This window comes from Gordonia sp. OPL2, assembly GCF_003797825.1.
Lineage (GTDB): Bacteria > Actinomycetota > Actinomycetes > Mycobacteriales > Mycobacteriaceae > Gordonia.
Genome location: NZ_RKME01000001.1, coordinates 344,986 through 402,082, shown reverse-complemented (window position 1 = coordinate 402,082; position 57,097 = coordinate 344,986). Strand labels below are relative to the sequence as shown.

Sequence of the window (57,097 nt, the reverse complement as noted above, 5' to 3'; positions counted from 1 at the left end):
GGTGGCAACTACAAGCAGATCCCGGTCAACGCCCCACGCAACGAGGTACACAGCTACAGCAAGGACGGCGCGATGCGGATCACGCCGGTCTCCGACCCGGTGTACGCGCCGAACAGCAAGGGCGGGCCGTCGGCGTCGTACTCCGGGCAGCAGGAGCCGCAGTGGGCGGCCGACGGCGACATCGTCCGCTCCGCCTACGTCGACCACCCCGAGGACGACGACTGGGGGCAGGCGGGCACCATGGTCCGTGAGGTCTTCGACGACGGTGCCCGGGAACGCTTGGTGGACAACGTCGTCGGCCATCTGCTGAACGGGGTGAGTGAACCGGTGCTCGCCCGCGCGTTCGAGTACTGGAGCCGCATCGACCCCGACATCGGGGCCCGCATCAAGGCCGGGGTGACAGAGAAGCAGGACGAACCGGATCCGAAGGTGGACGACCAGGGCAACCCGGCCCGCAGTTCCATGCAGGCCAAGGTCTGATCGTGCCCGGTCCGCAGATCAACCGCGCCGGCTGATCAGGACACCGTCAGACACCACGCGGGTCACCCGACGATCTGGTCGGGTGGCCCGCGTGTCTGCGAGAGACCGTCAGACCTGATCGAGTGCGATTCGGACGGCGACGCCGCCCTTCGCGTCGCGACTGCTGGTGGCGTGTCCCGTACGTGTGCGGCCGTCGAGGGACAGCGAGATCGGCGCACCGTCACCGGTGAAATTGCGCCACCATCCCTTCTTGTCCGGCATGGCGACCCCGACCACCACGGTCTCGCCGTCGCGCCGATAGCTGACCGGCAACTCGAACCGCCGGCCGGATTTGCGGCCCGTGTAGCTCAGCACGGTCATCGACCGGCCGAGCACCGAGCCGAGGCCGGGTAGACGCATCAGCGGCGTGACGAGCAGGTTGAACTTCGCGGCCGTGCGCTGGAAACCGTTCACGTGAGCACCCCTTCACGACATGGTCGACGACCCATCGGCGGGCAGATCGACCGTCCGATGGGAGATGTCCGACCCTACCCCGTCCTGGCGGTGATCGACCCCCACGGCCGTGCGGCCCGATACGCTCGTCCCGTGATGGAGTCGGTGGACGTCGTGGTCGTCGGTGCCGGCGTCGTCGGATTGGCCGTGGCCCGGCGGCTCGCTCTCGACGGGCTCGAGGTGATGGTGCTCGAGGCCGAGGACGCCGTTGGCACGCAGACGAGTTCGCGGAACTCCGAGGTCATCCACGCCGGGATCTACTACCCGACCGGCAGTCGCAAGGCGTCCGCCTGTGTGGCGGGTCGTGAGATGCTCTATCGCTATTGCACCGAGGCGGGCATACCGCATCGCCGGATCGGCAAGTTGATCGTCGCGACCGACGAGGATCAGCTCCCTGCGCTCGATCAGATCGTGGAGCAGGCCCGCGCGAACGGCGTCGTCGACCTGCGCCCGGTGAGCAGAACCGAACTCCGTAAACTGGAGCCGGAGCTCACCGGCATCGCGGCCGTGCTGTCGCCGTCGACCGGGATCGTCGACGGTCACGCGCTGATGGAGGCGTTGCGGCGCGATGCCGAAGCGGCCGGCGCCGGCATCGCCCTGCGGAGTCGCGTGGTCGGCGGGTCGGTCATGCCCGGTCCGCTCATCACGCTCGAGGTCGACGGCGCCGGCGTGATCGGCTGTCGCGGTCTGGTCTCCTGCGCCGGCCTCGGCGCCTGGGACCTCGTCGCACATCTTCGGGGATACCCCGTCGAGCGGATACCGCCTCGACGTGTGGCGAAAGGCAACTACTTCACGCCCGCCTCGGGCGTCTCGCCGTTCGGCAGGCTGATCTACCCGCTTCCCGTCGACGGTGGCCTGGGTATCCACCTGACGCTCGACATGGGCGGGGCGGCGCGATTCGGACCCGACGTCGAGTGGACCGACGGCGGTGATCTGTCCGTCGACCCGCACCGTGCGGAACTGTTCGCTCGCGAGATCCGACATTATTGGCCGGCCGTCGACGACCACGAGTTGGCGCCTGCCTACGCCGGACTCCGTCCCAAGCTGTCCGGGCCCGGCGAGCCACCGGCCGACTTCCTGCTGCAGGGGCCCGCCGGCCACGGCATACCCGGGTTGGTTGCGCTCTTCGGCATCGAATCTCCCGGGCTCACGTCCTGCCTTGCCCTGGCACGCGATGTCGCCACCATGCTCGGCTCCGACGCTCTACGCTGAACTTCACGCCGTCCGCGGACACCGGTCTACACAGGAGACACATGAAACTCGGTCTACAACTGGGGTATTGGGGTGCGGCACCGTCGCCGCACCACGCCGAACTCGTCACGGCCGCGGAGGCCGCCGGATTCGACAGCGTCTTCACGGCCGAGGCCTGGGGTTCGGATGCCTACACCCCATTGGCCTGGTGGGGCTCGTCGACCGACCGGCTGCGGCTCGGGACGTCGGTGCTGCAGTTGTCGGCGCGGACGCCGACGGCATGCGCGATGGCGGCACTGACCCTCGACCACCTCTCCGGTGGCCGCCACATCGTCGGGCTCGGTGTGTCGGGGCCGCAGGTCGTCGAGGGCTGGTATGGACAACCGTTCGCCAAACCCCTCGCCCGCACCCGCGAGTACATCGACATCATGCGACAGGTCTGGGCCCGCGAGGCGCCGGTGACCAGCGAGGGACCGCACTATCAGCTGCCGCTGTCCGGTGAAGGTGCGACAGGTCTCGGCAAACCGCTCAAACCGATCACCCATCCACTGCGCGCCGACATCCCGGTGATGCTCGGGGCCGAGGGTCCCAAGAACATCGCGCTCGCCGCCGAGATCGCCGACGGCTGGCTGCCGTTGTTCTACACCCCGCGACTGGCCGACACCTACAACGAATGGCTGGACGAGGGATTCCGGCGACCGGGCGCGCGCCGGACCCGCGAGGACTTCGAGATCTGTGCCACCGCGCAGATCGTCATCACCGATGATCGTGCCGCGACCTTCGAGGCGATCAAACCGTTCCTGGCGCTCTACATGGGAGGCATGGGCAGCGAGGACACCAATTTTCATGCCGAGGTGTATCGGCGTATGGGCTACGCCGAGGTGGTCGACGAGGTCACCGCGCTGTTCCGCAGCGACCGCAAGGAGGAGGCGGCACGGATCATCCCGGACGAGGTCGTCGAGGACTCTGCGATCGTCGGCACCATCGATCACGTCCGCACACAGGTCACCCGGTGGGAGGACGCCGGGGTGAGCATGATGCTCGTCTCGCCCGGCAGTGTGGCCGAGGTCGAACAGCTCGCGACCCTGATCGACCGGTGACCGCCGACGACACCGCGGTTCACGGATCGGCCGCTGCGGGACTGATCCGGGTCGCCGCCGCCTATGTGGTGGCGTTGATCGTCGCCGCGATCTGGCTCATCTGGGGACCGACGACGAGCGCCCTGTGGCTCGACACGCTCATCGCGGACGTTCTCGCAACGCTGGTCGTCTTCGCGTTCAGCCGCCGCTTTCGCAACTCCAGTTTCTACGACGCGTACTGGAGTGTCATCCCCCCGCTGATGCTGATCTATTGGTGGTGGCAGGGCGATTTCGGCATCGGTGACGTGCGGTGCTGGTTGGTCGCCGTCGTCGTCGGGGTGTGGGCGATCCGTCTGACGTGGAACTGGGCATCGACCTTTCCCGGTCTGCACCACGAGGATTGGCGCTACGGCATGATCCGGTCGGATGCCGGTCGCTGGGAGTGGCCGGCCGATCTGTTCGCCATCCACCTCATCCCGACGTTGCAGGTGTTCCTGGCGATGCTGCCCGTCTACGTGACGGTGACCCGCCCGGCGGACGGACCGATCTGGCTGGCGGCGGTCGCGTTCGTCGTCGGTGTCGGCGCGATCGGGCTGGAGACGGTCGCCGACGCCCAGTTGCGCGAGTTCTCCCGGACGCGGCGCCCCGGAGAGGCGATGGACCGCGGACTCTGGGCGTGGTCCCGGCACCCCAACTACTTCGGCGAGTGGATGTTCTGGGTTGCACTCGCCCTGTTCGGCATCGCCACCTCACCGGGCGACGCCTGGTGGCTCGTCGCGGGTGCGATCGTCATGCTGGCCATGTTCGAGGGCGCCAGCATCCCGATGATGGAACGACGCAGTCTGGCCCGGCGACCGGAGTATCAGCGGGTCATCGACCGCATCCCACGGTTCCTGCCTCGGCCCCCGCGGATCGGTGCCCATGACTGAGAGACGTCGACGCGTCGTCGTGGCCGGACTCGGTGACACCGGCGTACTGACCGCGATCCACCTGGCGCGCCATCACGACGTCGTCGGCGTGTCGGTGAAACCCGGCCTCGTCAGCGGCCAGGAGGTCGGCACCCGGATGGCGCGGCCCGACGCGTGGCGGCGTGATTACTGGATTCCGTTCGATCGGTTTCGCGGACTCGACCGTGTCCGGATCGTCCAGGGACGACTCAGTGGCCTGGACCCGACGTCGAGAAAGGTGACCGTGCGATGCGCCGACGACTCGGTCGTGGCGGAGGACTACGACTCCCTCGTCATCTCCACCGGTGTCCGCAACGGCTTCTGGCGGCGGCCGGACCTGCAGTCGGCGAGCGAGGTCGACACAGGGCTGCGCGCCGTTCACGACCGCCTCGCGGGTTCGGCCTCGGTCGCGGTGATCGGCGGCGGCGCTGCCGCGATCAGCAGCGCCGCCAATATCGCAGCGGTGTGGCCGCGCAAGCGTGTCGACCTGTACTTCCCGGGCGATCGTGCACTCCCCGCGCACCATCCGCGCGTGTGGGAACATGTGCGCGGCCGCCTCGACGAGGCGGGTGTCGGGATACACCCGGGCCACCGCGCAGTTCTGCCTGCCTCGGTCGATCGCATCACGGCGGATCCCGTCGAGTGGACCACCGGGCAGGCGCCGGCGGACGCCGAGGCCGTCGTGTGGGCGGTCGGCATGGTCACCCCCAACACCGACTGGCTGCCCGACGAGATGCTCGATGACCACGGATTCGTCCGGGTGACAGACGATCTCCGTGTCGTCGGCGATGAAGAGACCTTTGCCGAGATCTTTGCCGTCGGCGATGTCGCGGCCACCGATCCCCTCCGCAACTCGGCCCGGAACCGGGCCGACCGTCTGGTGGCCCACAACGTGGCCGCATCGCTACGCGGAGAACGACTCCGGGCGTACCGGGCGCGCCACCGTCGATGGGGTTCGGTGCTCGGGGTCCAGGACGACGGACTGGAGGTCTTCGCCCCCAACGGCCGCCCGTTCCGCTTTCCCGCGTGGTCGATCGATTCGGTTCTGCAGCCATGGATCGTCCGCCGTGGCATCTACCACGGGATCCGTAGACGGTGAGCTGACGTCCTGATCGGTCAGGAGGCGATCTCGTTGCGGCGCAACAACTCCAGCCAGGCATGCACGAGCGGCACCACACTGGCTCCCTCACCGCTCGCCGCAGCCACCCGCTTCATCGACCCGGACCGGATGTCGCCCGCGGCGAACAAACCCGGTTCGCTGGTGGCGAGGTTCGCCGGGGGGACGTCCCCGGTCCAGCGCTCCCGCGGGACGTCGCGACCGGTGAGGAGAAAGCCGTTCGGATCGCGTTCGACGCCGTCGGGCAGCCACTCGCAGTGTGGGGATGCACCCAGCAACAGGAACAGCCCTCCGGCCGGTCGTCGGTCCTCGCTGCCGGAGTTGCGGTCGCGCAGCGTGATCCATTCCAGACGTCCCGTCCCGCCGCCGTCGATCACCTCGCACGAGCCGCACACCGAGATACGTGGGTTGAACGCGATCTCGCCGATCAGATACTGCGACATGGTCGCCGTCAGGTCGGGTCTGCGGACGACGATCGTCACCGACCGTGCGTATCTGGCCAGATGGATCGCCGCCTGCCCGGCGGAGTTCCCACCACCCACGACGAAGACGTCCTGTCCCTCCATCTCGCGTGCCGCGCTCATCGCGGCGCCGTAGTGGACGCCGAGCCCGACGAGACCTTCGAGCGGGGCCACGCCCAGTCGCCGGTACGCCACGCCGGTGCTGATGAGGACCGACCGTGCACACACGTCTCCGCCCTCGGTCACCAGACGATACGGCGCCGCGGGGTCGTCGGTGCGGACACTGTCGACGGCCCAGCCGGTGAAGAACCGGGCGCCGAATCGCAACGCCTGGGTCCGGGCCCGCTGCGCGAGGCGCATCCCCGAGATACCGCGCGGGAACCCGAGGTAGTTGCGGATCATCGAACTCGTGCCGGCCTGCCCGCCGGTGGCCTCCTTCTCGATGACCACCGTGCTGAGCCCTTCCGATGCCGCGTAGACCGCCGCTGCCAGTCCGGCCGGACCGGCACCGATCACCGCGAGATCGACGACCGTGTCGACCTCGACGTCGGACGGGCGACCGTAGATCATCACCGCGACGTCGCGGACCGTGGTGGGCGCGATGACCTCGGTGCCCGGTCCCCGCAGGGAGTGCACGAGCGGGTGCGGCGCCGGATCCGGCCGGGCGGACTCGTCGTCGGCGTACAGGAACTGCGCCGCCTGGACCCCCTCCGGACTCTCCGGTGGATAGGTGCGGTACGGCATCCCCATGCGCTCCAGGAAATCCCGGATCTGCATGGTCAGCGGTGTCAGAGCGGGCGCGATGATGCGCAGCACCTCGACCTCGGGCACGGCGACCGTCGCGCCCCAGTCCGACAGCAGTTCGGTGATCGCGTAGTGGAACTCCTCGTCGCGGGGACCGCGCGGGATGAGGAGGAAGGTGTCGAACTTCCCCTTCTGGAGGGCCGGGCGCAGCGTCTCGCTGTGCACGAGAAAATTGCTCCAGTGGATGCCGACGACACGTCGCGCGGTCGGCACGATGCTGCGGAATGCCGACAGCGCCTCGAGCAGATTCATGTCCGGTAGTTCGGACTCGGTCACGATCAGCGCCACCGGCACACTGTCGGAGCGCAGGCGGCTGAGGAGGGTGATGGCCTCGATCGCCGAACCCGCGCAGGTGATCGTGTAGTCGCGGGCATAGCGCTCGAACTCGGCCATCAGGATGTCGGCACTGGTCGCCGACACGACGACGACAGCCGGCCGGACGCCGCTCTCAGCGGAGGGTGTGGTCATCTGCCCAGTCTTCCATTTGATCTCGCCCAGGTCTCTGCTTGGCGACGACACCGCCGTTTTGCCGCATTCGCCGGGATGGGTGGGAAACGCTGAGGCCGTTCGGAGTATCGAGAGGAGAGTTGATCAATGACGAGACAACCGACCCCGACAGCGCGTTCGCGCGCCCTCTGGCGCAATGACACCGTGGGGCGCAGATATCTTGTGGCACTACCTTTCTTCCTGGCGGTGACCCTGTGCGCGACACTGCTCGTCGGGCCCCGATCGTCGGCGGCGACGCTGATCTGGTCCGACGAGTTCACCGGATCGAACGGGACCGCACCGTCGTCGCGCTGGTGGAATCACGAGACCGGCGGAGGTGGTTGGGGCAACAACGAATGGCAGGTCTACACCAATACGCGGTCGAATTCGTATCTGGACGGCAACGGGCGGCTCGCCATCGCGGCCCGCTACAACGGCACCGAGATCACCTCGGCCCGGATGAACACGTACGGGAAGTTCTCGCTCACCTACGGCACCGTGTCGGCACGGATCAAACTGCCCCGCGGGCAGGGACTACTCCCCGCATTCTGGCTGATGGGCACCGACATCTATTCGGCCGGCTGGCCGCGCAGCGGCGAGATCGACGTGATCGAGACCCCGTCCATCACGACCAACTTCACCAATCACCTGCACGGGTCGACGACGTCGGGTGGTCATTGGCAGCGCGGTAACAGTGGTGCGATCGCCGATCTGTCCACCGACTATCACGTCTACTCGGTCACCAAGTCGCAGAACCAGATCAGCATCTCGATCGACGGACGGACGGTGGGGAGTTATCGAGCGTCCCAGCTGTCGTCGGGCCAGCAGTGGGTGTTCAACAAACCCACCTACGTGCTCTTCTCGCTCGCCGTCGGCGGGAATTGGCCGGGTGCACCGGATCTCACGACACCCAATCCGTCCTACATGCTGATCGACTGGATCCGGGCCTACTCGCTCTGATCGTCGGACGCGCCGTCTGGAAGTGGACCGATCACCACGGTGCGGGTGGCGAGAGCGGGGTCGCGGACGGTGAACAGCCGGGTTCCCGGCTTCTTTCCGATCCGCACCTCGCTCGTCGTCACTCCCCCACCGGCCAGTCTCCGGTGGGTGGCGTCGACGTCTGCCGACCTCCACGCGACACCCCACAGCGTGCAGGCGCGGCTCTCGTCCGACTCGGTGCCGGCCACCACCTCGACCACGAGATCGTCTGCGCGGAAGAACATCTGGTGAACACCGTCCCCGATGGTCCGGTCGAGGCGGAAGTCGAGATCCAGTGTGGCGCCGAACAGTGCGGCGGCGTGGTCGCGCGACGGTGCGGTGAACACCAGATGATCGATCGCGATGATGTCGCGGCGATCGAGCGGGAGTGCTCCGACGTCGGGGGTCACCGTGACCGGTTCCTGCGGGGACAGGTCACGTCGGCCGAGGAGGCGTGTCGCCGCGTCCGGGTCGTCGGTGCCGAAATGGACGAGCGCCGGTCCCGAGGTGGGATCGTGGCGACGCACCGAACCGTTGCTCACCGTCGGCTCTCCGGTCGGGGTGTCCAGCAGTGCGGCATAAGCGATCGTCGTGGCCGCCGCGTCGGGAGCAGCGAGGTCGATCACCGCCCCGCTCAGCGACAGTCGGCTCACCGCTGCGGCCTGCTCGTGATGTGCCACGACCCGCACACGCAGCGATAGCAGCGCAGTTCCGCACGAACTCCCCTCTCCCGGCGGATCCGCACGATCCCGTCGCGGGCGAGGTTCTCGGCCCGGAAGGCATGCTTCTCCGGGGTGGGGCACCCTTGGTCGGCTCGCGGTGACCGCGGACGCCGCGGAGGTCGCCTGTCCGGCGTCGCGGCGGTCCGTTCCTCGATCGCGCGGTAGAATGTCTCGAGATCGTCGTCGGACAGCTGCGATGCCGGGGCGCCGCGTCTCGGCGGAACGGGTGGCGTGACGCCGGTGACCGCCGAACGGAGTGAGCCGACGTCGCGGACGGGCCGGCGACGGGTCTGATCGTCGGCTGCGGTACGCGCCTCGATGTCCCGATAGAACGCCTCGAGGTCGTCGTCGGAGAACGGCACGCACCCAGTCTAGGTCGCCCGCAGCGGTCGAGCCGATCTAGTGCGGTCCGGACACGTGATAGGCCGCACCCGCGCCCTCACGCTTCTTCATCGCCTGGATCGCGGCGTGGTGCCGGCGGGCGTGGTACGCCAACGGAAAGTACGTGAGTCGTTCCGGCAGCACGCGATACGTCACCCGGATCACCGAGTGGATCCGCTCGAGCTCGCGTTGCTCGGCGTTGCTCCACGACAGTCCGAGGATCTCGCGGATGCGTGGTTCCATCACACCGACCGTGGTCAGGTAGTTGAGTTTCTGCACGGGTACCGATGCCGCGCGGGCCACCGCATTCGCCGCGCGACGGAGGGCAGGCGGTACCGATCCGTCGAGCCGCGGTGCGCTCTGCATCTGATCGACGAGGGTCAGGGCGACCGGGTGGGCGATCAGGGTGTTCTCGACCATGTCGTCGTAGTAGGGGCCGAACTCCTCGATCGTCTCCGGGTATCCCTTCATCGGGACCTGGACGATCTTGGCGATGCGCCGGTTGTCGCGGAACACCTCCGCACGCTCTGCCGGGGTGAACTCCCGTCCGAGGATCAGTGGTGCCGCACTGCACGATGTCGGGAACGCGGTGGCGATGACCCATTGGTAGGCCTCGGGATTCAGTGCACTGATGTGGCGGCCGTCGGCGTTGCGCATCTGCAGCGGCTGATGCATGCGACGCAGGCGTTTGCCCTCCTCGATCGCCTCGGTCCCGCCGTACACCCAGCGAAGCACCGAGTCGATCGAGCGGACCGCCCGGCCCAGTGGATCGGTCTGGAACACCGAGTACTTCCCCACGATGTCGCCGATCACCGGATGCATCACCTGCATGACGAACGCCGCCCCGTTCACCGGGAGGAAGGTGTAGCGGCCCGTCAACTCGGCCGTCAGTGAATCCGGTGGGATGAGTTCGATCTCGTCGTCGCCGTGGGAGAGCACCGCCTCGTCGGGCAGTACGGGTGACGGCTGTGTGACGGTCATGGCTGGACCTCCGCGGGTCTCGACTACGGGTCATTTCTGATAACTGATGTAGTCAGATTAACCGTGCGGTTCGCCACAGTCGAGCGTTTCGGGAGAAATGCCTGGTGAGGCCCGTGTGGGCGTCTGGTCAGCGGGCCATCCACAGACGACGGCGGATGACACCGCGCATGCGACGCAGTTCGGTGGATGTCAACGAGGTCGGCGGCTCCTGCTGGACGATCTGATCGATCTGCCGGAAGAAGTCGCGGTCGTTGAGACCGAACTGTTCGGTGATGGCGCGCGACGAACCGCCGCCGAAGGGATACCAGTTCTTCTCGAAATCCAGCATCTGCTGTTGTTTGTTGTCCACTGCCACCACGTCCTGGAACTCGACCCTGACTCTCGCGCCGTCCCCGTCCCGGCGCAGTCCGTTGTACACCGATCGGGCGAGGAGTGGGCCGGTTCACACTCACCGGCCGCGATCAGTGTCATCGGGCGAGGACAACGGGATGTGACAGCCGGGCAAACCGCCCACGACCTGCTGTCGACGAGTCCCGACGCTCGACCACGACTCCAGGTGTGGGCGCCGCGGACGCCGCCGCCGACGCTCACTCGTCGTAGCGCGGTACGACCGCGAACACCTCCAGATCGCGTGGCACGCCCTTCGCCTTGAATCGTCGGCGACGCCGGTGATATCGATCGGTGTCGGCCGAGTCCATCGTCGCGGCGCTGACGAGCAGTTCTCCCGGTCCCGCGGCCTGCGAGACCCGGGCCGCGATGTTCACGTCCACGCCCAGGAAATCGTCGCCGACCGCCCGTGGCGTACCGGTGTGCAGGCCCGCGCGAAGTTGCGGCCGGTAGCCGTCGAAGGTGAGTGCGCTGACCGCGCAGATCGCCTCGTAGCCGGCCTCGATCGCCTCGGTGCCGTCGAGGAACACAGCCATCGTGCCGTCGCCCAGCTGTTTGACGATGCTCCCGCCGCGAGCGGTGACCACCGATTCGGTGACCCGGTTGACCTCGGCGAGCAGGCGCAGCACCTGATCATCGCCGGCGCCGAGAGCCCAGGTGGAGAAGCCCACCAGGTCGGTGAACAGGATCGTCGCAGGCACCGGGGTTCGGTCCCGCCCGAGCCGGCGCGAGACCAGCGCCTGCCACACCTGCACGGCGCCCAGGCCGAGTTCGCGCAGCACACTCGGCTGGTCCGGGCGGGCGTCGCTGATCAGCCGGGCGACCCGATCCGAGGTCCGCGGACCAGTGGCCGCCGGTGTGCCACCGGGAATCAGGCTGCGCGCCGCGCGGGCCGCCTTGACCGCGCCGGCGCTCGCGTCGGAGCGAGCGAGGGCATCTGCTGCCCGGCGACCCGGTCGCGCGTCACGCGAATCCCTGCGCGAGACGCTGCCGGAATCCCCCCGTGAGTCCTCGGGCGGTGCCTCGTCATCGGTGCCGGTCACGGTCGCAAGTCTAACGGTCTGAATCGCCGCGACGACCCGCTCACCGGGAGGCGGTGAGCGTGTCCGGTGCCTGCTCCGCGCGGCGATCGCGGCGGTTGGCCCGCACGCTGCTCGCGAGGGAGGCGCCGATGAAGGCGACGCCGACCAGGCCGGTCACCACCTCGTTGATGTGGAAGTGCACGCTCAGCAACAGGATCACGGCGAGCGCACCGATGGCCCAGTGGGCGCCGTGCTCGAGATAGCGGTACTGGCCGAGGGTGCCCTGCCGGACGAGGTAGATGGTGATGGACCGCACGAACATCGCGCCGATGAAGCCAAGGCCGAGGGCGATGATGATCGGGTCGGGGGTGATCGCGAACGCGCCGATGACACCGTCGAACGAGAACGATGCGTCGAGGACCTCGAGGTAGAGGAACATGAAGAATCCCGCTTTGCCGACGGCCACCGTCGCCGACGTGGGTCCGGTGTTGCCGCCGGTCCGGTCCGATTCGGTCGGCACGTCGTCGTCGATGCCCGGATGTTCGCTCTGGAACAGCGAACTCAGCCCGTCGACGAGAATGTAGGTGATCATGCCGAGCAGTCCGGCGATCAGGACCGTGGATCGCGTGTCGTCGGGAGTCAGGTACTCGGCGACCACCACCAGCAGGATTGCTGCGAGGACGACGGAGAGCTGATCGAGCCGGCCGAGACGCCCGAGTGGGCGCTCGATCCAGGACAGCCACGTCAGATCGCGATTGGCCAGCACGAAATTGAGGAACAGCAGCAGCAGGAACATGCCACCGAACGCCGCTATCTGGGGGTGGGCGTCGGTCAGGATGGTCTCGTAGCTCGGACTGCCGTCCGGAAAGTATGCGGCGTCGCCCGCCGGCGGGTTCATCGCGAGCCGGAATGCCTCGACGGGAGCGAGTCCCCCGGTGATCCACACGATGGCGAGAGGGAACACCAACCGCATGCCGAACACGGCGATGAGAACTCCGACGGTGAGGAACATCCGCTGCCAGAACAGACTCATCCGCTCGAGCACGGTCGCGTTGATGACGGCGTTGTCGAACGAGAGGGAGACCTCGAGCACGCCGAGGATCGCGCACAGCGCCAGACCGGTCCATCCCTGATAGAGGAACGCGACGACCAGCGCCGCGACGGTCACCAGGGCCGACAGACCGAAGATGCGGACGATCATCGGAGTCGCTCGGCTTCCCGGGCGAGGTTCAGGAGGTCGTCGCCCAGCGAGTGCAGCGTGTCGGTGTCAGCGCGTTCGGAGACCGCGGTGAGGAGATCCTCCGCGGCGCACCGCAACGCGAACATGCGGTCGCCGAAGGCGTCGGCCTCCGCGGATGTCAGGATCACGGCATCGGCGGGAATAGAAGTGCCCTGGGTGAGCGCTCTCTGTTCGTAGGCACGTTGGCGGCAGGACTGTTTGCAGTACTTGCGTCGACGTCCGAGTTCGGAATCGGTCATGCTGCGACCACACCACGCGCAGGAATACGGGCGTCGGCGGGGGTCGTCCACGGCTATGACCGTACCGGTCGGTGGCGCCGGACGCGCCACGTGGCGTGCTCGTCGCATCCTGCGGAGCGCGTAGAATGAATATGTTCAGCGTCACGAGCGGGGGCATCATCACGCTCCCCTGTCCTGACGTACGACGAGATGGGCCCGCTCGCGGCACCAGGGCCCGACGAAATGTTGAGAGGAATTGACCCATGGCAGATCGAGTACTTCGGGGTAGCCGCCTCGGTGCGGTGAGCTACGAGACCGATCGCGATCACGACCTCGCACCACGACGTATCGTCCAGTACCGCACCGACAACGGTGAGATCTTCGACGTGCCGTTCGCCGACGACGCAGAGGTCCCGTCGAAGTGGCCGTGCAAGAACGGCATGGAGGGCACCATCCTCGAGGGCGCCGAGCCCGAGGAGAAGAAGACCAAGCCACCGCGCACCCACTGGGACATGCTGCTCGAACGTCGCTCCGAGGACGAACTGGAAGTGCTGCTCAACGAGCGTCTCGAACTGCTCAAGCAGCGTCGTAAGGGCGTCACGAACTGATCGACCCCCGTCGATCGTGGCGCGATCGACGCAGGATCCTCGAAGGCCGGGTGAGAGAACTCACCCGGCCTTCGACGTCTTTCGGTGCTGCCACGGGTGGCGTGGTCTCTGTCGGTGTCCGTGGCGGTTTCGGTTGCGCTGTCGGTGTCGCTGTCAGGACCGGGTGCCGCGAAGCCGTTCGAGGCGGCTCGCCGCTCCCCACCGGGCCACCATCAGGAACGCCTCGGTCATCACGCCGCCACTCATCTTCGACTCACCGATCTCACGCTCGGTGAACGTGATCGGCACCTCTCGGACGTCGAATCCGGCCCGGACCGCTCGCCAGGCGAGATCGATCTGGAAGCAGTATCCGGCGGACTCGACGGAATCGAGTTCGATCTTCTCGAGTACCTGTCGCCGGTAGGCGCGAAAACCCGCGGTGATGTCATGGATACGCGCACCGAGTGCCAGTCGCGCGTAAGTGTTGGCGCCGCGGGAGAGGAACTCCCGGCGCTTCGGCCAGTTGATGAGCTCGCCACCGCGCACATAGCGCGATCCGATGGCCAGGTCGGCGCCGGCGTTGATCGCCTCGAGCAGCCGGTGCAGTTGTTCGGGCGCGTGCGACCCGTCGGCATCCATCTCGATGATCACCGAGTACTCGCGCTGCAGCCCCCAGTCGAAGCCGGCGAGGTAGGCCTTCCCCAGGCCGTCCTTCTCGGTGCGATGCAGCACGTGGATGCGGCGCGGGCCGTCCTGCGCCGCGATCCGGTCCGCCTCGTCCCCGGTGCCGTCCGGACTCGAGTCGTCGACGACCAGGACGTGGATGCCGGACAGCGCCGCATGCAGCCGGGTGATGATCGCCGGCAGGTTCTCCCGCTCGTTGAAGGTCGGGATCACGACGAGCGCGCGTTCACCCCGCACCCCGACGACGGAGTGCAGGTCGTCGGCGGGTTGTTCGCCTGCCGGCTGTCCCGGGTGCTGTTGCCCCGACGTCGGACTACCCAATGCCACCGAGCTCCTTTGTCTGGTCGTCGGGCCCCCCGGGGTCCCTCGTCGCCACCTGGCCATCGGATCGGATGGGCTGGGCCAGGTGCGCGGATGTGTGGTCCGCAACGTGTCCACGCGGGCTGCGTGGTCTGAATGAGAACCTAGTATGCCGTCGCAACGCGTACAAAAAACCTGCGGCCGCGATCACCATCGCGACGACCTCCGGCCAGCTGCCCAACCGGGTCGCGAGCGTGCGCTCGGTGTGCAGCGGCAACCTGCTGGTGAGCACATCCGGGGTGAAGATGGCGCTCTGCGACACGATCATCCCGTCCGGGTCGATGATCGCGCTGACTCCGCTGGTCGCGGCGACCACCACGGACCGCCCGTGCTCGACGGCCCGGACCTGGGACATGGCCAGTTGCTGATAGGTCATCTCGGTCCGGCCGAAGGTGGCGTTGTTGGTCGGGACGTAGAGCATCTGTGCGCCGTCGTCGACGGCCTTGCGGGCGGAGCGATCGAACGCGACCTCCCAGCAGGTCGACACGCCGACGCGTACCGTCCCCGAGCGCCCGGGCACCGACAGCGCCGACGAGCCCGATCCGGGACGGAAGTCGCCGGCCATGTCCGCGTACGAGGAGAACAGTCGGAAGAAGCCCCGCCACGGGAGGTATTCGCCGAAGGGTTGGACGATGTGCTTGTCGTAGCGCCCGACAGGGCCGCGCTCCTGATCCCACACCAGCACGGTGTTCGTCGGTCGGCCATCGGGATTCATCACCAGTGTGCCGACGAGGATGGGGGCACCGACCGAGACCGAGGCCGCCGTGATCTCCTCGGCCGCGTCCGGATTGGTCAACGGCGAGATGTCCGACGCATTCTCCGGCCAGGCCACGACATCGGGTTGCTCGGCGGCGCCGCTGCGCACCGCGGCGGCAAGCTCCTCGGTCTCGCGGACATGGTTGTCGAGGACGGCACGTCGCTGGGCATTGAAGTCGAGGCCCAGACGGGGCACGTTGCCCTGGACCGCGGCGACCCGCGCCGACGACCCGCCGACATTGCGATCGACACTGGCGGGAGTGAGCGTGATGGCCGCGATCGGGCCCAGAAGCGCGAGCAGCACGGCGAGGGCGGCCCCGCGGACCATCCGACGCCCGTGGTGCTCGCCGTCGCGGACCGCGCGGACGACGATCTGGCACAACCAGGCGATGGATGCCCCGAGCAGCGCGACCGCCGCCGACAGCCCGGGCGCACCCAGGGCCGACGCGAGCGGTAGAAGGGGTCCGTCAACCTGACTGAAAGCGGCTCTGCCCCAGGGGAACCCACCGAACGGGAAGGCCGACCGCAAACCCTCGACGAGCACCCACGACAGGGTGAACCACAGCGGCGGGGCCGGCAGGCGCATCGTCACCGTGGCGATCACCCCGAACAACGCCAGGAACACCGCGAGCACCGCGGCCAACGCGAGCCACGGCAGTGGGCCCACGTACACGCCGATCCAGGGCAGCAGCGGGACGAAGAAGGCCAGTCCGAACACGAATCCTGTCCAGGCGCCGGTCCGGGCACGGGGTGCGCCCACGCTCATCACGGCGGCCAGCATGCCCAGGCTCACCACGGCCAGGAACCACAGGTTGCGCGGCGGGAACGCCGCCCACATGGCGACGCCGGCACCTGCCGCGCCTGCGGTGCGGATCAGCCAGTCGAGCCGACCCCGCGACATCCGTGTCACGCGATGTCGCCGTTCACCACGCCGTCGTCGAACAGGACGTGACCCCGGTGGATCGTGCGAACGCACCGCGGCAGACGGGCACCCGGCGCGATGTCGGGCAGCGCGGGAACGCGCGAGCGGGGGTCGGTCGACCACCGTTGCACACCTGCGTGCGACCCGGCGATGACGAGGTCGTCGATCTCCCAGATCGCGTAACTGGCCGGTGCGCCCGGCACGAGGGTTCCGGTGAGTCCGTCGTTCAGGCCGGCGGCACGCCACCCGCCGCGGGTCGCGGCCGCGAAGGCGCCGCGCGCCGAGATCGCGTTGCGTGGCTGATGGTGATGGACCGCGGCGCGGATGGTCGACCACGGGTCGATCGGGGTGACGGGTGCGTCCGACGAGAACGCGAGGATGAGGCCCTCGCGGGCGTGTCCGGCGAAGTTGTTCAGTCCCGCGGTCCGCGCCACGCCGAGGCGCTGCTCGTAGAGGTCGCCCGGACCTCCCCACTCGGCGTCGAACAGCGGCTGCATGCTGGCGACGACCCCGCATCGCGCGAGCACCCCGGCCTGCTCGGTGGAGACCATCTCGGCGTGCTCGATGCGATGCGCACAGCGGGCCAGTGCCGGCGTGCCCAGTTCCGCGGCGAGCTCGTCGAACGCGGCGACGACCGACGCGGTGGCGGCGTCGCCGATGACGTGGAAACCGGCCTGCACGCCGATCTCGGTGCAGGCACGGATGTGATCGCGGATCGTCTCGTAGTCGAGATAGTTGATCCCGGTGTGCCCGGGATCGTCGTGATACGGCTCGGTCAGCCACGCGGTGTGCGATCCGATGGCGCCGTCGATGAACAGGTCCCCGGCCAGCGCGTCGGCGCGACTGATGGCCAGGAGTTCGCGGGCGTGGTCGGCACTCTCGACGGCCTGTCCCCAGTAGCGACGGACCTCGACGGGATGGTCGAGGGCACCGAGAGCGAGGAAGTCGTCGAGACCGCTGATGTCCGGTCCACCGTTCTCGTGCACGGCGACCACGCCATGAGCGGCGGCATGGTCCAGCGCGCGTCGCTGGGCGCGGGTGCGCTGGGCGGCGGTCACAAGTTGACGCGCCGCCCCGCGGACCAGGTGATGGGCTTCGGCGACGAGAGGTTCCTCCGGGTGGTAGCCGACGGCATCGTCCAGGTCCGGAACCAGCCGGCGCAGGGCGGTCGAGGCGACCGCGGAGTGTTCGTCGATGCGGGCGAGATAGACCGGCAGTGTGCCGACGATCGCGTCGATGTCACTCGTCGTCGGGAAGCGGCCGTCGTCGGGTCCGGCGCCCGTCCAGGAGGAGTCGTCCCACCCCAGACCCCAGATCAACTCCCCCTCGGCGGTGTCCGCGGCGAATGCGGCGACACGTCGCAGGCAGTCGGCCCGGTCGGTGGCGTCGTTCAGCGTGAGGCCCGCGAGGCCGAGCCCGGTGGAGGTGAGGTGGACATGCGAGTCGACGAAGCCGGGCGCGACGAACCGGCCGTCGAGATCGACCACGTGCGCATCGGGGTGCAGTGCCCGGCCGACGTCGTCACTGCCGACCCAGACGACGACGCCGTCGGTGACGGCGATCGCGGTCGCGTCCGGTGCGGCAGGCGAATAGACGACGCCGCCGAGCAGCAGTTCTGTTGTCACGGTGGTCCAGTGTGCCCTGCTGGGCGGGTCACTGGGTCAGTGGCCCCGCGGCAGGCCGCGGTCGGCCGCCTCGCCCGTCGTCGGGGTGGCCACCGTGGTGTCGCCGTCGACCACGGTCCCGTCGATGACAGTGCCCCGGCCGACGTACATGCCGCCGGCGTACACACCCGCCCGGTTCATGGTCGCCGCGAAGCTGCGCGCGCCGGTCGCCGCCACCACCGGCCGCAGGGCGCGTCGCACCGGCGGGGCGAGCAGGAGCAGGCCGGCGAGAGTGGAGACCACGCCGGGGATGACCAGGAGCAGACTCGACGCCGCCAGCAGCGCCGTGTCGGTCAGCGGTCCGCGCGGGTCGACCTCGTTACGGGACGCGCGGCGCAGTTCGGCGAAGACCTTGCGCCCCTGCTGCTGGAGCAGGAGGAAGCCCACGACGACGGCGGCCAGTGTGATGAGCACCGCCCAGCCGAAACCGAGGAAGTGTGCCATCGCCACGAAGGCGCCGATCTCGATCGCGAGGTACGCGATCACATAGAGCATCCGCATCGGATCCCTGCCTCTCCGGGACCCGCGACACCGGCCGGTCGGTCGGCCACGGGCCCTCACTACCGGTGCAACGACCGGGGGCGCCGGTTTTCTCCCGATTCTCGGCGGAGATTTCGCACCGGCGGCGAGGACGGTGACGGGGTGGGTGGGTGCGGACGCCGACCAGTCAGTCGGCCCGGCCCTCGATGTCGCCCTCGGTTTCCAGATAGACCTGCCGCAGACGGTCGAGCATCTCGACCGGCGGCTGATCCCACAGATCACGTTCCACCGCCTCGAGCAGCCGCTCGGCGATGCCGTGCAGTGCCCACGGGTTGGACTGCTGCATGAAGCGCTGGTTGTCCTCGTCGAGGACGTAGGCCTCGGTCAGCTTCTCGTACATCCAGTCGGCGACGACGTTGGTCGTCGCGTCGTAGCCGAAGAGATAGTCGACGGTGGCGGCCATCTCGAACGCGCCCTTGTATCCGTGGCGCTGCATCGCCGAGATCCACCGCGGGTTGACCACGCGCGCCCGGAACACGCGGCTGGTCTCCTCCGACAGCGTGCGGGTCCGTACCGCATCCGGGCGTGTGCTGTCGCCGATGTAGGCGTCGGGCGACGTGCCGGTCAGCGCGCGGACAGTGGCGACCATGCCGCCGTGGTACTGGAAGTAGTCGTCGGAGTCGGCGATGTCGTGTTCACGCGTGTCGGTGTTCTTCGCGGCGACGGCGATCCGTCGGTAGGCGGCACGCATGTCGTCGACGGCGGGTACCCCGGCCAGGTCACGTCCGTAGGCGTATCCGCCCCACTCGGTGTACACCTGCGCGAGGTCGGCGTCGCTGCGCCATTCACGGGAGTCGATCAGCTGCAACAGACCGGCACCGTAGGTGCCCGGTTTTGAGCCGAAGACGCGGGTGATCGCACGCCGTCGGTCACCGTGTTCGGCGACGGCCGCGCGGACGTGGGCGGCGACGAAGTTCGCCTCGTCGGGTTCGTCGGCGGCCGCTGCCAACGCCACGGCGTCGTCGAGCATGGTCACGACATGGGGGAAGGCGTCCCGGAAGAAGCCGGAGATCCGCACGGTGACGTCGATGCGGGGCCGTCCCAGCTCTGCCGGTTCGATCAGCTCGAGGTCGACGACCCGTCGTGAGGCCTCGTCCCACACCGGCATCACGCCGAGCAGGGCAAGCACCTCCGCGATGTCGTCCCCCGAGGTCCGCATCGCGCTGGTCCCCCACACCGACAGGCCTACCGATGCCGGGTATGTGCCGTGGTCGGCGAGGTAGCGTTCCACCAGCGAATCGGCAAGTGCGCGACCGGTTTCCCATGCCAGCCGAGACGGCACGGCCTTGGGGTCGACGGAGTAGAAGTTGCGTCCGGTGGGCAGCACGTTGATCAGGCCGCGCAGCGGCGAACCGCTGGGCCCGGCCTCGATGAAGCGACCGTCGAGGGCACGCAGGATCTGGTCGATCTCGCGGTCGGTCTGGCGCAGCCGCGGCACTACCTCCGTCGCGGCGAAACTCAGGACGTCGGCGACCGCGGGGGGATGGCCCGCGGTGGCGTCGGCGATCGCCTGGGTCGTCCACTCCCCCTTCGCGCAGGCCGCCACCAGCGCACGAGCGGTCGACTCGATGTCGTCGACCGCGCCGCGGGCGGCCGAGCCGTCCTCGGTCAGTCCGAGCGCCTCGCGCAGGCCCGGCAGCGCCTGCGCGCCGCCCCAGAGCTGGCGTGCGCGCAGCATGGCGAGGACGAGGTCGACCTCCCCGTCGTCGGCGGGTGCCTGCCCCAGGACGTGCAGGCCGTCGCGGATCTGGACGTCCTTGATCTCGCAGAGCCAGCCGTCGACGTGCAGCAGCATGTCGTCGAAGACCTCTTCATCGGGTCGCTCCGTCAGGCCCAGGTCATGATCCATCTTCGCTGCGGTCAACAACGTCCAGATCTGTTGCCGGATGGCCGGGAGCTTGGCCGGGTCGAGAGCGGAGATGTTGGCGTGCTCGTCGAGCAGCTGCTCGAGCCGAGAGATGTCGCCGTAGGACTCGGCGCGGGCCATCGGCGGGATGAGGTGGTCGACCAGGACGGCGTGGGCGCGACGTTTCGCCTGGGTGCCCTCGCCCGGGTCATTGACCAGGAACGGATAGATCAGCGGGACGTCGCCGAGTGCCGCATCCGTCCCGCACTCGGCGGACATACCGAGCGTCTTGCCCGGCAGCCATTCGAGGTTGCCGTGCTTGCCGACGTGCACGATGGCATCCGCCCCGAAACCGCCGACGCCGGAGCCGGCCGCGCCATCGGTGGCGTCCCGGCCCGTCAGCCACCGGTAGGACGCGAGGTAGTGGTGCGAGGGCGGCAGATCGGGATCGTGATAGATGGCGACGGGATTCTCCCCGAACCCACGAGGAGGCTGCACCATGATCACGGTGTTGCCGAACGGCAGTGCGGCGACGACGATGTCGCCGTCGGGGTTGCGCGAGCGGTCGACGAACAGCTCACCCGGGGCCGGTCCCCAGTGCTCCTCGACCGCGGTGCGAAGACCGTCGGGCAGCGTGGCGAACCAGCGACGGTAGTCCTGCGCCGCGACGCGGATCGGGTTGGCGGCGAGGGTCTCCTCGGTGAGCCAGTCGGCGTCCTGGCCGCCGGCCTCGACGATCGCGTGGATGAGGGCGTCGGAGTCGGACGTGGCCAGACCGGGGATCGCGTCGGGCCCGTCGGCGGGTCCGATGTCGTAGCCGGCGGACCGCAGTGCGACCAGCAGATGCAGCAGACTGCGCGGGGTGTCCAGACCGACCGCGTTGCCGATCCGGGCGTGTTTGGTCGGATAGGCCGAGAGCATCAGTGCGACACGACGTTCCGCCGGAGGGATGGACCTCAGGCGGGCGTGGGCCACCGCGATCCCGGCGACTCGGGCACAGCGTTCGGCGTCGGGCTGATACCAGGGCAACCCGTTCTCGTCGAACTCCTTGAACGAGAACGGCACGGTGATGATGCGGCCGTCGAACTCGGGTACGGCGACCTGCGTGGCGACATCGAGCGGCGACAATCCGTCGTCGGTGGCCGCCCAGTCGGCGCGGGAACCGGTGAGGCACAGCCCCTGCAGGATCGGGACGTCGAGAGCGGCGAGCCGTTCGATGTTCCAGGCGTCGTCGTCGCCACCGGCCGAGGCGGTCGCCGGTGTCGCACCGCCTGCCGCGAGGACGGTGACGACGAGCGCGTCGGCGGTGCCGAGCAGGTCGATCAGGTCGTCGGGAGCGGTGCGCAGCGACGCACAGAAGATCGGGAGGGCACGCGCCCCACGATCCTCGATGGCGGTGCACAGTGCCTCGATGTAGCGGGTGTTGCCGGCCAGGTGCTGCGCTCGGTAGTAGAGCACGGCGACGGTCGGTGCCGGACCGGCCGGTTCGCGTCGGTCGCGCTCGAGCACTCCCCACGCCGGGGTCTGCGCCGGCGGTTCGAATCCGATCCCGGTGAGGAGCACGGTGTCGGACAGGAAGTTGTGCAGATTGACGATGTTGGCCACTCCACCTGCGGCCAGGTAGTTGTGCGCCTCGGCCACGACGCCCGCGGGCACCGTCGACAGTGCCATCAGGTCGGGATCGGGTTGCTGCTCGCCTGAGCAGACCACCAGCGGCTTGCCGGTCGCGCCGACGGCAGCCAGGCCGTCCTCCCACGCCCGCACGCCGCCGAGGATGCGGACGACGATGAGGTCCGCATCGGCGGCCAGGGCCGGGATGTCGTCGACGAGAATGCGGGAGGGGTTGGCGCCGGAGATGTCGGCGTCGCTCGCGGCAGCCGTGATCAGATCGGTGTCCGAGGTCGAGAGCAGCAGGATCATCAGATCTCCTCGCCGGGAGGCGCGCCCGGTGCGTCGTCGGTGGTGCCGGTGCCGGTACCACGGGGTCCAGTGGTGCATCCCGGGGTGCAGGTCTGACTTCGGCGTCCCGGCCGACCGGGTGCCGTCACAGTGGCGCGACCGTGCCGGCGTTGCACCGGCTTCTGCCACCTCGGTGCGTTCAGCCTAGTCACGGGCAGGCTCGAGCCGGCGGGCGCCTACCCTGGATCTCGTGTCAAAGCCTTCCCGACGCGTCGTCGCCGACCGCTGCCCCGGTGTGTTCAGCACACACGAGGCGGCCGACGGTGCGGTGGCGCGCGTCCGGTTGCCCGGCGGCCGTATCGGTCCCGATCAGCTCGCGCTCCTCGCTCAGGCCGCCGGGGCGCACGGCGACGGGTTCCTCGAACTCACCGCGCGCGGCAATCTGCAGCTGCGTGGCATCGGCGACGTCGACGCCGTGGCCGAGAAGGTGATCGAGGCCGGACTCGCGCCCAGTTCGACACACGACAAGGTCCGCAACATCGAGGTGAGTCCGCTGACCGGCCGGATCGGCGGGATCGCCGACGTCGCGCCCCTGGCCGGAGCACTCGACTTCCGCCTGCGCACCGAGGAGTGGTCGGCGGAGCTGTCCGGACGCTTCCTGTTCGGCGTCGACGACGGCCGCGGCGACATCCGCAGGCACCGGCCGGACGTGTGCGCGCTGGCGCGGGAGATCGACGGTCCCGACATCGTCGCCGACATCCTCGTCGACGACGAACTCCTCGGTTCGGCCCGCGGAGTGGAGATGATCGTGGACGCCGTGCTCGACGTGGCCCACACGCTGGTCGACAGCGCACCCGGGACGTGGCGGATCGGGGACCTGACGCCGGACGAACGATCGGCGGTCGAGGACCGGGTGCGGACACGACTGCTCCCGGTCGTCGGCGGGTCCGACGACGCCGACTCGGACACGGCGGCGTCGGCTCGCCCAGCTCACGCACCCGCCGTCGGCGAACCGATCGTCGGCTGGTTCGACCAGGACGACGGTCGCGTGTTGCTCGGCGCGGTGGTAGAGCTGGGCCGCATCCCGGCACGTCTGGCCGAGTTCATCGCCGCCGTCGGGGCGCCGGTCATCGTCACGCCCGACCGGGAGATCCTTCTCTGCGACCTCGGTGAGGAGGTCGCGGAGACCGTGGTGCGGGTGCTCGCGCCGATGGGACTGATCTTCGACGCCACCTCGCCGTGGGCCCGGGTCAGCTGTTGTGTCGGCGCGCCCGGATGTGCCAACGCGACCTCGCCCGTGCGCGAGGATCTGCTCGTGCACATCCGTGACGGCGAGGACATCGGGGATCGCGAGCACTGGGTCGGATGCCCTCGCGGGTGCGGCTCCCCCGCCGTCCCGCACGACCGTGTGGTCGCCGATCCCGACGGCGGGTATCGCACTCAGCGTCGATAGGCTGACCGCACCATGACCGACTACCTGCGTGACGGCGCCGCGATCTACCGCCAGTCCTTTGCCACCATCCGGGCCGAATCGGATCTCAGTGCCTTCGCCCCCGATGTCGCTGGCGTGGTCGTCCGGATGATTCATGCGTGCGGACAGACCGATCTGACCGAGGACGTCGTCGCGACGCCGGGCGTCGTGCAGGCGGCACGGACCGCTCTCGGATCGGGGGCGCCGATCCTGTGCGACGCCTCGATGGTGGCCGCGGGTGTCACCCGCAGGCGCCTTCCCGCCGACAACGATGTGCGGTGTCACCTGTCCGAGCCGACCCTCGCCGAACTCGCCTCGAGGATGGGGACCACCAGAACCGCTGCGGCCCTGGAGTTCTGGCGACCGTCGCTGGAGGGTTCGGTCGTCGCGATCGGCAACGCGCCGACGGCCCTGTTCGCGCTGCTCGACATGATCGACGACGGTGCGCCGCGGCCCGCCGCCGTCGTCGGTGCGCCGGTCGGGTTCGTCGGCGCCGCGGAGTCGTGCGCGGCGCTCGCCGAGCGGCACGACCTCGAGTTCATCACGGTCACCGGCCGGCGCGGGGGTTCGGCCATCACCGCCGCCGCGATCAACGCGCTCGCCAGCGCGGAGGAGTGAGTCCGATGGCAGGCAAACTGTGGGGTGTGGGGCTCGGTCCCGGCGACAGCGATCTGGTCACGGTGAAGGCGGCGCGGGTCATCGAAGCGGCTGATGTGGTCGCCTATCACTGTGCGCGTCATGGCAACAGCATCGCGCGGTCGGTGGCGGAGCCCTATCTGCGCGAGGGTCAGGTCGAAGAGCGTCTGATGTACCCGGTCACCACCGAGACAACCGACCACCCGGGTGGGTACGCCGGTGCGCTGCAGGACTTCTACGGCGAGAGTGCCGAGCGGCTGGCCGTGCACCTGCGCTCCGGGCGGGACGTGGTGCTGCTGGCCGAGGGTGACCCGTTGTTCTTCAGTTCGTACATGCACATGCACAAACGTCTCGTCGGCGAGTTCGACGCGGAGATCATCCCCGGGGTGACGTCGGTGAGCGCGTCGTCGGCGGCGATCGGGATCCCACTTGTCGAGGGCGAGGAGACGCTGACGGTCGTGCCGGGAACCCTGCCGAGCGCCGAACTCGTGGCCCGGTTCCGTGCCGGCGATGCGCTCGCCGTGATCAAGCTCGGTCGCACGTTTCGGCGTGTGCGGGACGCCCTTGACGCCGCGGGACGCCTGGACGAGGCGTGGTACGTCGAGCGCGCGTCGACGTCGGTGCAGCGTGTCCTGCCGCTCGCCGAGGTGAATCCCGAAGAGGTGCCGTACTTCTCGATGGTCGTCGTGCCGGGTCCCCGCAACAACCCGCACAGCGCCGTAGCGGCGTCGTCCGGAGAGGTCGTCGTGGTCGGGTTGGGTCCCGGCGCCGACGATCTCACCACCCCGGCGGTGCAGGCCGACCTCGCGCGCGCCACCGATCTCGTCGGGTACAAGTCGTATCTCGCGCGGATCACTCCTCGACCCGGTCAGCGGGTGCATGCCAGCGACAACCGCGTCGAGGCCGAACGTGCCGAGTTCGCCCTCGATCTGGCGTCGAGAGGTGCACGCGTTGCCGTGGTGTCGTCGGGCGATCCGGGGGTCTTCGCGATGGCCGCAGCGGTGGCCGAGGTCGCCGCCGAGCCCCGGTGGCACGACGTCGCCGTGCGGGTGTCACCAGGTGTCACCGCCGCGAATGCGGTCGCGGCAGCCGTCGGTGCGCCGCTCGGTCACGATTTCGCGGTGATCTCACTGTCAGATCGACTCAAGCCGTGGGAGGTGATCGCCGAGCGGATCCGGCATGCCGTGGCAGCCGATCTCGTCATCGCCGTGTACAACCCGGGCTCGGCCAGCCGTGGCTGGCAGGTCGGCGCGTTGCGCGACCTCTTGCTCGAGACCGTGTCGCCGGACCGCGTCGTGGTCGTGGGGCGTGACGTCGGCGGGCCGGAGCAGCAGCTGCGATCGACCACGGTGGGTGCCCTCGACCCGGCGACCGTCGACATGCGCACGCTGCTGATCATCGGGTCGTCGGCGACGACCGCCGTGTCGCGATCGGGTGGCGATCTCGTCTACACGCCGCGCCACCACGACTGAACACGATCGGCGCGAAACCGGGCACGATCGGCGGGTGGTGATGGCCGGTGAGTGATGTGGCCGACTGTCAGACCGTGGGTCGGAGCTGGCGGGTCACCCACTCGACAGCGTCCTCGACGGACTCCACCGTGTCCCCGACGGCAGGTTCACCGGGTCGCTGCACCATCACCACCGGGATGCCCGCCTCGGCGGCCGCGGTGAGTTTCGCCCGCGTGAGGTCTCCCCCGCTGTTCTTGGTCACCAGCACATCGATGCGGTGCGTGCCAAGCACGCTACGTTCGCTCGCCAGATCGTAGGGACCCCGCGATCGCAACACCTGGTGGTGTGGGGGGAGCTCTGATGTCGGTGGGTCGACGACCCGGATGAGGAACCACGCGTCGGCGATGTCCGCGAAGACGCCGACATCCTGCCGTCCCGTCGTCAGGAAGACGCGCGTCGACCGGCCTTCGGCGATCAGTGTCGCGAGATGTTCGGCCGCAGCAGTCATGTCCGGCACCGGGTACCAGGTGTCCGACGGCCCGGGAGTCCACGCGGGACGACGTACCCGGAGCAGCGGGACCGACATCTGCTCGGCGACGGTCGCCGCGTGCGCGGTCATCGTCGTCGCGAACGGATGAGTCGCGTCGACGACGGCGGCGGGATCGTGAACACGGATCCAGCGGGCGAGGCCGTCGACGCCGCCGAAGCCACCGATCCGCACCTCACCGACGGGCAGCCGCGGGTCACGAACCCGTCCGGCGAGAGAACTGATCACCGGAACACCGGACTCATCCAGTGCCGCGGCAAGCGATCTCGCCTCTCCCGTGCCGCCGAGCAGCAGTATCGGGCGGTCACCCATCGGTGCGGAGTTTCGTCATGCGCGCCTCCGAGTACAGGTAGCTGTCGCTCACCGACGGATGGGCCGACGGATCGAGAACGCGACCGACGAAGATGACCGCGGTGCGCCGGATGCCGGCCCGTGACAGCTCGGCCGGGAGATCTGCCAGGCGGCAGCGCACGATTTGCTCCTCGGGCCGGCTCGCGAATGCGACCGTCGCCGTGGGGCAATCGGCACCGTAGTGCGGTGTCAGGGTCTCGACGATCGCCTCGGCCCGATGTGCGGCCAGATGCAGCGCCACCGTGATCCCGGTCGACGCCAGGCGTTCGAGGTCCTCCCCCGGCGGCATGTCGGTGGACAGGGTCGACACGCGCGTGATGAGCAGGCTCTGCCCGACGCCGGGGACGGTCAACTCCCCGCCGAGGGCTGCGGCGGCCGCCGCGAACGCCGGCACCCCGGGCACGACCTCGACGGCGATCCCTCGTCCCACGAGTTCTCGGCGTTGTTCGGTCATCGCCGAGTACAGCGACGGATCACCCGAGTGCAGCCGCGCCACATCGTGTCCGGCGGCGTCGGCGTCGACGATGTGCTCGACGATCTCGGCGAGCGGCATGCGAGCCGTGTCGATGAGAACCGCGTCCGGTGGACAACGGTCGAGCAGCTCGGCCGGGACCAGCGAGCCCGCGTAGAGGCAGGTCCGGCATCGTCCGAGGATCTCCGCACCGCGCACGGTGATGAGGTCCGCCGCACCCGGCCCGGCTCCGATGACATAGACGGTCACGGTTTGTCCACCACCCACTGCACGATCGGCAGTGACGGACGCCACGTGGTCATCGAGCCCAGCGGACCGGCCGTCTCGATCGAGAACCGCCGCAGCGAACCACCATGTCGCGCATGCCATTGCGCCACGATCGTCTGGTTCTCGACGGTCACGGCGTTCGCGACCAGTCGGCCACCCGGTACGAGGGCATCCCAGGCGACGTCGAGAACCGACGTGTCGAGACCCCCTCCGACGAAGACCGAGTCCGGGTCGGGGGCGCCCGCGCACGCGTCCGGGGCGGCACCGCGGACGGTGAGCCTGTCGTGCACACCATGGCGTCGCGCATTCTCGACGATGACGTCGCTGCGCGTGGCATCTCGTTCGAACGCGACGACCCGCCCGGTCGGCTCGGCGCGGAGCCATTCGATGGCGACACTGCCCGACCCGGAGCCGATGTCCCACAACAATTGTCGGCACGTCGGAGCAAGCGCGGACACGGTGAGTGAGCGGATGGGCTGCTTGGTGATCTGTCCGTCGTGGCGGTAGTCGTCGTCGGGCCGGCCCGGCACCCGGCTGCGCCGCGGTCCCACACAGCTGACCGCGACGACGTTGAGTGGGTCTCCCGCCGGCTGTCGCCAGGTGCGCGCCACGCCGCGGACGATCCGTTCGCGATCGCCCCCGAGCTGTTCCAGCACGGTCATGGAGGACCATCCGAAACCGTTGGCGGTCAACAGGTGTGCGACATCGTCGGGGGTGGTGTGGTCGCGACTGAGGACGAGCAGGTCGCGGCCGTCGGACAGTGCGTCGACGACACTGTCGACGTCGTGGGTGACTGTGCTGACGATCTCCACCCCGGTGAGGTCCCATCCGAGGCGCGCACAGGCCAGGCTCGCACTCGAGACGGCGGGGATGACCCGCACCCGATCGATCCCGGCGGCCCGCACCACGGTGGTCCCAATGCCGTGGAACATCGGATCTCCGCTGGCGACGATGTGGACGGTGTCGTCGGAGGGGTCGTCGAGGACCGTACGGAGGTGAGCACTCATCGGTGAGCGCCATCGCCGCACCTCCGCGCTCAACGGAGGGAGCAGGTCGAGTTGGCGAGCGGATCCGAGGATGACTCTCGCTCCGGCGAGTTCGTCCTGCGCCCGGGCGCCCAGACCGTCCCAGCCGTCGGCGCCGATGCCCACCACGACGAATCTGGGGGTCATCGCGGGAGCCGCCGCCACAGCGCGCGCGGGAGCATCCGCATGCCGACGAACATCGGCCGCAGCACCCACGGGATCCACACCTCGCCACGACCGCGACGGTGGGCACGGACGACGGCGTCGGCGACCTCGTCTGCGGTCACGGAGAACGGCGCCGGGTCGACGCCGGACGCCATCAGGTCCTTCGTCATCGCGCCGACGACGAACCCGGGGCGGGCCAACAGGAGGCGGACCCCGCTGCCGTGCAACGCATCCGACAATCCGCTCGCGAAGCCGTCGAGCCCCGCCTTGGTGGAGCCGTACACATAGTTCGCGCGTCGGACCCGGATGCCGGCCACCGAGGAGAACACGATGATCGTGCCGGATCCCTGCGCCCGCAGGGTGGTCGCCAACGGGGTGAGCACGCTGATCTGCGCGAGATAGTCGGTGTGCGCGATCTGCAGGGCATGCGAGACGTCGGTCTCGGCCCGGCTCTGATCGCCGAGGATGCCGAAGGCGACGACCGCGGTGTCGATGGGTCCATGAGCGGTCAGGGAACGCACGAGATCCGGGTGCGTGTCCGTGGCGTCGGCGTCGAAGGCCACGGTGTGCACCGCGACCGCGCCGGCGTCGAGCAACTGTGCTCGCTGCGCCTCGAGTTCGTCGGGCCGTCGGGCGGCCAGGACGACGGTACGGCCTTCTGCCAGGCGACGCGCCACGGCGACCCCGATCTCGCTCCTGCCGCCGAACAGCACGATCGTTCCGGGAGTCGGTCGCGGGGCCATGGGTGCCAGTATCGCATCGCCCGCTAGCGTGGCATCCATGACCCGCACCGCCGCTGATCTCGGACCGGCCGCAGCCGAATTCCTCGCCGAACGCCATCTCGCCAGCGTGGCGACCCTGCGCGCCGACGGTAGCCCACACGTGGTGGCGGTCGGCTTCACCTGGGACGCGGAGCACGCGATCGCGCGGATCATCACCTCCGACGGCAAGCAGAAGGTACGCAATGTCGAACGGAACGGATATGCGTCGGTGACCAACATCGACGGGCCGCGGTGGCTGACCCTCGAGGGACCGGCCGTCGTACGGCGCGAGCCCGAGCGGGTCCGGGACGCCGAGGTTCGCTATGCGGGCCGCTACCGCGAACCCAAACCCAATCCGCGTCGGGTGGTCATCGAGATCAACGTCTCCCGCGTACTCGGTTCGGCGCGGCTGTTCAACTGACCGTTGTCCTGCCTGCTCAGAGAACGACGAGATCGTGCGGGCGGGTGTTCACCGGCTCGCATCCGTCGTCGGTGACGACCACGATGTCCTCGATGCGGGCCCCCCACCGGCCGTCGAAGTAGACCCCGGGTTCCACGCTGAACGCCATCCCGGGGCGCAGGGCGATGTCGTTGCCGCTCACGATGTAGGGCTCCTCGTGTACCGACAGCCCGATTCCGTGGCCGGTGCGGTGGATGAAGTGGTCGGCCAGTCCGTGGTCGGCGAGCAGATCCCGTGCGGTGGCATCGATCTGCTGTGCACTGACACCCGGACGCACCGCCGCGACGGCTGCTCGCTGCGCATCCTGGAGGGCTCGGTAGGCGTCGGCGATGTCGGCGGGCGGCTCGGCGAAACAGTAGGTGCGGGTGGAGTCGGAGTTGTATCCGGGATCGACCGGACCGCCGATGTCGATGACCACGATGTCGTCGGATTCGATGACGCGGTCGGAGAACTCGTGATGCGGGTCGGCGCCGTGTGGTCCCGAACCGACGATGATGAACGCGGCCTCGGTGTGTCCTTCGGCGAGGATCGCGGCGCGGATGTCGTCGGCGACCGCGCGTTCGGTGCGTCCGGGACGCAACCACTCACCCATCCGTGCGTGCACCCGGTCGATGGCGGCGCCCGCCTCGCGCAGCGCGTCGATCTCGCTGTCGTCCTTGATCATGCGTAGTTCCCGAAGGACGTCGGTGGCCAGCGCCGGGGTGGTGCCGGTGTGCCCGGCGATGGGTACGACATGCAGCGCCGGCATGGTGTCGCACACTGCGAGCCGCGCAGTGCCCGGCAGCCCCGACAGTGCCAGCGCGTACGGGTCCTCGCCGTCCACCCAGTCGGCGATCTCGATGCCGAGATCATCGACCGCCGAATCGCGCACCGAGGCCAACTCCAGGCGTGCCACGATAAGGCGCGGCGCTCCGGTGGCGGGCACCACGAGTGCGGTCAGCCGCTCGAAGGTGTTCGCGCGCGACCCTGTCAGGTAGCGGAGATCGGGACCGGTCGACACGATGAGGGCGTCGAGACCGGCATCGGCGGTGAGGATTCGGGCGCGATCGAGTCGGTGGCGGTACACGTCTGAGGAGAACCGGTAGGCCATGAGCGCAGCCTACCGCCCGTGCCGACGTCGACCGGCATGACAGAGTTGACCCATGGCCGGTTCAGTGATGCTCCTCGACGGGGCGAGTCTGTGGTTCCGTTCGTTCTTCGCCCTGCCCGAGAAGATGACCTCGCCCGACGGTCGACCCGTCAACGCGGTGCGCGGTTTCATCGACACGATTGCCTCCCTGGTCACCCGTGAGCAGCCGACGCGATTGGTGGTCTGCCTGGATCTCGACTGGCGCCCGGCGTTCCGCACCGACCTGATCCCGTCCTACAAGGCACATCGGGTCGCGCAAGAGGCACCGCACACCGTCGACGGGTCCGACAGCGGCGATGGCGCCGATGTCGATGTCGAGGAGGTCCCCGACACGCTGACACCACAGGTCGAGATGATCATGGACGTGCTGCGGTGCGCCGGGATCGCCACCTCCGGCGCCGTCGGCTGCGAGGCCGACGACGTCATCGGCACGCTCGCCTACGACGAGGCAACCGATCCGGTCGTCGTCGTGAGCGGGGACCGTGACCTGCTGCAGGTGGTGTCGGACGATCCGGTTCCGGTACGGGTGCTCTACGTCGGTCGCGGCCTCGCCAAGGCCGAGATGATGGGGCCGGTCGAGGTGGCGGAGAAGTACGCGGTGCCGACAGAGCGCGCCGGCATGGCCTACGCCGAGATGTCGATGCTGCGCGGCGACCCGTCCGACGGGCTGCCGGGCGTCCCCGGTATCGGGGAGAAGACCGCGGCAAAGCTGATCAGCGAGTTCGGCAGCCTCGACGCACTCGAGGCCGCGGCCGCGGACAGCGGCTCGACGGTCCCCACCCGGAGCCGCAAGTCATTGCTCGCATCGACCGAGTACCTCACTGCCGCCCGGACCGTGGTGCTGGTGCGGACCGACGCCGAGACGATCGACAGCACCGACGACGACCGGCTTCCGGCCGAGCCCGCCGATCCCGGCGGTCTGGCCGACCTCGTGGACGAGTTGGGGATCGGCGCGTCGGTGGCCCGACTGTCCAAGGCGCTCGGCTGGCCCGCCGTCGCCGAGCGGCCGTGAGGCGGTCGGTCCGAGTCGGGCGGTCGTGAGGCGGTCGGTCTGAGCCGGGCGGTCAGCTCGTCGGACGCGAGACCTCGTACTTGCCGTCGTCGTCGAGGAAGGTCACGGTGACCGTCTGCTGCTGGCCTCCGACGGTCGCGGTGCAGCTGAACGACTGGCCCTGTTCGACCCGCTGGCCCGACGGGCACTGGACGTCCGACACCTCGGTCGCCTGATAGTCCTCGGTGAGGACCTTCTTGACGCCGTCCTGCACGGCGGACTGGGAGATGGTCTTCGGTGCCCAACCCGGCGCGATGAAAGCGGTGATGAGCAGGATCGCGGCGATGAGCACGGCCACTCCGCCACCGATCAGCAGCAGTGTGCGCAGGCCCTTTTTCCCGGACGGCGCGGCCATCGCGGAGAACTGGTCGCCACCACCGAACTGCCCGCCGTACGGCGGTTGGCCACCGAACTGCTGGCCGGCGTACTGCTGCCCACTGTTTTGCGGCCCACTGTATTGCTGGCCGCCGTATTGCTGACCGCCGTACTGTTCCTGCGGCCCCGTCGGCGCATACGCCGACTGCTGGCCGTAGACACCCTGAGGCGCCGGCGCGCCGTACTGCCCGGCCTGCGCCTGGGGATCGGGCGCGCCGTAGGCACCCTGCTGGCCGTAGGCGGGTTGTGCGGGGTTCTGCGGGCCGGGATTCTGTCGCCCATACGCCTGCCCATAGGCCTGCTGCCCGTAGCCCGGCTGTCCGTAGCCCGGCTGTCCATACGTCTGTTGCCCGAATGCCGCGTGCTGGTCGTAGGCCTGTTGCCCGTAACCGGTTGGACCGTAGGCCTGCGGCTGTGCAGGCCCCTGGCTCTGCTGGTGGTCCTGGGGTGCCGACTGACCAGGCGCACCGTTGGGGGTCGTCGGAGTGGGCTGCCCGTATGCCTGGGGCTGGGAGTACTCGGCACCGGGGCCACTGGACGGGGCCGCGTTGCTCGCGTTCTCGGCTGCCCGGGCCGCCTCCGACGCACCGGGGTCGGTCGGTCGTGGCGTCTGCTCCCCCGGCTGGGGGTCACCGCTCGGACGGGTCGGATCGTGCGGCTCAGTCATGGGGTTCCCTCCCGATCTGCCCGGTGACAGCTCACCGATTCGCCTGGATGTCATGCCTCGAATGTCCTGGCCGGTGAGTGATCTGCTCCATCCCCGGTGTCACACAGGTGGTGCGCCGGACCGGCTCACCTGCACTCCCGACCGCGTGGAGAAGGTTACCTCACACCCGGTGGTCGATCACCGAACCGAGGGCCCTGTGACAGGCACGTCGGCCGGCCGGCCACACGTTCTCGACGCGGGTCAGCCGAGTTCCGCGGCAACGACGCCACGTCGGATCCCGCCGACCGCGGACCTCGCCGACGACGCCAGCCGTGTCTCGGGTCCCACGCCGAGGCGGATCTGTTCGAGCAGGTCGACGACCTGACGGTTCCAGCGGACGAAGTCGCCCGGCGACAGCAACTGGCCACGTTCACCGGCAGCCGCCAGCGACTCCGTCAGAGAACGCCCAGATGCCCAGAGCGACACCGCAACCGAGAATCCGGTGTCCGGCTCACGAGTCGGATCGACACGGTGACGGGACTCGACGTGCGTCACGTCACGCCAGATCTCCACCGTGCGCGCGAGCGCCGTGCGCAGAGCGGCATTGCCGGGCATCGCGTCCGCGCCGGCAAAGCTCTCACGCCGTGCCTCGAAGACCATCGCGGCGACGACTGCGGCCAGTTCGTGCGGCGCGAGCCGGTCCCAGATCCCGGCGCGGATGCACTCGGTGACGACCAGATCGCTCTCGCTGTAGATTCGGCCGAGCAGATGACCCGCGGCGGTCACCGTGACCGATGCCGGCGCGTCGCCGCGTGTGTTCCCGACCTCGAGGTAACCGAGATCGGCGAGGACGGCGACGATCCGGTCGAACTGCACACCCAACGTCGAGGTCCGTTCGGCGATCACCCGGTCCGCGGTGACGATCTCGCGCACCACGCGGTTGCGCCGCTCGGCGAGGCGGAACAGCTCGTCACCGTTGTCCAGCCGATGGGCCGGGTGGGATCGCAGTGCCGTGCGCAGGCCTGCCAGCTCCCGGTCGTCGGCCGCGGCGGCACGCTTCTTCGACCGACCCTTGGGGACCTCGATCCCCGTCGAGCGCAGCGCCGATGCCAGATCCCGTCGTCCTCTGCCGGTGCGGCGGTCGATGTGTTTGGGCAGGCGCATGTTGCCGAGTACCTGGGGCGGGTTCACGAAATCCCTGGTCCCGACCCGTCCGCACCAAGCGTCTTCGGCCAACACCAGCGGTTTGGGGTCGGCCGATTGTGTCGCGGCTTCCAGGATGACGGCGAGGCCACGGTGCCTGCCGCCGTGCAGGCCGATCACGTGCCCACGTTTGAGTGCTGCGAGGTCGGCCACCGTCGACTGCGTGTTGGCCGACCGGCGCTCGAACTTGAGGTCACGTTCGCGGCGCCGAATGTCCTCGCGCAACTGGATGTACCCCAGGAATCCAGCATGTCGATCGGCCTCGGCGTGTCCATCGTCGGGATCGTCGTCGCCGATGACGACCCCGGGGTCGATGCCGCGCTTGTGCGCCGTCGCGCTCAGCTCGACGTCGAGCTTGCGTAGTCGGCGACGGGCCTCATCGACCTTGCGGGCCTGCCCGACGACCGATCGGTCCGCCTGGAACTGGGCGAACGAACGGTGCAGCAGTTCGCGGGACCCCTCGAGCCCGAGACGTCCGATGAGGTTGACCGCCATGTTGTACTCGGGCTGGAACGAGCTGCGCAGCGGGAACGTCCGGGCGCCGGCGAGCCCGGCCACCTGGTCGGGCACCGCCTCCGGTGTCCACACGACGACGGCATGTCCCTCGACGTCGATTCCGCGCCGCCCGGCGCGTCCGGTCAGCTGGGTGTACTCCCCGGGGGTCAGGTCGACGTGGGCCTCGCCGTTGAACTTCACCAGCCGCTCGAGGACGACCGTTCGAGCCGGCATGTTGATGCCGAGGGCGAGGGTCTCGGTCGCGAAGACCATCTTCACCAGGCCGCGAGTGAACAGTTCTTCCACCGCGTGACGGAACGTGGGCAGCAGACCCGCGTGATGGGCGGCGAAACCCCGACGCAATCCGGCCCGCCATTCCGCGACGCCCAGGATGTCCTCGTCGGCGGGCGACAACTCCTGCAGATGGCGGTCGACGACCTCGTCGACCGCCATCGACTCCTCCGGGGTGAGGAGCGTCAGGCCGGATCGCAGGCACTGCGCCAGCGCCCCGTCGCAGCCGGCGCGGGAGAAGATGAACCCGATGGCCGGGAGCAGGCCCTCGCGGTCGAGTCGCGCGACGAGATCGGGCCGCGACGGCGGACGGGGCCCACCGCCCCGGCGAGGCCCCCGCGACGACTGCCCGCGACGCCCCCGACCGCTCCGACGGTCGTCGTCGGCGAGCAGCATGCGATGCCGGATATAGCGCTTGAGCTCCGGATTGACCTGGGGGCGTTCGGGTTTGCCTCCCGCGTCGACATGTCGGGCGGGGTCGAACAGGTCGAACATCCGCGTGCCGACGAGCATGTGCTGGGTCAGCGGCACCGGGCGGTGTTCGTCGACGATGACGGTGGTGTCGCCGCGAACCGCCTGGATCCAGTCGCCGAACTCCTCGGCGTTGCTGACGGTCGCGGAGAGGCTGACCACCCGCACCGACGGATCGAGATGGAGGATGACCTCTTCCCACACCGCGCCGCGGAAACGATCGGCGAGGAAGTGGACCTCGTCCATCACCACATAGGACAGCCCGTCGAGCGCGCGCGAGTTCGCGTAGATCATGTTGCGGACCACCTCGGTGGTCATCACCACCACGGGGGCGTCCGGGTTGATCGAGTTGTCGCCGGTCAGCAGACCGACGGACTCCGGACCGTGGATGGCCGCGAGGTCGGCGTACTTCTGGTTGCTGAGCGCCTTGATCGGCGTCGTGTAGAAGCACTTCGTCCCGGCCGCCAGTGCGAGGTGGACGGCGAACTCCCCCACGATCGTCTTGCCGGCGCCGGTCGGTGCGCAGACGAGTACCCCGTGCCCGGCGTCGAGCGCCATGCATGCTCGTCGTTGGAAGTCGTCGAGGCGGAAGGTCAGCCGGCCGGTGAAGTCGTCGAGCCGGCTCACAGGATGTCGTCGAACGTGTCGTGGTCGCGGACGGAGGTGCGGGCACCCGAGGGATCCGCACCCGGTACGGAGCGGACGGGTTCGATGCGGGACGCCGACGGGGCCGGCCCCGTGCTCGGCAGCGGACTGGCCTGATCATCAGGGATGGACGACCAGTCCGGGGTGTTCCGCCCGCGCCGCTTGTCGTGGATGCGGGCGAACTGGATCGCGAACTCCATCAGCACCGTGAGTGCGAGCGCGAGGGCCAGCATCGTGAACGGGTCCTGCCCCGGGGTCACGATCGCCGCGAACACGAACAGCGCGAAGATCAGACCGCGACGCCAGGCCTTGAGCTTCTCGTACTTGAGGACGCCGATGACGTTGAGCGCCACGATCAGCAGCGGCAACTCGAAGCTGACTCCGAAGATGATCAGCAGATGGATCATGAACCCGAAGTACTGGTCACCGGCGAGGGCCGTCACCTGCACGTCGTTGCCGACCGTGAGCAGGAAGTGGAATGCCTTGGCCACCACCAGGTAGGCGAGGACCGCGCCGCCGACGAACAGGATGGCGGCCGAACTGACGAAGCCGACGGCGTAGCGCCGTTCGTTGGTGTGCAGTCCCGGGGTGATGAACTGCCACAGTTGATACAGCCAGATGGGACAGGCCAGCACGACGCCGGCGGTGAGCGCGACCTTCAGCCGGAGCATGAACTGGTCGAACGGACCGGTCGCGAGCAGCCGGCACGAGTCGTCGGCGGTCAGCTGTGCCCTCGACGACGGTGGCAGGTCGCAGTATGGCCCGCGGAGCAGGTCACCGAGGGACGGGATGCCGAGAAAACCATGCGTGTACCAGACGAACCCCACGATCGTGGTCACGACAATGGCCAGCAGAGCGATGACCACACGCGTCCGGAGTTCGTACAGGTGCTCGACCAACGACATGGTGCCGTCGGGATTCACCTTGCGCTTACGGCGCCTCGGATCCAGAGAGATGCGCACACGAATGCCCTGGTTTTCGGGTTCCCGAGAGGATCTACGCAGACTTCTTCACATCGTCGGACGAGGTCTGCGACGCGGGCGGCGTGGCCTCACCCGGCGGGAGTTCACGCTTCGCGGGGGCTGCCGGCTCGTCGGAGTCCTTGCCGTCGTTCTGCATCTCCTTGACCTCGCTCTTGAAGATGCGCAGCGACTGGCCGAGACCGCGTGCGGCGTCGGGCAGCTTCTTGGAACCGAACAGGACAACCAGGACCACGAGGACGATCGCCCAGTGCCACCAGGACAGAGCACCCATGTTTCAACCTCCGAATCGCGATGTTGCCAATGCTACCCGAGCCCGCCGAAACGGCGGCGTGCATGGCCGATCCCCGACCTCACGCGTAACGCGCTCGCGCGGCTGTTGCCGTGGTGACGACGGTATCAGCGATATCCGGCGCTGACACCACCCGAACGCGACCGCCGAACCCGAGCAGGAAGCGGGTGAGCCACTCCGGCGAGCCGTACACCAGTCGCGCCCGCACCGGGACGTTCGGGTCGGCGCGGTCCTCGACAGGCTCGATCGGATCGATCAGGTAGTAGTCCAGGATCCACAGCTCGTCCGGATCGATCTCGATCTCGGCCGACGGCAGGTCCGGGTTCTCGGCGAGGATCGCCGACTGCTGATGCCCGGTCGCCTCGGCCGGCGGCGCGGACGGTTCGTCGAGCGTCTCCGCCGTCTCCACCCGGTCGAAACGGAACAACCGCACCCCGTCGCTCTTGCGACACCACGCCTCGAGATAGGTGTTGTTGTCCATCGTCTGCAGACGGATGGGATCGACCGTGCGCTCGGAGACGCTGTCGCGGGTCGCCGAGTAGTACCGGATCGTCACCGCCTTCGTCGACCGCACGGCCTCGCGGATCGTCGCATACGTCCCGCCGTCGGGATCGGTGTCTCCATCGGCGCCCGCCTGCACCGGAGACTCGGACGACCCGACGGCCTGCTCGATCTTGGCGATCGCGCGGCGGGCAGCCGAGCGATCGACGGCACCCGGCATGTCGAGCAGCGCGCGCAGCGCCACGAGCATCGTGCTGGCCTCGGTCGTCGTCAGTCGCAGCGGTCGGTCCATGCCGGCGGTGAACCCCACCTCGACGTATCCCTGCTCGAACTGCAGATCGATGAGGTCGTCCGGGAAATGACCGGGCAGTCCGCAGACGAAGAGCAGCTCGAGATCTCTGGTGAGCTGCTTCGGGGTGATCCCCAGATCACGCGCGGCCTGCTCGACGGCGATGCCGCGACGTGCGGCGAAGTACGGCACGAGGGCGAGCAATCGGCTGAAACGGTCCGGGCGGGGCGCCATCAGACGGTCACCTCCACCATGCGGTCCAGTGCGGCGACGACGGTGTCGCGTAGTTCCGGCGGTGTCAGGACCACCGCGTCCGGTCCGGCACCGAGGACCAGCCGGGCCAGCGTCGGCAACGACCGGATCTCGATCTCCAGGACGTCACCCGGTTCGTCGGCGAACGTGCGAGGTTCGGTGCGCGCGGCGAGCCGGCGCAGTCCCGCAGCGCGGTCGGCGGCCACCCAGATCGTGGCGATCCGGCCGTCCGAACCCGCTGCCGACTCGACGGCGGCCGTGACGATCTGCTGGATGTCGGTGCCCTCGGGCACCGACACGTCCCCCGGCGCACCGGTGGTCGCGACGTCCGAGATGCGGGAGAGGCGGAACGTGCGGGTCGCCGCGCGGTCGCGATCGTGCCCCACGACGTACCACCGGCCGCGGTGGGTCACCACGCCCCAAGGTTCCAGCGTCCGCGTCGCCGACGTCGACGCCGCCCCCGGCCGATAGGTGAAGGTCACCGCCTGCGACGACCCGATCGCCGACAGCACGGCCGCGAGTCCCGACTCCGAACCCAGCGACCTGGCCGAGGTCGCCGCCGAGAAACCGATCTCGTCCTCGGCCCGCACGTCGATGCCGGCCGCCTGGAGTTTCAACAGGGCGTTCTGGGAGATCGCCGAGATCTCCGGCGCGTCCCACAGGGCGGCGGCCATCGCCACGACGGCCGCCTCCGGACGATCCAGCGTGATCTCGGGCAGTTCGTAGGAGTCGCGCTCGATGCGGTAGCCGTCGGCGCCGCCGGACAGGCGTTCGCGGCCGGTGATCAGCGGGATGCCGAGGTCGCGCAATTCGGTCTTGTCGCGCTCGAACATGCGGTTGAAGGCCTCGTCGGACTGCCCGTCGTCGTTGTAGCCCTTCACGTTGCGGCGGATGTAGTCCGCGGTGACGAACTGGCGTGTCGACAGCAGGCAGATCACGAGGTTGAGAAGGCGCTCAACTTTCGGGGTTGCCACCTGAGACAGCTTACGGTCACATGGATGCGATCAGACGGTCGACTCGCTCGTCGACGCTACGGAACGGGTCCTTGCACAACACCGTTCGCTGCGCCTGGTCGTTCAGCTTCAGATGCACCCAGTCGACCGTGAAGTCCCGGCCGGCCTTCTGCGCGGCCGAGATGAAGTCGCCCCGCAGTTTCGCGCGGGTGGTCTGCGGCGGCTCGTTGACGGCGGTGGCGATGTCCTCGTCGGTCGTCGCGCGGGCGACCAGTCCCTTGCGCGTCAGGACATCGAACACGCCACGGCCGCGCTTGATGTCGTGGAACGCGAGGTCGAGCTGGGCGATCTTCGGATCCGACAGTTCCATCGAGTACCGATCCTGGTAGCGCTGGAACAGCTTGCGCTTGATGACCCAGTCCACCTCGGTGTCGACGGACGAGAAGTCGTCGCTCTCGACGGCATCGAGCATGCGGCCCCACAGATCGACGACCTTGTCCATCTCCGGGTCGGGTCGTCGGTTGGTCATGTGCTCGACGGCCCGCGCGTGATACTCCCGCTGGATGTCGAGCGCGCTCGCCTGACGCCCACCCGCGAGCCGCACCGGCCGGCGACCGGTGGGATCGTGGCTCACTTCGCGGATCGCGCGGATCGGGTTGTCGAGGGCGAAGTCGCGGAACGAGACCCCGGCCTCGATCATCTCGAGGACCAGCGCCGCCGAACCGACCTTCAGCAGGGTGGTCATCTCCGCCATGTTCGAGTCACCGACGATCACGTGCAGGCGGCGATACTTCTCGGCATCAGCGTGCGGCTCGTCGCGGGTGTTGATGATCGGGCGCGACCGCGTGGTCGCCGACGACACGCCCTCCCAGATGTGCTCGGCGCGCTGCGACAGGCAGAACGTCGCCGCCTTCGGGGTCTGCAGCACCTTGCCCGCACCGCAGATCAACTGCCGCGTCACCAGGAACGGCAGCAGGACATCGGAGATGCGCGAGAACTCCCCCGCCCGCACCACGAGGTAGTTCTCGTGGCAGCCGTAGGAGTTGCCCGCCGAGTCGGTGTTGTTCTTGAACAGGTAGATGTCGCCGCCGATGCCCTCGTCGGCGAGCCGCTGTTCCGCGTCGATGAGCAGGTCCTCGAGAACGAGTTCGCCCGCCCGGTCGTGATTGATCAGCTGGATCAGGCTGTCGCACTCGGCGGTCGCGTACTCCGGGTGGGATCCGACGTCGAGGTAGAGGCGCGCGCCGTTCTGCAGGAACACGTTGGAGGAACGCCCCCACGACACAACCCTCCGGAACAGATACCGGGCGACCTCGTCCGGGCTCAGTCGACGATGGCCGTGGAAGGTACACGTGACACCGAATTCGGTCTCGATACCCATGATTCGACGCTGCACACCACCAACCCTACCCGGGGAGTACCGCGCAGACCCGGCGACGCGACGGCAGGTCGCGACGCCGGGTCGTGACGGTCAGGATCCGTTGTCGTCGGACGACGATCCGGTGTCGGCGGACGCGTCTGCTGCAGTGGTCGCCGACGGTGTCGCGGATGCGGGCATCAGGTCGGCCAGCACCGCGTTGGTGATCCGCCGGAACGCCCGGCGCGGGCGGTTGCGATCGAGGATGGCGACCTCGAGGTCGGAGGCGGCCAGCTCACGCGGCGCGGCCGTCGGCGCCGAGGAACTCCCCGACGACCCGCTGCTCCCCGACTCGACCGGTGTGGCGAGTGCGGCGACGGCGACCGACAGCGCCGCCGACAGTTCGAGATCGGATTCGTAGGACTCGCGCAGCGCCGCGGTGATCGCGTCGTTCGCTCCGCCCATCACCAGGAAGCGTGTCTCGTCGGCGATCGACCCGTCGTAGGAGATCCGGTACAGCTGTGACGGACGCGGCTTCCCGAACTTGGCGACCTCCGCGACGCACAGCTCCACCTCGTACGGTTTGGCCTGCTCGGTGAAGACCGAACCGAGGGCGTTGGCGTAGGTGTTGGCCAACGACAGTGCGGACACGTCGGCGCGGTCGTAGCTGTAACCCCGCATGTCGGCCAGCTGGATGCCTGCCTTGCGCAGACTCTCGAACTCGTTGTACTTGCCGACCGCGGCGAAACCGATGCGATCGTAGATCTCGCTGGTCTTCCGCAGGGTGTTCGACGGGTTCTCCGCGACGAACAGCACACCGTCGGCGTACGTCAGCGCGATGACGCTGCGTCCACGGGCGATGCCCTTGCGCGCGAGCTCCGAACGATCGCGCATGATCTGTTCGGCACTGGCGTAATACGGGAACGTCATCGCGCCTCCCCCTCGTGCTCGGCGGCCCGTCGTTCGACGACGGCACGCGCCGCGGCCTCGATCGCCTCCGGCTCGACCTCGCGTGCCCCCTCGGCGCCCACGATGACCGCGGTCGGGAAGATCTTGCGCACGATGTCGGGACCACCCGTCGCCGAATCGTCGTCGGCCGCGTCGTAGAGCGACTCGACGGCCACGGCGAGCGCGCTGTCGGCGTCGAGGTCCGAACGATAGAGCTTCTTCAGCGACGACTTGGCGAACATCGACCCGGAGCCGATCGCCTGATAACCGCCGAACTCCTCGTGCCGGTCGCCGGCGATGTCGAACGAGAAGATCCGCCCGCGTTCGTTGGGATCGTCGTGATCGATGTCGAACCCGACCAGCAGCGGTACCGCCGCGAGCCCCTGCATGGCGGCGCCGAGGTTGCCGCGCACCATCGACGCGAGACGACTGACCTTGCCGTCCAGCGTCAGCGGAACGCCCTCGATCTTCTCGTAGTGCTCGAGTTCCACCGCGAACAGCCGCACCATCTCGATCGCGATACCCGCGGTCCCGGCGATGCCCGCCGCCGAGTACTCGTCGGTGATGTAGACCTTCTGGACGTCCCGGGTGGCGATGAGGTTGCCCATCGTCGCGCGCCGATCGCCGGCCAGCACGACCCCGCCCGCGAACGACACCGCGACGATCGTTGTGCCGTGCGGGATGTCGGCGGCCGCGTCGGCGCGGATGCTCATCGGGTCCACGCGGTTGTGCGGGAGCTGCTCGGGCGCATGCTCACGCAAGTAGTCGGTGAACGACGAGATGTCCGCACGCAGCGGGAGGGTGGAGTGGAACGGGGTTGAGGAACCTGGTGACGTGAACCGGTCGCTCACTGGCCGCCCTTCTGCACATAGGCGCGGACGAAGTCCTCGGCGTTCTCCTCGAGCACGTCGTCGATCTCGTCGAGCAGGTCGTCGGTGTCCTCGGCAAGCTTCTCGCGACGTTCCTGGCCGGCGCCACCGTCCGAACCGATGTCACCATCGTCGTCGCCGCCACCGCGCTTGGTCTGTTCCTGCGCCATCTGCTGCCTCCTTCGACTCACCGGCGACGCGTGCTGCGCCTCCGGCACCGATCCGTCCTTCTCGGACGCCGACCCGACTCCGACATGGCCGGGTCTGACAATCGTGTATTTCCACACACTACCGGTGTCGGAGTCCGTGCGGGCGGAAGCGAACACGCCCGCGCGGCCGCGTCGCCCGGTCGCCGATCAGGTCGTGGTGAGCTGGTCCACGAGGTCGGCGGCGGAGTTCACCGAGTCCAACAGTTTCCCGACGTGGGCACGTGTGCCGCGCAGCGGTTCCAGCGTCGGGATCCGCACCAGCGAGTCACCCCCGAGATCGAAGATGACGGAGTCCCAGCTCGCGGCGGCGACGTCGGCGCCGAACCGGCGCAGGCATTCGCCACGGAAGTAGGCCCGGGTGTTCTCCGGCGGCTCACTGATCGCGCGCATCACGTCGGTCTCGTCGACGAGTCGTTTCATCGAGCCGCGGGCGACGAGCCGGTTGTAGAGCCCCTTGTCGAGGCGGACGTCGGAGTACTGCAGATCGATGAGCTGGAGGCGCGGCGCAGACCACCCCAGACCTTCCCGCTGGCGGAATCCCTCCAGGATGCGCAGCTTGGCCGGCCAGTCGAGGATGTCGGCGCACTCCATCGGATCCCGCTCGAGACGGTCGAGGACGTCGGCCCATGTCTCGAGGACGTGGGCGGCCCGCTCATCGTCGCTGTGCTCGGCGTCGTGGAATTTCATGCACCGCTCGAGGTACTCCCGTTGCAGGGCGAGTGCGGTGAGTTCGCGTCCATCGGTGAGTGCGACGGTCGCCGACAGCCCGGGGTCGTGACTGATCGTGTGCACCGCCTGCACGGGACGCGCGAGTTCGATGTCGGAGAAGTCGACACCGGCCTCGATGAGGTCGAGCACGAGCGCGGTCGTGCCGACCTTGAGGTAGGTGGCCGTCTCGGCGAGATTGGCGTCGCCGATGATCACGTGCAGTCGGCGGTACCGCTCCGGGTCGGCGTGCGGCTCGTCGCGCGTGTTGATGATGCCCCGCTTGAGCGTGGTCTCCAGACCGACCTCGACCTCGATGTAGTCCGAGCGCTGCGACAGCTGGTAGCCGGCCTCGTCGCCGGACTGACCGATGCCGACGCGTCCCGATCCGGTGATCACCTGTCGGGACGCGAAGAAGGTCGTGAGGCCACCGATCACCGCGGTGAACGGGGTGTCGCGGTTCATCAGATAGTTCTCGTGGGTGCCGTAGGACGCACCCTTGCCGTCGATGTTGTTCTTGTACAACTGCAGGCGCGGTGCACCCGGCACACTCGCGACATGACGCGCGGCGGCCTCCATGACCCGCTCGCCGGCCTTGTCCCAGATCACCGCATCCATCGGGTCGGTGACCTCGGGGGCCGAGTACTCCGGATGGGCGTGGTCGACGTACAGGCGGGCACCGTTGGTGAGGATCATGTTGGCGGCGCCGATCTCATCGGCGTCGATGATCGGGGCCGGACCCGAGCCCCGTCCGAGGTCGAACCCGCGGGCGTCGCGCAGCGGCGATTCCACCTCGTAGTCCCATCGGGTGCGCTTCGCGCGGGGCACCCCGGCGGCGGCGGCATAAGCCAGCACCGCCTGGGTCGACGTCATGATCGGGTTCGCGGTCGGGTCGCCGGGAGCGGAGATCCCGTACTCGACCTCGGTGCCGATGATTCGCTGCATGCTACGAGCGTAGATGTTCACCCGGTACCGGTCGCACCCTCGTCCCCGTCTGGGTAGCGTCTACGCGGTGAAAGCCTTCCGCCGGTTCACGGTTCGGGTGCCCCTGCCGACCGAGCTCGCCGACCTCTCCCGACTCGCCCACAATCTCCGCTGGGCATGGCATCAGCCCACGCAGGAGCTGTTCGCAGGTCTCGATCCCGACCTGTGGTCGCAGACCGGGGATCCGCTCCGACTGCTGGCCGAGATCGACCCCGCGCGCATCGCCGAGCTGGCCGTCGACCGCGCCTTCCTCGATCGCCTCACGGCGGTCCGCGACGACCTCGCCCGGTACACCGGCGAGCCGCGCTGGTTCGCCGACTACGCCGCCGGCCTGTCGTCGGAACAGGTTGCGCCGCAAGCCATCGCGTACTTCTCGATGGAATTCGGCATCTCCGAGGTGCTGCCCATCTACTCCGGCGGACTCGGCATCCTCGCCGGCGATCACCTGAAGGCGGCCTCCGATCTCGGACTGCCCCTGATCGGTGTCGGCCTCTTCTACCGGTCGGGCTACTTCCATCAGAGCCTGTCCCGTGACGGATGGCAGATCGAGCGGTACCCGGTCAACGATCCCACGTCGCTTCCGCTCACCCTGCTCACCGACGACGGCGATCCGGTGGTGGTGTCGATCGCGATGCCGGGTGAACGGACGCTGCAGGCGCAGGTCTGGGTGGCGACCGTCGGGCGGATCCCGTTGCTGCTCCTCGACGCCGACATCCCGGCCAACGTCGAGGAACTGCGCGGAGTCACCGATCGCCTCTACGGCGGAGATCAGGATCACCGGATCAAGCAGGAGATCCTCCTCGGCATCGGAGGTGTCCGTGCGGTCCGCGAGTACGTGCGGATCACCGGCCATCCGGAACCATCGGTCTTCCACATGAACGAGGGTCACGCCGGATTCCTGGGCGTCGAACGGATCCGGGAGCTCTCGAGCGGCCCGGCCGGTCTCGACTTCGACACCGCGGAGGCGGTGGTGCGCGCGTCGAACATCTTCACCACGCACACGCCGGTGCCCGCGGGCATCGACCGGTTCCCGCGGGACATGGTCCGCTACTACCTCGACGCAGACGAGACCGGGACATCGCGGTTGCTGCCGGGCCTGTCGGTGGCCACCGTGGTCGATCTCGGCGACGAGGGCGATCCGGGCGTGTTCAACATGGCACACATGGGTTTTCGGCTCGGACAACGCAGCAACGGGGTGTCGCGCCTGCACGGCGCGGTCAGCCGTGAGATGTTCGCCGACCTCTGGCCGGGCTTCGACAGCGACGAGGTGCCGATCGGCTCGGTCACCAACGGCGTCCACGGACCGACGTGGACGGCCCGACGCTGGCAGGAGGCTGCCGGCGGCGACGAGGAGGCGGTCGCGAGGATCGTGACCTCGCTGCCCGCCGACGAGATCTGGCGGCTCCGCTCGGACATGCGTGCCGATCTGGTCGACGAGGTCCGGCGGCGAACCCATGCCAGCGGTCGTGACCGCGGGTTCAGCGAAGCCGAGCTCGGCTGGACGGCCGACATCTTCGATCCGGCGGCACTGACCATCGGCTTCGCACGGCGCGCGGCGACCTACAAGCGGCTGACGCTGATGTTGCGCGATCCCGAACGGATGCGCCGGATCCTCACCGATCCCGACCGGCCGGTACAACTGGTGATCGCCGGCAAGGCGCATCCGGCCGACGACGGCGGCAAATCGCTCATCCAGCAGGTGGTCCGGTTCACCGAGGACCCCGAGCTGCGCGAGCGCATCGTCTTCCTGCCGGACTACGACATCTCCATGGCCCGCGACATCTACGCGGGGTGCGATGTCTGGTTGAACAATCCCGTGCGCCCGATGGAGGCGTGCGGGACGTCGGGGATGAAGTCGGCGATGAACGGCGGACTGAATCTGTCGATCCTCGACGGCTGGTGGGATGAGATGGCCGACGGCGAGAACGGCTGGGCGATCCCGTCGGCGGAGGGTGTCACCGACGATCATCGACGCGACGACCTCGAGGCAGAGGCGCTCTACGAACTGCTCGAGGAATCGGTGATCCCGTTGTTCTACAACCGTTCCGCCGACGGTGTGCCGGAGCGCTGGGTGGAGATGGTCCGGCACACCGTGAATCGGCTCGGTCCGGACGTACAGGCGTCGCGGATGGTGCGCGACTACACGACTGCGCTCTACGGTCCGGCGGCCACGCAGTACGCGTCGATCTGCGCCGACGGATACACCCCCGCACGGGATCTCGCGTCCTACCGGCAACTGCTCGACCGCGGGTGGACGGCCGTGCAGATCGCGGGCCTCGACGAGTCGGACTGGACGGAGACCGCGGCCGACTCCCCCGCGAGCGGGATCCGAGAAGACGGCAGCCCACGTACGGCAAGCCTGACCCTGACCGCACACGTGGCGCTCGGTGAGCTCGCCGCCGACCAGGTCGCGGTTCAGGCACTGGTCGGCCGGGTCACCGACGACGGTGAGATCCGGGAGCCGACCACCGTCGAGATGTCGCCGACCGGCGAGGTGGATCCGTCCGGGCGCACCCTGTTCGCGGCGGCCGTCACGCCGACCCGATCGGGTCGCCACGGCTACACCGCGCGGGTACTGCCCCGACATCCACAGCTGTCCGACGACGCCGAGCTGGGTCTGGTCCGATATCCGGTCGGCACCGCGGACGACGCCGGACCGAGCCGCACGGAGACCGTGCTGGTGCCCGGCGCATCCTGAGCAGTCCGACGACGAAGGGCCGACTCCCCGGGTGGGGGTGTCGGCCCTTCGTCGTGTGACAGGTGCCTACAGGTACTGGCCGGTGTTGGTCTCGGTGTCGATCGCGCGGCTCGCGCCCGCGCTCTTGCCGGTGACCAGAGTGCGGATGTAGACGATCCGCTCCCCCTTCTTGCCCGAGATCCGTGCCCAGTCGTCCGGGTTGGTCGTGTTGGGCAGATCCTCGTTCTCGGCGAACTCGTCGAGGATCGAGTCGAACAGGTGCTGCACCCGCAGTCCCGGTGCACCGGTGTCCAACTGCGACTTGATCGCGTACTTCTTCGACCGGTCGACGACGTTCTGGATCATCGCGCCCGAGTTGAAGTCCTTGAAGTACATGATCTCCTTGTCGCCGTTGGCGTAGGTGACCTCGAGGAACCGGTTGTCGTCGCTCTCCGCATACATCCGCTCGACGACCTTCTCGATCATCGCGTTGACGCACGCCGTGCGGTCGCCGCCGAACTCGTTGAGATCGTCGGCGTGCACCGGCAGCGTCTCGGTGAGGTACTTGGAGAAGATGTCCATCGCCGACTCCGCGTCGGGCCGTTCGATCTTGATCTTCACGTCCAGACGGCCGGGGCGCAGGATGGCCGGGTCGATCATGTCCTCACGGTTGGAGGCGCCGATCACGATGACGTTCTCCAGACCTTCGACGCCGTCGATCTCGCTCAGCAGCTGAGGGACGACCGTGGTCTCCACGTCCGACGACACGCCCGATCCGCGGGTCCGGAAGATCGAGTCCATCTCGTCGAAGAACACGATCACCGGGGTGCCCTCGGACGCCTTCTCCCGCGCTCGCTGGAAGATCAGGCGGATGTGTCGCTCGGTCTCACCGACGAACTTGTTGAGCAGCTCGGGACCCTTGATGTTCAGGAAGTAGGACTTCGCCTCCTTGGCGTCGTCGCCACGCACCTGCGCGATCTTCTTGGCCAGCGAGTTCGCGACCGCCTTGGCGATGAGCGTCTTGCCGCAGCCGGGCGGACCGTAGAGCAGGACGCCCTTGGGCGGGCGCAGCGCGTAGTCGCGGAACAGGTCCTTGTGCAGGAACGGCAGTTCGACGGCGTCGCGGATCTGCTCGATCTGACGTCCGAGACCACCGATGTCCTCGTAGCCGACGTCGGGGACCTCTTCGAGCACCAGATCCTCGACCTCGGCCTTGGGCACCCGCTCGAACGCGAAGCCGGCCTTCGTGTCGATCAGCAGCGAGTCGCCCGGGCGCAGCTTGCGACGCTTGCCGTCCTCGCCGTCGACCTCACCCAGCAGCGGCTCGGCGAGCCAGACGACACGCTCCTCGTCGGCGTGGCCGACGACCAGTGCACGTTGCCCGTCGCCGAGGATCTCCCGCAGCGTGCTGATCTCGCCGACCGAGTCGAACTCGCAGGCCTCGACGATGGTGAGCGCCTCGTTCAGGCGCAGCGTCTGGCCCTTGTGTAGTGCGTCGAGGTCGATGTTGGGCGAGCACGTGAGGCGCATCTTGCGTCCGGAGGTGAACACGTCGACGGTGCTGTCGGGATAGATCTCCAGCAGGACGCCGTAACCGCTCGGCGGCTGGCCGAGACGATCGACCTCTTCACGTAGCGCGACCAGTTGCTGACGCGCCTCCTTGAGCGTGTCGAGCAGCTTCGCGTTGCGTGCGGTCAGATTGTCGACGCGTTCCTGGAGATCCTTGTCCGCGGGCCGGCCGAAGTTCGGGCGTCCGGACTCGGCGCGTGCGATCGGCGACGCGTACGCGGGGACGAAACCCTCGTCGGGCAGTTGGGCGGAGTCGTCGGGTCCCTGGTCTCGGGCCCCCGAGGCCCCGGAGTGTTCGGCGCCACCGGCACCCTGGCGGTCAGATTCGGTCATTACTGACTCCTCTCCCCGGCAAACACTCGAAGTGTTTGCGCCGTATCCCCACGCTACCGGTGCGGACGTGAAAACGCCGTGCACCGCGCAATTCGCGATGTTGACGGGTTGTTAATTCTACGTATTCGCAACGTATTCGCGACGTTTCGACCGGTTACGGCGTTACACGCAGCCCGGGCGCAAGGTCGGTCAGCCGCGTGTCGGGCGGCGCTGGGGACGCAGTGTGGTGACACCGTCGGCGAGGCGTCGTGTGGTGATCAGAAAAGCGGTGTGGCCTTGCATTTTGTGCTCCGGACGGACCGCGAGGCCCACCGCACTCCAGTCGCGGACCAGCGATTCCCACGCCCGCGGCTCGGTCCAGCACTCCTGCTCACGCACGGCCTCGATGATCCGCGACAATTGAGTGACCGTTGCCACATAGATGATCAGCACCCCGCCCGGTGCGATCGCCTGTCGGACGACGTCGAGGGGCTCCCACGGGGCCAGCATGTCGAGGACGATGCGGTCGTAGCGACGGTCCTCGGCGAGCGAGTCCACATCCAGATGTGCCAGGTCGTCGACGACGAGGTCCCAGTTCTCCGGATGTCCGGAGAAGAAGGTGTCGACGTTGCGGAGGGCGTGCTCGGCATGATCGTCGCGCACCTCGTACGAGGTCACACTGCCCTCGGGTCCGACCGCGCGCAGCAGTGAACACGTGAGTGCACCGGAACCGGCGCCCGCCTCGAGCACCCGGGCGCCCGGGAAGATGTCACCCTCGGTGACGATCTGGGCGGCGTCCTTCGGGTATATGACCTGTGCGCCGCGCGGCATCGACAGGACGTAGTCGACGAGCAGGGGACGCAGGGCGAGGTACTGGGTGCCGCTCGTCGCGGAGACGATACTGCCCTCGGGTGCACCGATGAGGTCGTCGTGCGCGATCGCGCCGCGATGGGTGTGGAAGAGCTTGCCCGCCTCGAGGTGGACGGTGAACTTCCGTCCCTTGGCGTCGGTCAGCTGTACGCGGTCACCCACGTCGAAGGGGCCGGTGGTCGGCATCGGGCGATCGGGTCCTTCCGGCGGGGTCAGGGGTGTCGATCCCCGAACCTGTCACTGTTGCGACCTACCCTGCCATTTGTGAGTACGACGATGGACGCTGGGGCCGCTCCCGGCAACGTCGACCGGTCGGGTACGGCAGCACCGAACCGGCCGCCGACCACCCATGCGACGACAGATCCCGCCGCGGCGAATCCGGCGGGTGCGTCGTCGGGCCGTGGGCTGGTGGGCAGGCCACTGGCGTTGTCGCCGTCGCGCGCGGCCGATTTCAAACAGTGTCCGCTGCTGTACCGGTATCGCGCGATCGACCGGTTCCCGGAGACGCCGACGACGGCCCAGACCCGCGGCACCGTGGTGCACGCGGCGTTGGAGAACCTCTTCGACATGCCTGCCGAACTACGGACACAGGAGTCGGCCGACCTTCTCGTCGAGGGTGCCTGGGCGGCGATGTGCGAAGCCGACCCGCACCTGGCGGACATCGTCGACGGGCGTCCCGAGCGACTGCTCGCGGAAGCACAGAAACTCATCGCGACCTACTACACGATGGAGAACCCGACGGCCTTCGACGCGGATTCCTGCGAGGAGCACGTCGAGATCGACATGGACGACGTGCTCATGCGTGGATTCATCGATCGCATCGACGTCGCCCCGACCGGCGAGGTGCGGGTCGTCGACTACAAGACGGGGCGATCGCCGGGCGAGGCCTTCGAGGCGAAGGCCCTGTTCCAGATGAAGTTCTACGCCCTCGCCATCCTCCGGATCCGCGGGGTGGTCCCGGCGCGTCTGCAGCTGATGTACCTGTCCGACGGACAGCAACTGACCTACGCCCCGGACCGCGAGGAACTCGACCGCTTCGGCCGGACCCTGAAGGCGATCTGGGCTGCGATCCGCGCGGCCGTGGCCACCGGCGACTTCCGCCCCAAGACCTCCCGGCTCTGCGGGTCCTGCGAGCACAAAGCGCGCTGCCCGGAGTTCGGTGGCGAGATCCCGCCCTATCCCGGTCCGCCACCGGGATTCCTCGGCTGATGGGCTCATCCCGACCGTCGATCCGGTGACCACCCCCGGAACGCGCGACTATGACGGTAGGCATACGGTGCTGTCGTGGAGAGTTGTTACTACGCCCCGATCGATCCGCCGGCCGCCGAACGCGACGCAGGGTACGAATACTTCCGACCGACCGAGGCGACGCAGAGCGTGTGGGCCACGACCATGCAACACGGTGGTCCGCCGTCGGGACTGATGATGCGGTCGCTCCTGCGATGCGACCCGTCCCCCGCACAACGCTTCACCCGGGTCACGACCGAGATCCTCGGCCCGATCGGACTGGGGGTGAACCGGCTGCGCTCGGAGGTGATCCGGCCCGGACGCCAGATCAGTCTGGTGGGCACCGATCTGGAGGTCGCCCAGCCCGACGGATCGTTCCGTTTGGCCGCCCGATCGGTGGGCTGGAGGATGCGAACCGCCGACAGCACGCAGGTGGTCGAAGAACCCGAACCGCTCACCCCCGGACCCGGCGAGCTCACACCGGTGGTGGGTGTCACCGAGAGCGGCGACCTCGGTGTCGACTGGGGCACAGCCGGTTTCATCGGTTCGGTCGAGTCGGCCGCGATCGCGGGTCGGGTCGGTGACACACCCGCGGTGTGGGTGCGTCCGGCGATCCCTCTGGTGGGCGGCGAGCAGATCTCGGATCTGGAGTCGATCTTCACCGTCGTCGACATCGCCAACGGCCTGGGCACACGCCTGCGAACCGACGAATGGACCTGGATGAACACCGACACCACGGTGCACCTGACGCGGACGCCGCGGGGTCCGTGGGTGGGCATCGACGCCGACATGGTCCAAGGGCCCGAGGGATTCGGCGCGACCTTCGGCGATCTCTACGACGCAGACGGTTTCATCGGACGTTCGGCGCAGACGGTCCTGCTCGCCGAGCGCTGAGACCGGCGTCGCCCCAGAGACGTCTGGTCAGAAGCGGCAGGACCGGATGTCGGTGGCCAGGATCGCCTTGGCGCCCAGCTCCGACAACTCGTCCATCAGGCTCTGGTGGATCTTGCGGGGCACCATGGCGCGCACCGCGACCCAGTCCGGATCCGCCATCGGTGCCACGGTCGGCGATTCGAGACCCGGCGTGAGTTTCGAGGCCTCGTCGAGGAGCGTGCGCGGGCAGTCGTAGTCGATCATCACGTACTGCTGTCCGAACACGACGCCCTGCACGCGGGCGATGAACTGCCGCGCGGCCTTGTTCTGTTCGACACCCTGCTGCGAGATCAGCACGGCTTCGGAATCGCACAGCGAGTCGCCGAACGCGGTCAGGCCGTGGGCCCGCAGGGTCCGTCCGGAGCCCACGACGTCGGCGATCGCCTCGGCGACGCCGAGTTGGATCGAGATCTCGACGGCGCCGTCGAGACGGATGATGGTGGCATCGATCCCGCGTCGATCGAGGTCGGCGCGAACCAGATTCGGGTACGACGTGGCGATGCGGGTACCGGCGAGGCCGTCCACGGACCACGTCTGGTCGGCAGGGGCGGCGTAGCGGAACGTCGACGATCCGAATCCCATCGACAGCTGCTCGTCGACCGCGGCGCCGGAGTCGAGGGCGAGGTCGCGACCGGTGATGCCGAGATCCAGGGTGCCGGCGCCGACATAGATCGCGATGTCCTTGGGGCGCAGGAAGAAGAACTCGACGTCGTTCGCGTTGTCCAGGACCGTCAGGTCCTTGGCGTCGGTGCGTTTGCGGTACCCGGCCTCGGCGAGGATGGTGCCCGCGGATTCGGAGAGTGCGCCCTTGTTCGGGACGGCGACTCGCAGCATGATGTGTCCTTCAGGAGTTCGTGCGGGGATGACGATGTGTCCGGGACTGCCGGTCACAGATGTCGGTACACGTCCTCCAGGGACAGACCCCGCTTGATCATCATCACCTGCAGCCAGTAGACGAGCTGGGAGATCTCTTCACCGAGCGATTCGTCGGACTCGTGTTCGGCGGCCAGCCAGACCTCGCCGGCCTCCTCGATGATCTTCTTGCCGAGGGTGTGGATCCCGGAATCGAGAGCAGCGACCGTGCCGCTGCCCGCAGGACGGTTCGCGGCCTTGTCGCCCAGTTCGGCGAACAGCTCCTCGAATGTCTTCACGATCTGTCATCTTTGCATGTCGAGGTGACCGCGGTGCTCCCCGGTCCATGCATCGGTGAGGTCGTCGATGGTCACACCGACCAGCGTGTCGCGGAAGCTCCGCAGGCTACCGCGCGGAACCGGCGCCGCCGACGGCACGACGAGGGTCGGGCATCCGGCGGCCGTGGCGGCGACGGTCCCGGTCGGCGAGTCCTCGACGGCCAGGCATGCACCGGGGCGGACACCGACCATCTCGGCTGCCCGCAGATACAGGTCGGGCGCGGGCTTGCCCGCCGGGACCTCGTCCCCGCAGATGGTCGCCGTGAACCGGTGTCGCCCGAGGGTGTCGAGCGCGACCTCGGTCAGTTCGCGGACCGTGTTCGTCACGAGCACGGTCGGCAGTCCCGCCGCGGCGACCAGGTCGAGGACGTCGGCGGCGCCGGGACGCCATGGCAGACCGGCGCCGAACAGCTCGGCGACATGATCGAGCAGCCAGCGCTCGTCACCGGACCGGTCCCGATCGGCCGACGCCACATCGGCGGCGTCGTATACCTTCCGCATTGCGTCGGGCAGGGAATTCCCCAGTGTCGACTCACGCAGTTCGGGACTCATCACGATGCCGTGACGAACCGCGAAGTCGGCCATCGCGATGTCCCAGATGGGTTCGGAGTCGAGCAACGTGCCGTCCATGTCCCAGAGGACGGCGGCGGGAGCGTGCGGTGCTGGTGCGGTCACCCCTGCATCATCGCAACCGCGCGTTCGGTCGTCTCGTCGGCGGGGTAGAACAGCTCGATGGTCATCTCCTCGAGCGTGATGTCGCGAGGGGTGCCGAAGGTGGTGAGAGTCGTGAAGAACGACAGTCGCCGATCTCCGAGGAGCAGTTCGAACGGCACGAGGAGCGCGGGTTCCGTCGGTCGGCCGGGCCGCGCTGCCGCGGTGCGCCGGTCGAGATCGGCCACGGTCTCGTACTCGCGGACCTCGCGTTCGAGATCGATCAATCGTGGGTCCCCGGTCACCCGGACAAGGCGTCGCAGCGTGTCGAGGAGGTAGCCGGCCCAGACGTCGAAGTTCACGGTCATGCGCGCGAACCCGTCCGGGTGCAGCGACGCCCGGAACAGGTTGAACGGTGGCCCGCACACCTCCGCGGGCAGCAGCGCCGCGAGCGCGGACGCGGATTCGTTGGCCAGCACCACGTTCCAGGTGCGGTCCAGGGCGAGGCCGGGATACGGGTGGTGGGCGTCGAGCACCCGCTGCACCGACCCGCGGATGCGCGACATGGCCGCCGCGTCGATCGACTCCTCCGTGTAGCGGGGGGCGTGGCCGGCGGCGAGTAGCAGTGCATTGCGTTCGCGCAAGGGGATGTCCAGGCGTGAGGACAGCGCGTCGAGGAGACCGGGACTCGGCGTGGACTTGCCGGTCTCGACGAAACTCAGGTGGCGGGGTGACACACCGACGTCGTAAGCGAGGTCGAGCTGGCTGATGGAGCGATGTGATCGCCACTGCCGCAACAAGGTCCCCACACCGACGGACATGACGGTCATCGTAGATCGGATCGGTACCGATATCGATTACCTCGCAGGTAGTGGATTCGCCGTGATGGCGCGCGCATGCTGCGGACATGACGACCTCACGCACGCCCCCGACCGTTCTGATCTCGCCGGCGATGGCGGTGCCGAGCAGGTACTACCGCCCCCTGGCGGAATGCCTGACCGAATTCGCCGGGTGGGTCGAGACGGTCCCCCGGCGCGGCGTCGGCGACGGCGCGCGACGGCCGTCGCGCGGACACGACTGGTCGTACGCCGACGAGGCCGACGATCTCGCCGCCGCGGTCACCCGCGCCCGCGCGCAACGCCCGGGACATCCGGTGCTCGTCCTCGGTCACAGCCTCGGCGCACACCTGTGCGCGATGATCGGACGACGCACTGACGGGTCGGCGCCCGACGCAGTGGTCACGGTCGCCGCATCGGTGCCGTGGTACCGCCACTATTCGCGCGGCGGGCTCATCGAGCACGCCACCGGTACCGCCGTCCCCGTCGTCACGGCTGTCGCCGGGTACTGGCCGGCACCCGGATTCGGCGCACCGGCACCACGGACCCTGATGCGCGAGTGGGCGCGCATGGTCCGGACCGGGGTGACGCCGTTCGACGACGGCCCGCCGCTGCGCATTCCCACACTGGCAGTCCGGCTGGAAGGCGACCGCCTGGTGACGCCCGCCGCGGCCGATCATTTCGAGCGCTGCGTCGAGCGAGATGTCCTGTCGACCTGGACGTACACCATCGAGGAATGCCCCCCGGGCGCCTCGACCGGACATGTGCAGTGGGTCCGGTCGCCCGCGCCCGTCGTCGAGCGCATCGTGCGGTGGTGGGCGGAGGCTCAGGACCCGGTCGGCCCCACTCGAGAGGCCACCCGTGACCCGGTTCGACGGAACGTGTCGACCACGGCGTACACCACGCCGAGCGCCGCCAGCCCCATCATCGACGCGTAGATCGCCAGTTCGCCGTCGCCCCGGCCCGACGAGTACCCGCCGCCGCTTCCACCGTGGCCGCCGCTCCCGCCGGGAAGCCGTCCTCCGCCGGCCGACCCGCCGAGCCCGGGCTGTCCACCACCGGCTCGATCGGCTCCGGCCCCCGGTGCCTGAGGCATTCCTCGGCCGGCACCGGGGCCGGTCCCGCCGCCCGGGCCACCCATCGCCTGGCCCTGATCCCCGGTGAGCGACGAGTGATAGACGCCGATCGCGGCGGCCTGCACGAGGATCGGGATGATCACGAAGCGCAGCGGCAGGTAGAAGGCGGTGATCACCGTCAGGACCTCGGCCACATAGAAATATCGGTCGTGCATCGCGGGGAGGAGGAACGGCACGATCACCGACGATGCCGTGGCCACGACGAGGATCGACGTCGGGGTCACCGCCGGTCTCCGCCACACCGACCAGGCCAGGAACACCGCGATCACCGCTGCGGCAGAGGCGATCCCGAGATGGGCCAGCCACGTCGCGTCGCCGTCGATCGGGATCAGCTGATAGAGGTTGGCGGCGCCGAGGGTGAGCTGCTGATAGCTGTCTGTCTGATCGAGGTAGACCGACAGCGCAGTCTGCCAGGACGCTCCCGCGACAACGGCCGGGAGGTCGAGGGCGAGGTACACGGCCGGTACGGCGAGCAACGCGTACCACGGCAGGCGCCTGCGAAGGAGCATCCACGCGAGTACGGGCAGCACGAACACGGCCTGCAACTTGAACGAGATCGCAAGGCCGAACAGGACGCACGCCCACACCGAGTTCCGGCGCCACGCGTCGCGCTGTGCGCGCAACAGGAAGTACACCCCGCCGACGGCACACGCCGTGTAGATGGAGTCGGCCTGACCCCAGTACGAGCTGTTCGCGATCACCGACGGCAGGAGCAGCACGGCCCCGAGCGCCGAGGCACGCACCCAGAACCGGTCCGTGCGCAGCGCCACGATCCGGTATGCGAAGAACCCGAGTACAAGATCGAAGGCGATCGAGACCGCCTTGATGCCGACCAGGGCCGGGATCTTGGCGACGGTGAGCAGCCAGAGGAGATAGAGGTACGGGTAGTTGTAGTCGGCGAACCGCTCTCGGAAGGCGCCGAATCCCTGATCGTCGAGCGTGCTGTACCAGCGGCTCAGGAAAGCCCGGTAATCGAGGGTCTCGACGTCGAGGAACCACCAGCGGACACCGAGTGCGACGACGACGATCCCGCCGAGCACCGCCCACCGGAGCCAACGAGGTGTGGACTGACGGGGTCTGGCGACGACGGGCGCGACAGTGGGTGCGGGATCACGGGTGGAGGTGGCCGAGGTCATCAGCCCACTGTCGGCGGCGGACCTGTGCTGCCGGTGTCAGACACCTGGGAGGTTCACGCCGATGC

54 protein-coding genes and 1 riboswitch (2 of these 55 running past the window's edge) are annotated in these 57,097 nt (G+C 68.7%); of the genes, 16 read left to right on the top strand and 38 right to left on the bottom strand.

Annotation, left to right across the window (positions count from 1 at the left end; translation table 11 throughout):
* On the top strand, positions 1-480 hold the end of the coding sequence (locus EEB19_RS01735) for a catalase (protein ID WP_187582542.1). It extends 1,041 nt beyond the left edge of the window; the window shows 480 of its 1,521 coding nt (coding positions 1,042-1,521); the start codon falls outside the window, past its left edge; it ends in the stop codon at positions 478-480.
* Between the two features lie 108 nt (positions 481-588).
* Here the strand turns inward: EEB19_RS01735 and EEB19_RS01730 are convergent, their stop codons facing one another.
* Positions 589-933 (bottom strand): nitroreductase/quinone reductase family protein, encoded by a 345-nt coding sequence (locus EEB19_RS01730; RefSeq protein ID WP_262365366.1) that lies wholly within the window; start codon positions 931-933, stop codon positions 589-591.
* Between the two features lie 135 nt (positions 934-1,068).
* On the opposite strand from EEB19_RS01730, the gene EEB19_RS01725 reads away from it, so the two are divergent.
* The 4 genes from EEB19_RS01725 to EEB19_RS01710 are packed head-to-tail and all read left to right on the top strand — an operon-like array spanning position 1,069 to position 5,288.
* Complete coding sequence (locus tag EEB19_RS01725; RefSeq protein ID WP_187583077.1) at positions 1,069-2,184, top strand: NAD(P)/FAD-dependent oxidoreductase; 1,116 nt, start codon at positions 1,069-1,071, stop codon at positions 2,182-2,184.
* A 41-nt stretch (positions 2,185-2,225) separates the two neighbouring features.
* Positions 2,226-3,263: an LLM class F420-dependent oxidoreductase gene (locus EEB19_RS01720; protein WP_187582540.1), complete on the top strand. Its 1,038-nt coding sequence runs from the start codon at positions 2,226-2,228 to the stop codon at positions 3,261-3,263.
* Between the two features lie 41 nt (positions 3,264-3,304).
* Entirely contained in the window at positions 3,305-4,171 is an 867-nt protein-coding gene (locus EEB19_RS01715) for a DUF1295 domain-containing protein (protein ID WP_262365396.1), read from the top strand.
* Positions 4,164-5,288, top strand: coding sequence for an FAD-dependent oxidoreductase (locus EEB19_RS01710; protein ID WP_187582536.1), 1,125 nt, complete (start codon positions 4,164-4,166; stop codon positions 5,286-5,288). Before EEB19_RS01715 ends, EEB19_RS01710 begins: the two co-directional genes overlap by 8 nt.
* Before the next feature lie 17 nt (positions 5,289-5,305).
* Here the strand turns inward: EEB19_RS01710 and EEB19_RS01705 are convergent, their stop codons facing one another.
* Positions 5,306-7,039, bottom strand: a complete 1,734-nt coding sequence (locus EEB19_RS01705) for an FAD-dependent oxidoreductase (RefSeq protein WP_187582534.1) — start codon at positions 7,037-7,039, stop codon at positions 5,306-5,308.
* A gap of 126 nt (positions 7,040-7,165) precedes the next feature.
* Here EEB19_RS01705 and EEB19_RS01700 point away from each other — a divergent pair, with 126 nt between their 5' ends.
* Entirely contained in the window at positions 7,166-8,017 is an 852-nt protein-coding gene (locus tag EEB19_RS01700; RefSeq protein ID WP_187582532.1) for a glycoside hydrolase family 16 protein, read from the top strand.
* Here the strand turns inward: EEB19_RS01700 and EEB19_RS01695 are convergent.
* The 7 genes from EEB19_RS01695 to EEB19_RS01665 all read right to left on the bottom strand — a co-directional run bounded on the left by EEB19_RS01695 (position 8,005) and on the right by EEB19_RS01665 (position 13,007).
* A complete protein-coding gene (locus EEB19_RS01695; protein WP_187582531.1) occupies positions 8,005-8,715 on the bottom strand; it encodes a VOC family protein in 711 nt (236 codons plus the stop codon). The genes EEB19_RS01700 and EEB19_RS01695 overlap by 13 nt on opposite strands.
* Positions 8,685-9,119, bottom strand: a complete 435-nt coding sequence (locus EEB19_RS26810; protein ID WP_262365365.1) for a hypothetical protein — start codon at positions 9,117-9,119, stop codon at positions 8,685-8,687. Before EEB19_RS26810 ends, EEB19_RS01695 begins: the two co-directional genes overlap by 31 nt.
* 37 nt (positions 9,120-9,156) lie before the next feature.
* Positions 9,157-10,119, bottom strand: coding sequence for an oxygenase MpaB family protein (locus EEB19_RS01685; protein ID WP_187582529.1), 963 nt, complete (start codon positions 10,117-10,119; stop codon positions 9,157-9,159).
* A 127-nt stretch (positions 10,120-10,246) separates the two neighbouring features.
* On the bottom strand, positions 10,247-10,468 hold the full coding sequence (locus EEB19_RS01680; protein ID WP_187582527.1) for a DUF3263 domain-containing protein: 222 nt from the start codon (positions 10,466-10,468) through the stop codon (positions 10,247-10,249).
* Positions 10,469-10,706: 238 nt separating this feature from the next.
* Positions 10,707-11,549, bottom strand: a complete 843-nt coding sequence (locus tag EEB19_RS01675) for an adenylate/guanylate cyclase domain-containing protein (protein WP_187582525.1) — start codon at positions 11,547-11,549, stop codon at positions 10,707-10,709.
* Between the two features lie 40 nt (positions 11,550-11,589).
* A complete protein-coding gene (locus EEB19_RS01670) occupies positions 11,590-12,729 on the bottom strand; it encodes a DUF475 domain-containing protein (RefSeq protein ID WP_187582523.1) in 1,140 nt (379 codons plus the stop codon).
* The gene (locus EEB19_RS01665) at positions 12,726-13,007 is read right to left on the bottom strand and encodes a hypothetical protein (RefSeq protein ID WP_187582521.1); all 282 of its coding nucleotides are present in this window, start codon (positions 13,005-13,007) and stop codon (positions 12,726-12,728) included. The genes EEB19_RS01670 and EEB19_RS01665 overlap by 4 nt, the downstream gene beginning before the upstream one ends.
* Positions 13,008-13,249: 242 nt before the next feature.
* Between EEB19_RS01665 and EEB19_RS01660 the strand changes: the two genes are divergently transcribed.
* Entirely contained in the window at positions 13,250-13,594 is a 345-nt protein-coding gene (locus tag EEB19_RS01660) for an RNA polymerase-binding protein RbpA (RefSeq protein WP_187582519.1), read from the top strand.
* A gap of 153 nt (positions 13,595-13,747) precedes the next feature.
* Here the strand turns inward: EEB19_RS01660 and EEB19_RS01655 are convergent, their stop codons facing one another.
* From EEB19_RS01655 to EEB19_RS01635, 5 genes are all read right to left on the bottom strand, one after another.
* Positions 13,748-14,512, bottom strand: a complete 765-nt coding sequence (locus EEB19_RS01655) for a polyprenol monophosphomannose synthase (RefSeq protein WP_262365395.1) — start codon at positions 14,510-14,512, stop codon at positions 13,748-13,750.
* Positions 14,513-14,570: 58 nt separating this feature from the next.
* Positions 14,571-16,274 carry an apolipoprotein N-acyltransferase gene (gene lnt, locus EEB19_RS01650; RefSeq protein WP_187582515.1) on the bottom strand — a complete coding sequence of 568 codons (1,704 nt, stop codon included), beginning with the start codon at positions 16,272-16,274 and terminating at the stop codon, positions 14,571-14,573.
* Positions 16,275-16,279: 5 nt separating this feature from the next.
* Positions 16,280-17,920 carry an amidohydrolase gene (locus EEB19_RS01645; protein ID WP_187582513.1) on the bottom strand — a complete coding sequence of 547 codons (1,641 nt, stop codon included), beginning with the start codon at positions 17,918-17,920 and terminating at the stop codon, positions 16,280-16,282.
* Positions 17,921-17,956: 36 nt separating this feature from the next.
* Positions 17,957-18,460 carry an FxsA family protein gene (locus tag EEB19_RS01640; protein WP_187582511.1) on the bottom strand — a complete coding sequence of 168 codons (504 nt, stop codon included), beginning with the start codon at positions 18,458-18,460 and terminating at the stop codon, positions 17,957-17,959.
* Positions 18,461-18,626: 166 nt separating this feature from the next.
* Positions 18,627-22,265 (bottom strand): cobaltochelatase subunit CobN, encoded by a 3,639-nt coding sequence (locus tag EEB19_RS01635; RefSeq protein ID WP_187582509.1) that lies wholly within the window; start codon positions 22,263-22,265, stop codon positions 18,627-18,629.
* A gap of 91 nt (positions 22,266-22,356) precedes the next feature.
* A riboswitch (cobalamin riboswitch) is annotated at positions 22,357-22,424 on the bottom strand.
* A gap of 70 nt (positions 22,425-22,494) precedes the next feature.
* Between EEB19_RS01635 and EEB19_RS01630 the strand changes: the two genes are divergently transcribed.
* The 3 genes from EEB19_RS01630 to EEB19_RS01620 are packed head-to-tail and all read left to right on the top strand — an operon-like array spanning position 22,495 to position 25,823.
* Positions 22,495-23,697 carry a nitrite/sulfite reductase gene (locus EEB19_RS01630; RefSeq protein WP_187582507.1) on the top strand — a complete coding sequence of 401 codons (1,203 nt, stop codon included), beginning with the start codon at positions 22,495-22,497 and terminating at the stop codon, positions 23,695-23,697.
* Between the two features lie 12 nt (positions 23,698-23,709).
* Entirely contained in the window at positions 23,710-24,333 is a 624-nt protein-coding gene (locus EEB19_RS01625) for a precorrin-8X methylmutase (RefSeq protein ID WP_187582505.1), read from the top strand.
* 5 nt (positions 24,334-24,338) lie between these two features.
* Complete coding sequence (locus EEB19_RS01620; protein WP_187582503.1) at positions 24,339-25,823, top strand: precorrin-2 C(20)-methyltransferase; 1,485 nt, start codon at positions 24,339-24,341, stop codon at positions 25,821-25,823.
* A gap of 67 nt (positions 25,824-25,890) precedes the next feature.
* Here EEB19_RS01620 and EEB19_RS01615 read toward each other — a convergent pair whose 3' ends face one another.
* From EEB19_RS01615 to EEB19_RS01600, 4 genes are read right to left on the bottom strand one after another with little or no spacing between them, the layout of a single operon-like run.
* A complete protein-coding gene (locus tag EEB19_RS01615) occupies positions 25,891-26,661 on the bottom strand; it encodes a cobalt-precorrin-6A reductase (protein WP_187582501.1) in 771 nt (256 codons plus the stop codon).
* The gene (gene cobM, locus EEB19_RS01610; protein ID WP_187582499.1) at positions 26,654-27,421 is read right to left on the bottom strand and encodes a precorrin-4 C(11)-methyltransferase; all 768 of its coding nucleotides are present in this window, start codon (positions 27,419-27,421) and stop codon (positions 26,654-26,656) included. Before cobM ends, EEB19_RS01615 begins: the two co-directional genes overlap by 8 nt.
* On the bottom strand, positions 27,418-28,611 hold the full coding sequence (cbiE, locus tag EEB19_RS01605) for a precorrin-6y C5,15-methyltransferase (decarboxylating) subunit CbiE (protein WP_187582497.1): 1,194 nt from the start codon (positions 28,609-28,611) through the stop codon (positions 27,418-27,420). Before cbiE ends, cobM begins: the two co-directional genes overlap by 4 nt.
* Entirely contained in the window at positions 28,608-29,372 is a 765-nt protein-coding gene (locus EEB19_RS01600; protein WP_187582495.1) for an SDR family NAD(P)-dependent oxidoreductase, read from the bottom strand. The genes cbiE and EEB19_RS01600 overlap by 4 nt, the downstream gene beginning before the upstream one ends.
* 37 nt (positions 29,373-29,409) lie before the next feature.
* On the opposite strand from EEB19_RS01600, the gene EEB19_RS01595 reads away from it, so the two are divergent.
* Positions 29,410-29,811 carry a PPOX class F420-dependent oxidoreductase gene (locus EEB19_RS01595; protein ID WP_187582493.1) on the top strand — a complete coding sequence of 134 codons (402 nt, stop codon included), beginning with the start codon at positions 29,410-29,412 and terminating at the stop codon, positions 29,809-29,811.
* A 16-nt stretch (positions 29,812-29,827) separates the two neighbouring features.
* Here EEB19_RS01595 and EEB19_RS01590 read toward each other — a convergent pair whose 3' ends face one another.
* On the bottom strand, positions 29,828-30,940 hold the full coding sequence (locus EEB19_RS01590; protein ID WP_187582491.1) for a Xaa-Pro peptidase family protein: 1,113 nt from the start codon (positions 30,938-30,940) through the stop codon (positions 29,828-29,830).
* Between the two features lie 67 nt (positions 30,941-31,007).
* On the opposite strand from EEB19_RS01590, the gene EEB19_RS01585 reads away from it, so the two are divergent.
* On the top strand, positions 31,008-31,991 hold the full coding sequence (locus EEB19_RS01585) for a 5'-3' exonuclease (protein ID WP_187583073.1): 984 nt from the start codon (positions 31,008-31,010) through the stop codon (positions 31,989-31,991).
* 52 nt (positions 31,992-32,043) lie between these two features.
* Here the strand turns inward: EEB19_RS01585 and EEB19_RS01580 are convergent, their stop codons facing one another.
* The 11 genes from EEB19_RS01580 to dop form a co-directional block, all read right to left on the bottom strand.
* A complete protein-coding gene (locus EEB19_RS01580; RefSeq protein WP_187582489.1) occupies positions 32,044-33,072 on the bottom strand; it encodes a DUF4333 domain-containing protein in 1,029 nt (342 codons plus the stop codon).
* A gap of 240 nt (positions 33,073-33,312) precedes the next feature.
* Positions 33,313-36,138 (bottom strand): RNA helicase, encoded by a 2,826-nt coding sequence (locus EEB19_RS01575; RefSeq protein WP_187582487.1) that lies wholly within the window; start codon positions 36,136-36,138, stop codon positions 33,313-33,315.
* Complete coding sequence (tatC, locus tag EEB19_RS01570) at positions 36,135-37,118, bottom strand: twin-arginine translocase subunit TatC (protein ID WP_187582485.1); 984 nt, start codon at positions 37,116-37,118, stop codon at positions 36,135-36,137. Before tatC ends, EEB19_RS01575 begins: the two co-directional genes overlap by 4 nt.
* A gap of 34 nt (positions 37,119-37,152) precedes the next feature.
* The gene (gene tatA, locus EEB19_RS01565) at positions 37,153-37,410 is read right to left on the bottom strand and encodes a Sec-independent protein translocase subunit TatA (RefSeq protein ID WP_187582483.1); all 258 of its coding nucleotides are present in this window, start codon (positions 37,408-37,410) and stop codon (positions 37,153-37,155) included.
* 79 nt (positions 37,411-37,489) lie between these two features.
* Positions 37,490-38,452 (bottom strand): YafY family protein, encoded by a 963-nt coding sequence (locus EEB19_RS01560; protein ID WP_187582481.1) that lies wholly within the window; start codon positions 38,450-38,452, stop codon positions 37,490-37,492.
* The gene (locus EEB19_RS01555) at positions 38,452-39,444 is read right to left on the bottom strand and encodes a YafY family protein (RefSeq protein ID WP_187582479.1); all 993 of its coding nucleotides are present in this window, start codon (positions 39,442-39,444) and stop codon (positions 38,452-38,454) included. The genes EEB19_RS01560 and EEB19_RS01555 overlap by 1 nt, the downstream gene beginning before the upstream one ends.
* A 16-nt stretch (positions 39,445-39,460) precedes the next feature.
* Complete coding sequence (gene pafA, locus EEB19_RS01550; RefSeq protein WP_187582477.1) at positions 39,461-40,819, bottom strand: Pup--protein ligase; 1,359 nt, start codon at positions 40,817-40,819, stop codon at positions 39,461-39,463.
* Between the two features lie 75 nt (positions 40,820-40,894).
* Positions 40,895-41,710 (bottom strand): proteasome subunit alpha, encoded by an 816-nt coding sequence (gene prcA / locus EEB19_RS01545; RefSeq protein WP_187582475.1) that lies wholly within the window; start codon positions 41,708-41,710, stop codon positions 40,895-40,897.
* A complete protein-coding gene (gene prcB, locus EEB19_RS01540) occupies positions 41,707-42,522 on the bottom strand; it encodes a proteasome subunit beta (protein ID WP_262365394.1) in 816 nt (271 codons plus the stop codon). The genes prcA and prcB overlap by 4 nt, the downstream gene beginning before the upstream one ends.
* A gap of 53 nt (positions 42,523-42,575) precedes the next feature.
* Entirely contained in the window at positions 42,576-42,767 is a 192-nt protein-coding gene (locus EEB19_RS01535; protein ID WP_007624191.1) for a ubiquitin-like protein Pup, read from the bottom strand.
* 186 nt (positions 42,768-42,953) lie between these two features.
* Positions 42,954-44,456, bottom strand: coding sequence for a depupylase/deamidase Dop (dop, locus tag EEB19_RS01530; protein WP_187582471.1), 1,503 nt, complete (start codon positions 44,454-44,456; stop codon positions 42,954-42,956).
* A 67-nt stretch (positions 44,457-44,523) separates the two neighbouring features.
* Here dop and glgP point away from each other — a divergent pair, with 67 nt between their 5' ends.
* Entirely contained in the window at positions 44,524-47,193 is a 2,670-nt protein-coding gene (glgP, locus tag EEB19_RS01525; RefSeq protein WP_187582469.1) for an alpha-glucan family phosphorylase, read from the top strand.
* A gap of 66 nt (positions 47,194-47,259) precedes the next feature.
* Here glgP and arc read toward each other — a convergent pair whose 3' ends face one another.
* Positions 47,260-49,074, bottom strand: coding sequence for a proteasome ATPase (gene arc / locus EEB19_RS01520; RefSeq protein WP_187582467.1), 1,815 nt, complete (start codon positions 49,072-49,074; stop codon positions 47,260-47,262).
* Positions 49,075-49,263: 189 nt separating this feature from the next.
* Positions 49,264-50,109, bottom strand: coding sequence for a tRNA (adenine-N1)-methyltransferase (locus tag EEB19_RS01515; RefSeq protein ID WP_187582465.1), 846 nt, complete (start codon positions 50,107-50,109; stop codon positions 49,264-49,266).
* Between the two features lie 78 nt (positions 50,110-50,187).
* On the opposite strand from EEB19_RS01515, the gene EEB19_RS01510 reads away from it, so the two are divergent.
* Positions 50,188-51,132 carry a RecB family exonuclease gene (locus EEB19_RS01510; RefSeq protein ID WP_262365364.1) on the top strand — a complete coding sequence of 315 codons (945 nt, stop codon included), beginning with the start codon at positions 50,188-50,190 and terminating at the stop codon, positions 51,130-51,132.
* A 75-nt stretch (positions 51,133-51,207) separates the two neighbouring features.
* Positions 51,208-52,044, top strand: a complete 837-nt coding sequence (locus EEB19_RS01505) for a thioesterase family protein (RefSeq protein WP_187582463.1) — start codon at positions 51,208-51,210, stop codon at positions 52,042-52,044.
* A gap of 27 nt (positions 52,045-52,071) precedes the next feature.
* On the opposite strand, the gene hisG is transcribed toward EEB19_RS01505, so the two are convergent.
* The 4 genes from hisG to EEB19_RS01485 are packed head-to-tail and all read right to left on the bottom strand — an operon-like array spanning position 52,072 to position 54,745.
* Entirely contained in the window at positions 52,072-52,917 is an 846-nt protein-coding gene (gene hisG / locus EEB19_RS01500; protein ID WP_187582461.1) for an ATP phosphoribosyltransferase, read from the bottom strand.
* A 53-nt stretch (positions 52,918-52,970) separates the two neighbouring features.
* Positions 52,971-53,234: a phosphoribosyl-ATP diphosphatase gene (locus EEB19_RS01495; RefSeq protein WP_187582458.1), complete on the bottom strand. Its 264-nt coding sequence runs from the start codon at positions 53,232-53,234 to the stop codon at positions 52,971-52,973.
* A gap of 6 nt (positions 53,235-53,240) precedes the next feature.
* The gene (locus EEB19_RS01490) at positions 53,241-53,948 is read right to left on the bottom strand and encodes an HAD family phosphatase (protein WP_262365363.1); all 708 of its coding nucleotides are present in this window, start codon (positions 53,946-53,948) and stop codon (positions 53,241-53,243) included.
* Entirely contained in the window at positions 53,945-54,745 is an 801-nt protein-coding gene (locus EEB19_RS01485; protein ID WP_187582456.1) for a helix-turn-helix domain-containing protein, read from the bottom strand. Before EEB19_RS01485 ends, EEB19_RS01490 begins: the two co-directional genes overlap by 4 nt.
* Before the next feature lie 86 nt (positions 54,746-54,831).
* Between EEB19_RS01485 and EEB19_RS01480 the strand changes: the two genes are divergently transcribed.
* Positions 54,832-55,698: an alpha/beta hydrolase gene (locus EEB19_RS01480; protein ID WP_187582454.1), complete on the top strand. Its 867-nt coding sequence runs from the start codon at positions 54,832-54,834 to the stop codon at positions 55,696-55,698.
* Here the strand turns inward: EEB19_RS01480 and EEB19_RS01475 are convergent.
* Entirely contained in the window at positions 55,587-57,032 is a 1,446-nt protein-coding gene (locus EEB19_RS01475) for a glycosyltransferase 87 family protein (RefSeq protein ID WP_187582452.1), read from the bottom strand. The two genes, EEB19_RS01480 and EEB19_RS01475, sit on opposite strands and share 112 nt — an antisense overlap.
* Before the next feature lie 53 nt (positions 57,033-57,085).
* Positions 57,086-57,097, bottom strand: the end of a protein-coding gene (locus EEB19_RS01470; protein ID WP_187582450.1) for an MFS transporter. It continues 1,452 nt past the right edge of the window; only the last 12 of its 1,464 coding nucleotides appear in the window; its start codon lies beyond the right edge, outside the window — the gene reads right to left on this strand; it ends in the stop codon at positions 57,086-57,088.

Excerpts from the sequence above, each read along its gene's own strand:
- EEB19_RS01725 (WP_187583077.1), top strand. The coding sequence starts at position 1,069 with ATGGAGTCGGTGGACGTCGTGGTCGTCGGTGCCGGCGTCGTCGGATTG.
- EEB19_RS01720 (WP_187582540.1), top strand. The coding sequence starts at position 2,226 with ATGAAACTCGGTCTACAACTGGGGTATTGGGGTGCGGCACCGTCGCCG.
- EEB19_RS01710 (WP_187582536.1), top strand. The coding sequence starts at position 4,164 with ATGACTGAGAGACGTCGACGCGTCGTCGTGGCCGGACTCGGTGACACC.
- EEB19_RS01705 (WP_187582534.1), bottom strand. The coding sequence starts at position 7,039 with ATGACCACACCCTCCGCTGAGAGCGGCGTCCGGCCGGCTGTCGTCGTC.
- EEB19_RS01700 (WP_187582532.1), top strand. The coding sequence starts at position 7,166 with ATGACGAGACAACCGACCCCGACAGCGCGTTCGCGCGCCCTCTGGCGC.
- EEB19_RS01685 (WP_187582529.1), bottom strand. The coding sequence starts at position 10,119 with ATGACCGTCACACAGCCGTCACCCGTACTGCCCGACGAGGCGGTGCTC.
- EEB19_RS01670 (WP_187582523.1), bottom strand. The coding sequence starts at position 12,729 with ATGATCGTCCGCATCTTCGGTCTGTCGGCCCTGGTGACCGTCGCGGCG.
- EEB19_RS01665 (WP_187582521.1), bottom strand. The coding sequence starts at position 13,007 with ATGACCGATTCCGAACTCGGACGTCGACGCAAGTACTGCAAACAGTCC.
- EEB19_RS01660 (WP_187582519.1), top strand. The coding sequence starts at position 13,250 with ATGGCAGATCGAGTACTTCGGGGTAGCCGCCTCGGTGCGGTGAGCTAC.
- lnt (WP_187582515.1), bottom strand. The coding sequence starts at position 16,274 with ATGTCGCGGGGTCGGCTCGACTGGCTGATCCGCACCGCAGGCGCGGCA.
- EEB19_RS01640 (WP_187582511.1), bottom strand. The coding sequence starts at position 18,460 with ATGCGGATGCTCTATGTGATCGCGTACCTCGCGATCGAGATCGGCGCC.
- EEB19_RS01635 (WP_187582509.1), bottom strand. The coding sequence starts at position 22,265 with ATGATCCTGCTGCTCTCGACCTCGGACACCGATCTGATCACGGCTGCC.
- EEB19_RS01625 (WP_187582505.1), top strand. The coding sequence starts at position 23,710 with ATGACCGACTACCTGCGTGACGGCGCCGCGATCTACCGCCAGTCCTTT.
- EEB19_RS01620 (WP_187582503.1), top strand. The coding sequence starts at position 24,339 with ATGGCAGGCAAACTGTGGGGTGTGGGGCTCGGTCCCGGCGACAGCGAT.
- EEB19_RS01615 (WP_187582501.1), bottom strand. The coding sequence starts at position 26,661 with ATGGGTGACCGCCCGATACTGCTGCTCGGCGGCACGGGAGAGGCGAGA.
- cbiE (WP_187582497.1), bottom strand. The coding sequence starts at position 28,611 with ATGACCCCCAGATTCGTCGTGGTGGGCATCGGCGCCGACGGCTGGGAC.
- EEB19_RS01600 (WP_187582495.1), bottom strand. The coding sequence starts at position 29,372 with ATGGCCCCGCGACCGACTCCCGGAACGATCGTGCTGTTCGGCGGCAGG.
- EEB19_RS01595 (WP_187582493.1), top strand. The coding sequence starts at position 29,410 with ATGACCCGCACCGCCGCTGATCTCGGACCGGCCGCAGCCGAATTCCTC.
- EEB19_RS01590 (WP_187582491.1), bottom strand. The coding sequence starts at position 30,940 with ATGGCCTACCGGTTCTCCTCAGACGTGTACCGCCACCGACTCGATCGC.
- EEB19_RS01585 (WP_187583073.1), top strand. The coding sequence starts at position 31,008 with ATGCTCCTCGACGGGGCGAGTCTGTGGTTCCGTTCGTTCTTCGCCCTG.
- EEB19_RS01580 (WP_187582489.1), bottom strand. The coding sequence starts at position 33,072 with ATGACTGAGCCGCACGATCCGACCCGTCCGAGCGGTGACCCCCAGCCG.
- tatA (WP_187582483.1), bottom strand. The coding sequence starts at position 37,410 with ATGGGTGCTCTGTCCTGGTGGCACTGGGCGATCGTCCTCGTGGTCCTG.
- EEB19_RS01560 (WP_187582481.1), bottom strand. The coding sequence starts at position 38,452 with ATGGCGCCCCGCCCGGACCGTTTCAGCCGATTGCTCGCCCTCGTGCCG.
- prcA (WP_187582475.1), bottom strand. The coding sequence starts at position 41,710 with ATGACGTTCCCGTATTACGCCAGTGCCGAACAGATCATGCGCGATCGT.
- EEB19_RS01535 (WP_007624191.1), bottom strand. The coding sequence starts at position 42,767 with ATGGCGCAGGAACAGACCAAGCGCGGTGGCGGCGACGACGATGGTGAC.
- dop (WP_187582471.1), bottom strand. The coding sequence starts at position 44,456 with ATGCAGCGAATCATCGGCACCGAGGTCGAGTACGGGATCTCCGCTCCC.
- arc (WP_187582467.1), bottom strand. The coding sequence starts at position 49,074 with ATGACCGAATCTGACCGCCAGGGTGCCGGTGGCGCCGAACACTCCGGG.
- EEB19_RS01515 (WP_187582465.1), bottom strand. The coding sequence starts at position 50,109 with ATGCCGACCACCGGCCCCTTCGACGTGGGTGACCGCGTACAGCTGACC.
- hisG (WP_187582461.1), bottom strand. The coding sequence starts at position 52,917 with ATGCTGCGAGTCGCCGTCCCGAACAAGGGCGCACTCTCCGAATCCGCG.
- EEB19_RS01485 (WP_187582456.1), bottom strand. The coding sequence starts at position 54,745 with ATGTCCGTCGGTGTGGGGACCTTGTTGCGGCAGTGGCGATCACATCGC.
- EEB19_RS01480 (WP_187582454.1), top strand. The coding sequence starts at position 54,832 with ATGACGACCTCACGCACGCCCCCGACCGTTCTGATCTCGCCGGCGATG.
- EEB19_RS01475 (WP_187582452.1), bottom strand. The coding sequence starts at position 57,032 with ATGACCTCGGCCACCTCCACCCGTGATCCCGCACCCACTGTCGCGCCC.